The following is a 57,356-nucleotide window of genomic DNA, read 5'->3' as shown; positions in this document are numbered from 1 at the left end:
CCCGGCAGCCACACCCAGGTGGCGGGCAGGTTCATCAGCAGCTGGGCTTTCCAGAAATCGAGGGGGTTGACGTGCACCAGCTGGCTTTCCTTGAGCAGAGCCATGTGGTGCAGAAATGGAATGCCGTGCCGCACCTGCCACAGCGCATTGGGCAGCCACAGCAGCCCCGCCAGCGCCGCCGCGCCCCAGAAATGCCGGTTCAGCAGCAGGCGGCGCCAGTGGGTGAGCAGCAGCGCGCCACCCAGCGCGGCGATGAAAAACAGCGTGGTGTACTTGTTCAGCAGGCCCAGGCCCAGCGCCGCGCCCAGCAGGTAGAGGTAGCGCGGCCGCTTTTCCTGCTCGAAGCCCACCAGCGCATACAGCGCCAGCACGAACCCAAACACCTCGAAGGAATTGGGCTGAAACAGCAGGTTGAGCCGCGCGAAAGCCGCCGCCAGGTAGCAGGTGCCCGCTAGCGCCTGCCCAAACCAGCCCGCGCCCAGCCGCCCGGCCAGCCGCACCACCAGGTACACCGTGGCCGCGCCCCACAGAAACGGCCAGAAATGCACCCAGCCCACGCCCCCGCCCAGTGCCAGCGTCAGCCAGCCCTGCGCGGCCAGCAGCGGCGGCACCTCCAGGTAGCCCCAGGCCAAGTGCTGGCCCTGGTTGAGGTAGAGGTATTCGTCGCGCTGAAGCTCGTATTGCGGGCTGATGAGGAAATAGCCCGACACGAACTTGACCAGAGCGAAGGCGAGCGGCAGGAGGCGTTTCATGCGCGGCAAGGTAGTAGCAGGCGCCGCAACCGTGGCCCGGCAGCGGCTTCGCTACTGCGGCCACAGCCCGGCCCAGCACAGAAAGTCCTCGCCCACCTGGTCCCAGTAGAAGTCGTCATAGTTAATCTGGCCGTCTTTGAAGCCGAAGAAGTTGTGCTCGCGGCCGGGGTACTCCCGAAAGGTGAAGTTGGTGCGGTGTTGCCGAATGGTTTCCAGCCGCAAGTAGTCGTCGCCGGCTACGCCCCTGTCGAGCGTGCCGAAGCCCACGAACACCGGCACGCGCGTGCGCAGCAGCACCGGCACCTCCGAGGCCGCGAAGCCGTAGGTGTTGCGCGGGTCGTCGCCCAGGCAGTCGGTGCGGGTGGGGTCGGCCACCACGGTCTGCCAGCGCCGGAAGGTGCCGGCCACGCCGGCCGTGTCGCCCGCTTGCCGGTCCAGGGCCAGCATCGACATGAGCCGGCCCAAGGGGTTGCCGCTCAGGTACACGGCGCGGCTCACCAGGCTTGGAATGGCGGCCAGGTGTGCCACCACCGCGCTGCCCTGCGAATGCCCGCCGATGACGACGCGGCTAGCCTCTACCCAGGGCTGCTTTTTAAGGTAGCGCAGCACGGCCTCGTCGCGCCGCACGTAGTAGTCGAGGTAGTTGCGGGCGCAGTAGTAGGCCGGCGGCTGAGTCTGGGTGAAGACGATGTTGGGGTTTTTCCCGGTCACGTCGGCCGTGAGCGGCAGGCCGGGCTTGCTGATGATGGCCAGGTGGCAGCTTTCGAGCACCTTTTTGGGATGAAAAGGAAACACCGGATAAGCCCCGCGCTCATCATAAAGCACCAGCGGCATGGGCAGCGAGCCCTGCTCCCACAGCAGCAGCGGCTTCTTCCGTTGCTCCTCACCGGGCTTTGAGAGCAGCAGCAGCTGCACGCTGTCGCGCCCGAACATCACCACGTGGCGGCGGTAGCCGAAGGACTCGGGCGAGCGTGGGGCCGCAGTTTGGGCGAAAGCCGGGCGGCTCAGGCTCAGCCATAGCCCCAGCAAAAGGAAAAGGTGCCGCATCCAGCGTTTATATGGCCGCCGGCTACGCTGCCGGGGCGGCGCAAGGACTTTAGAGGCCGCTGGGCAGTTGCACCAGCCGCAGGTAGTCGCCTAGGCCCGCAGGCTTTTGGAACACGTGGATGAACAGGATGTGCTCCTCGCCACGGCTGCGCCAGATTTCGGCGTAGAAGCCCTCCACGGCATACAGCGTCAGGTCGAAGCTGTCTTCCTGGCGCTCGGCCAGGCAGGTGCCGTGCCGGGCGAGGTGCTCGGCCTGGCGGCGCTGGTGCAGGGCTTTGAATTCGGTGAGCTTCATGAAACTAGATGGGCGGTAGATGAGGTGGCTGCGGGCCGTTTCGGTTGTCGGTTTTTCTCCTTAGGTTGCACCAAAATACTACCCACCTTGCTTGCCGCCGTATGGGCCTCTTCGACTTTATCCGCAACGAGCTGATTGAGATTATCGACTGGGTTGATAACTCAACCGACACCGTCATCTGGAAATTTCCGGACCACGAGAATAATATCAAAAACGGCGCGCAGCTCACCGTGCGCGAGTCGCAGGTGGCCATTCTGCTCGACCAGGGCCGCGTGGCCGATGTGTACGGCCCCGGCCGCCACGTGCTCAGCACCGACAACATGCCCGTGCTCACCACCCTGCGCGGCTGGAAATACGGCTTCGAGTCGCCGTTTAAGGTCGACGTTTACTTCGTGTCGACCAAGCAGTTCACCAACCTGAAGTGGGGTACGCCCAACCCTGTCATTCTGCGCGACCCCGAGTTTAAGCAGGTGCGGGTGCGGGCCTTCGGCACCTTCGCTTTGCGCGTGAGCGAACCAACCAAGTTCCTCACCGAATTTGCCGGCACCAACTCCGTGGTGCGCATTTCGGATGTAGAAGGGCAGCTGCGTTCGGCCATCGTCAATAAATTCTCCGACACCCTGGCCGAGGCCAACGTGTCGGTGCTCGACCTGGCCCGCAACTACCAGGAGCTGGGCGAGCGGCTGCGCCCGCTGCTGCAAGACGACTTCGGCGCCTACGGACTGGAGCTCACGCGCTTCTATCTCGAAAACGCCAGCCTGCCGGCCGAGGTCGAAGCCTTCCTCGACAAAACTTCGCAGATGAACATGGCCGGCGACATGGCCCGTTTCCAGCAGTTCCAGGCCGGCATGGCCGTGGAGAAGGCGGCCGAGCAGGAAGGCGGCATCGGCGGGGCGGCCGTGCTGCTGGGCGGCCTAGGCAACATGATGGGCGCCGCCACCGCGCCCGCCGCCCCGGCCGCCGGCCCCAGCAAGGAACAGGTGATGCAATTGCTCCGCGACCTGGGCCAGCTCAAAGCCGACGGCATCCTGACGGAGGAAGAATTCAACGCCAAGAAGGCCGAGCTGCTGGCGCGACTGTAAACGACTTGTTGTTTGCCCCCAATGGACCCCGCCACCGAAGCCACGCTCCGCCAACTGCGCGAAACCGACCTGCTGCGGGCGCCCTGCCCCGGCTGCGGCGCCCAACTGGTGTTTCAGGCCGATACCCAGCAACTGGGCTGCACCCACTGCGGTGCTACGCAGGCGTTGGAATTCAGCCAAAACCGCCTGAAGGAGAACGAGCTGACCGGTGACATTGACCAGGAGCTGGACCCCAGCCGCTACGTGGAGCAGCAGCTCTTTAGCTGCCCCAGCTGCGGGGCGCGCACCCGCGTGGCGGCCGACGCGCCCACGCTGAACTGCGGCTTCTGCGGCAGCCGGGCCATCAACCCCGAAGCCCAGCGAACCCGCCTGATTGAGCCCGCCGGCGTGCTGCCCTTCCGCCTGAGCCGGGAGGCGGCCGTGGAGCGGTTTCGGCGCTGGATTGGCACGAGCTGGCTGGCGCCCAACGACCTGGCCAAAGCCGCCAACCTCGACAACCTGCACGGCATGTACGTGCCCTTCTGGACCTTTGACGCCGAAGCGCATTCCGACTGGGACGGCGAGCGGGGCGACTATTACTACGTGACTGTGAGCGGCACCGACGGCCGCGGCAACCGCGTGACCCGCCAGGAGCGGCGCACCAACTGGACCCACCACAGCGGCACCCACGACGACTTCTACGACGACCTGCTGCTGCCGGCCTCACGCGGCCTCACCCGCCACCACAAGAATGCCGAAGAAGTGCTCGACTACGACCTGCAGGAGGTGGTGGACTACGACCCGCGCGTGCTGCTGGGCTGGGAAGCCGAGGTGTACGACCTCGACCTGCACGCCGGCCGGGCCCAGGCGCACGACATCATCCGGCAGCGCGAGCGCGACGCCTGCTCCGAGCTGCTGGGCGGCGACACCCAGCGCGACCTTCGCGTGGATACCTCGCTCAGCTACGAGTCGTTTAAGCACCTGCTGCTGCCGCTGTGGCTCTGCGCCTACACCTACCGCGGCAAGCTCTACCATTTCTTGGTGAATGGCCAGACGGGCAAGGTTTCCGGCTCGCGCCCGCTCTCGTTCTGGAAGGTGCTGTTGCTGGTGTTGCTTGGGCTGCTGGTGGCCGGAGCGGCGCTTTATATCTGGAACGACGCACACGGCCACACCACGGTTCGGACGCACTTTAACTACCGGCCGTAGGCAGCTTGCCCAGCACGAGGCAGAGAAGCAAGAGTCGTAGTCTCGTCGTTTAACGAAGGCACTGGCACGCTGAGCACATGGCATCCAGCAGGCGCGGCCGCAGAAACTCCAACCATTGCGTTTCTACCTTCGCGCCGCATTCTGCGACCCGACCGGCGCTTCTTTTTCCCATGAACACCTTTCGCTTTCCCCACCCGCTCGTCTTGCTGGTGGGCTTCATCATGTTGGCCGCGGCACTGAGCTATGTGCTGCCCGCCGGCCAGTTTGCCCGCCAGAAAAACCAAGCCACCGGCCGTGAGGTGGTGGTGCCCGGCTCCTACCAGCGCGTGCCGGCCACGCCCGTAAGCCCGCTCGACATGCTGGTGGACATCCCCAAGGGCATGGCCGACGCCGCGGGCGTCATCTTTCTGATTTTCCTGGCCGGCGGCGCCTTCACCGTGCTCGACCAAACCGGCGCCTTGCGCCACGGCGTCGACTGGCTGCTGGCCCGCGCCCACGGCCGCGAGGTGCTGGTCATCCCCGTCGTGAGTTTGCTCTTTGCCACCATGGGCGCTTTGGAAAACATGGGCGAGGAAATAGTAGCCCTCATGCCGGTGCTGCTGGTGCTGACGCGGCGGCTGGGCTATCCCGTCATCACGGCCGTGGCAATTAGCCTGGGTGCCGCCATCGTGGGGGCCGCATTCAGCCCCATCAATCCCTTTCAGGTGGGCGTGGCCCAGAAGCTGGCGCAATTGCCGCTGCTCTCGGGCGGCGGCTACCGGCTGGCCCTGCTACTGCCCGCCGTGGCCCTCTGGATTGCGGGCGTGATGCGCCACGCCATTCGCCACCGCGTGGCCCCGGAAATCACCACTGCAGAGGTGGCCGCCGATGCCCGCGGCGCCGGCCGGCACGGCCTGGTGCTGCTGTTGCTGCTGGTGTGCTTCAGCATCTTTGGCTACGGCGTGGTGAGTTTGGGCTGGGACTTTGACCAGATGGGCGCGCTGTTTTTCATACTCGGCGTGGGGGCCGGGCTGCTGGGCGGCTTGGGCCTGTCGGGCACGGCCGAAGGCTTCGTGACAGGCTTCCGCGACATTGCTTTTTCGGCGTTGCTCATTGGGTTTGCCCGTGCCATTTTCGTGGTGCTGGAGCAGGGCCACATCGTCGATACCATCGTCCAGGGCCTGTCGGCGCCGCTAGGGCACTTGCCGGTCACGCTCTCGGCGCTGGGCATGATGGTGGTGCAAACCGCCCTGCACCTCCCCGTGCCTAGCGTGAGCGGACAGGCCACGCTCACCATGCCGCTGTTTGCGCCGCTGGCCGACATCATCGGGCTGTCGCGCCAGGTGGTGGTGCTGGCGTTTCAGTACGCCGCCGGGCTCTGCGAGCTCATCACCCCCACCAACGGCTCTTTGCTGGCCATTCTGGCCATCTGCAAGCTGCGCTTCGACCAATGGCTGCGCTACGTGTGGCCGCTGTATGCGATGCTACTGGCGCTGGGTGTGGCCGGCGTGGTGGCCGGTATTTGGCTGGGAGTCTAAAGCAGCGCAGTAAGGAGAAATCGAAATCAGCTGTCATCCTGAGCGCAGCGAAGGACCTCCTCACGTCAGAATTATTCAACGTGAGAAGGTCCTTCGCTGCGCTCAGGATGACAGCCGATTTTGGGGCAAGTAGTTAACCTAATCGGCCCGCAGCTCGCTGGCTGTAAACACGCGTGGCAGCTTGCGCTTGCGCTCCACAATCTGAAAAGAAGCCGAGTCCGTCGATTCATCCCAAAACACGTCGGACACGTGTCCGAAGTGGCGGTACTGACCCGGCTGGGGCGTCACCTCCTCCACGGCATCGCCGAAGCTAAACTTCGGCTTGTGGTAAATTTCCTTGAACAGCTCGGGCCGCACCAGAAACTGCTGCTCGTCGTAGCGCAGGGTAAGCCACTCGCCTTCATCATCTTCGCTGATTTTCTCAAACAGCTTGCCTACAGGCTCCAGCAGCTCAAACGAGCGGCGGTTGGCGGGGTGAATGTAGCGGAAGCCGTAATCGGGCGACCAGCCGTAGAGGCCAAAAACAACGGGTTTGGGACGGGGCATTGGGCAGGTTAAGGGCAGGGCAAAGATTACCTGTAAAACCCCAAATAGCCAGCCGAAGTTGCTGCGAGCAGGGTTTTAGTTTGCCTTGGGCGCAGGGGCCAGGTGCTCAGCGGCGTGCGCCAACAGGCGGTCGCGGTGCGCAGCGCCGTCGTGTGTGTTGGCAAACGAGATGCGGTGCTTTTCACCATTGGTCCGGTGCACCAGCGCGTCGGCGGGGCCGTCGGGCTCCACGGCGGCTACGTCGGCCCAGGTGAGCTCGTGCGCGGGGCCCAGGCGCTGAGTGCGCACGGCAAATCCACCGGCGTGCAGGTGCAGAAAAGTTCGGTCTGTCAGTTGGGAGAGGCGGAAGGCCAGCCCCACGTACATAAGGGCCACCGCGGCGTACAGCCACGGCAGCACGTGCAGGCGGTGCGGCGCCCCGGCCAGCTCGGCCTCGTGGTGGCGGTGCCAGATGTGGTAGCTCTCCAGGGCCAGAATGCCCGCGGCGGCCAGTTCCAGCCAGGCCACCGGTTCGCGGTGGAAAGGGTTGTGGCGCAGATGGAGCAACTCACGCACCATCAGCACGAGGTAGGCCGCGCCCACGGCTATTTCCAGGCCGGCCAGCAGCGTGAACGGTTCGGCACCCGTGAGGATGGGCACTACGCCGAAAAACAGCACCAGGGCCGGCGCCATGTGCCCCAGCGACTTGCCCACCTGCTGCTTGGCGTGGCGTCGGTGGTAGAGCGTGGTGCGGCCTTCGGCGGCGGGGCTGGCGGTGTTCATGCCCGAAAAGGTCGGCAGAATTTGGCAATCCGACAACCACGACCTAAGCCAGCCCCCTGACCAGCAGCGCAAATGCCCCGCGGCCGCGCTTGAGCTAGCCAAAAAATCGGCAAACACGTATTGTCCAGCTACCGCTTGCCCGGCACCGGCCGAATGTTTGGCTGCCCAGGCAAGGGTTTTTCTTTTTTCAATGTCAACCGTTTCCGCTTCCAAACCGGCGCCCCGCGCCACCGCTTCCGCCAAAACCGCTACTCCCAAGCCTGCCCCCCAGCCCGCCGGGCCCGCGCCGCAGCCCGGCATGGGTGCCGTGCCTCACGCCGACGGCACCACCTTCCGGGTATGGGCCCCTCACGCCGACGCCGTGTCCGTCATCGGCACCTTCAACGAGTGGCAAGCTGATAAAAACCCGCTTCAGCACGAAGCCGACGGCTACTGGGCCCTCGACGTGCCCGGCGCCAAGCCCGGCGACGAGTACAAATTCCACATCGTCAACGGCAAGCAGCAGTTCGACCGCAACGACCCCTACGCCCGGCAGGTGACCAACTCGGCCGGTTCGTCGGTGGTGCACGACCCGAACTTCGACTGGGCCGACGACAATTTCCAGATGCCGGCCTGGAACGAGCTGGTGATTTACGAGCTGCACGTGGGCACCTTCAACGCCCCCGATGCCGACAAAGTGGGCACCTTCGCCGACGTGGCCGAAAAGCTGCCCTACCTGCGCGACCTAGGCATCAACTGCATCGAGCTGCTGCCAGCCACCGAGTTTCCGGGCAGCCGCTCGTGGGGCTACAACCCTGCCAACCCGTTTGCGCTCGAAAGCGACTACGGCGGGCCGGTAGCCTTCAAGGAACTGGTGAAGGCCGCCCACCAGCACGGCATTGCGGTGGTGCTCGACGTGGTGTATAACCACTTCGGCCCCGGCGACCTCGATTTGTGGCAGTTCGACGGCTGGAGCGAGAACGACGGCGGTGGTATCTACTTCTACAACGACTGGAAGGCCGAAACGCCTTGGGGCCACAACCGCCCCGACTACGGCCGCCCCGAGGTGCGCCAGTACATCCGCGACAATGCCCTGATGTGGCTGCAGGAATACCGCGTGGATGGCCTGCGGGCCGACGCCATTGCCTTCATTCGCAACGTGAAGGGCGAGGAAAACCCCGGCGACGACCTGCCCGAGGGCTGGAGCCTGATGCGCTGGATTAACGAGGAGATTGACCAGACCATGCCCTGGAAAATCACGATTGCCGAAGACATGCGCGGCAACGCCGGCATCACCGAAAGCGTGGCCAACGGCGGCCAGGGCTTCGATTCGCAGTGGGACAGCTCGTTTGTGTACCCCATCGTGGAGGCCCTCACGGCGCCCTTCGACGCCGACCGCAACATGCAGGCCGTGGCCCAGGCCCTGGCCGTGACTTACAACGGCGACGCTTTCCGCCGCGTCATCTACACCGAAAGCCACGACGAGGTGGCCAACGGCAAAAGCCGCGTGGCCGAGGAAATCATGCCCGGCGCGGCCGACAGCTACTTCTCCAAGAAGCGCACCACGCTGGGCGCCGCGCTGGTGCTCACGGCCCCGGGCATCCCCATGCTGTTTCAGGGCCAGGAGTTTCTGGCCGATGGCGAGTTCAACGACGCCGAGCCGCTGGTGTGGGCCCACGTAGAAAGCCGCGCCGGCCTGGTGCACCTCTACCGCGACCTGATTGCGCTGCGGCGCAATTACCACGGCACCACCCGCGGCCTGAGCGGGCAGCATACCCGCGTTTTCCACGTCAACGACGCCGATAAGCTGGTGGCCTTTGCCCGCTGGAACCAGAGCGAAAACACGCCCGGCGACACCACCGTGGTGCTGGCGAACTTCGCCAACCAGGCTCGCGACAACTATACCATTGGCCTGCCCGGCCCCGGCCGCTGGACGGTGCGCTTCAACAGCGACTGGACCGGCTACGACGGCGAATTTGGCGATTTCGACAGCTTCGGCGTCGATGCCGAGGCGGGCGAATACGACGGTTACGCCTGGCACGGCAGCATCGGCGTAGCACCCTACGCGGTGCTCATTTTGTCGCAGGAAGGGTGACCGCCCTTATTGCTCGTTAACCCGTCATGCAGCGCGTAGCGAAGCATCTTTCCCGCAATAGTAACCCCTGTCGATTGGATTACTGCCGCGGTAAAGATGCTTCGCTACGCGCTGTATGACGTTCTTTGACCGGAATCACTCTCCTACTTCTGCTTATGAATCCATCTGCTCCCGCTCCGCCCGCCCAGCCCGCCAACGTCCCCAACTCGGAACTAAAAAATGCGCTGCTCATTGCCGCCGGGGTAATGTCGGCCGCGTTCGGCCTCAAATCGTTCCTGCTGTCGAGCCACTTCATCGACGGCGGCGTGACCGGGGTTTCGATGCTGCTGGCGGCGGTGTTTCGTTTGCCGCTGTCCATTTTGATTCTCGTTATCAACCTGCCCTTTATCGCGCTGGGTTATAACCAGCTGGGCCGGCGCTTTGCCTTGCGCAGCGCCATTGGCATTGGCGGGCTAGCGCTGGTGCTGGCCGTGGTGCCTTTCCCCGACGTGACGCCCGACCGCCTGCTCACGGCCGTGTTCGGCGGGGTGTTCATCGGGGCGGGCATCGGGCTGGCCATGCGCGGCGGGGCCGTGCTCGACGGCACCGAAATTGCCGCCCTTCTCGTGAGCCGCTACCTGGTATTGCTCAAAGTCAGCGACTTAATCCTTGTTCTCAACGTCGTCATCTTCGGTGTGGCCGTGCTGGTGCTGGGCACCGAGCCGGCGCTGTATTCCATGCTCACCTACTTTGCGGCCGCCCGCGTGCTGGAGTTCGTGCTCAACGGCATCGAGCAATACACGGGCGTCACCATCGTGTCGGAGTATAGCAACGACATCCGCCGGGTCATCACCGAAAAGCTGGGCCGCGGCGTCACGATGTACCAGGGCAAATCGGGCTACGGCAAGCGAGGCGAAATGGGCATCGAGCGCGACATCGTCTTCACCGTGGTGACGCGCCTGGAGCTGCCCGCCCTGCGCACCGCCGTGCAAGAGGTCGACCCCCGCGCCTTCATCGTGCAGTATCGCATCGATGACGCGCAGGGTGGCATTATTAAGAAGCGGGCGCTGCATTAAAGCCTGCAGCAAAACAGAACGTCATGCAGAGCGCCAGCGAAGCATATTTACCTCGATACTAATCCTTATAATTCGGATTGCGTTGCGCGGTAAAGATGCTTCGCTGGCGCTCTGCATGACGTTCTGTATAGTTCGTTTAACTACCTCTGCCCTCAAGCTCCTTTCCTCTTGCTTCCTCCTGCCCCCGCACCCACCTTCCTCGCCCCTGCCGGCACCATCATCGGCCGGGCCGATGGGCCGGTGCTGCGTGCCACGGGCATCCGCTACGCCCGCGCCGCGCGGTTTCAGCCGCCGGTGCCCGAGTTGCCCGCTACGGCGCCCATCCTGGCCACAGCGCCTGCGCCCGCCTGCCCGCAGCTGGCCGACCCGCGCGTGGACCAGGTGATGGGGGACCTATTCGCCGCCCTGAGCTTCGACGAGGATTGCCTGCGCCTGTCCATTACCCTGCCCGCCGACTGCAAGCCTGGGGAACATCTGCCGGTCATCGTGTGGGTACACGGCGGCTCCTACGTATCCGGCGCGGGCGACCTGGCTATTTACGACCCCGCCACCTGGGTAGCCGAGCAGCGCGTGGTGTTTGTGGCCGTGACCTACCGGCTGGGGCTGTTCGGGTTTCTGGGCAGCGGCAGCACGCCGCCTAACTTGGGCTTGCTCGATTTGCTGGAGGCCCTGCGCTGGGTGCAGCGCAACATTGCCGCGTTCGGTGGCGACCCGGCTTTGGTGACGCTATTCGGCCACTCGTCGGGGGCCGATGCCATTGCCCAACTCATGCTGACGGAGGGCGCGGCGAGTCTGTTCCGGCGCGTGATGCTGCACAGCGCGCCGCTGGGGCTCACCCGGGGACGCCAGCGCATGCTGCAGGCCATGAGCCGGGCGATGGGCCCGTTCGCCCCTACCGCGTTGGTGGCGCAAGTGCTGGCCCGCGAAAGCGCTGTGATGCGGGCCGCCCGCTGGCAGGGTTTGAAAAGCGGCATGCCCTTCGGCCCGCAATACGGCGCCACGCCGCTGCCGCCCGAAACTGAAATTGACGCCATTTGGGCTGGTGTGGCCCCGCACATCGACATTCTCATCGGCGCCACGGCCGAGGAAACGCGCTTTTTTGCCGTCATCGACCCAACTTTCAATTGGTTGCAGCATTTGCCGGTGGCGGGCCGCCGGGTGGTGCGGTTGCTCACCGAGGTCACGTCGCGCCGCATCTATTTGGGGCCGGCACAGGCGTTTGCCGTGCGGCAGGCCCGGGCAGGCGGCCAGGCCTGGCGGTTTATACTCACCTACCAGCCGCCCGGCAGCCCATTTGGGGCCGCGCACGTGGTCGATTTGCCTTTGCTGCTGGGCAACCGCGCCAGTTGGAGCGCCACACCGCTGCTGGGCGAGGCCGATTGGGAAGAAGTTGACGCCGCCGGCCGGCAGGTGCGGCAGCGGTGGGCTGACTTTGCGCGCACCGGCGTGCTGCCCGAACGGGTTGAAATTCCGGGGGTGCTGGAAGTAGTGAAGGCGTAGCGTGGCCGTAACCTTCTGTCATCCTGAGCGCAGCGAAGGACCTTCTCACAATAGAATGCTCATTATTCTATCGGGAGAAGGTCCTTCGCTGCGCTCAGGATGACAGATGACTTTAAATCAATTCCTAGAGATTTCACACGCAGTGGCTGGTGGCCGGGCAACTGCTGTCCCGGCAATAATTCATTTAACTCCCTGAAAAAAGCCTTCCGCCGTTGGTAGGTGCGGCTTAAATCGGCTTACCTTTCGCCACGTTCTAACCCGCTGTTCTTCGCCCCACCCTTATGCAATCCACCGCCAACGCCCCCGAAGCCCACTTTCCCGACTCGCTGCTTGTGGAAGTGGCCTGGGAAGTCTGCAACCAGGTGGGCGGCATCTACACCGTTATTCGCTCGAAGGTGCCGGCCACTGTGCCCGCCTGGGGCGACCGATATTGCCTGCTCGGCCCCTACTTCCCCAACATGGCCCAGGGCGAGTTTGAGCCCTACGACGACCTGGCCGTGCACACCGCTGCCGACCCTTATGGGGCGGCGGTGCGCACCATGCGCGCCCAGGGCTACGATGTACAGATTGGCACCTGGCTGGTGACGGGGCGGCCTCGCGTGGTGCTCATCAACCCCTTCCTGGCCTACCCCAAGCTGGGCCAGCTGAAAGGGGAGTTATGGCAGCGCCACGGCATTCCTTCGCCCGATAACGACGACCTGTTGCACCAGGTCATTGCCTTTGGGCACCTCACCACCATCTTTTTCCAGCACGTGGCGGCGCAGGTGAAGCCCGCGCAGCGCCTGCTGGGCCACTTCCACGAGTGGATGACCGGCGTGGCCATTCCCGAGCTGCGGCGCCTGCAGGTGCCGGCCCACCTGCTCTTCACCACCCACGCCACCCTGCTGGGCCGCTACCTGGCCATGAACGACCCGGCCTTCTACGACCACCTGATGTGGGTGAACTGGGAAAAAGAGGCCAAGCACTTCAACATCGAGCCGGCCGTGCGCATGGAGCGCGCCGCCGCCCACGGCAGCCACGTCTTCACCACGGTGAGCGAGCTGACGGTACGCGAGTGCATCTATTTGCTCGACCGCATTCCCGACGCAGTGCTGCCCAATGGCCTCAACATCGAGCGCTTCGTGGCCCTGCACGAATTCCAGAACCTGCACCAGCAGTACAAAGCCAAGATTCACGAATTTGTGATGGCTCACTTCTTTCAGTCGTATGCCTTCGACCTGGATAAGACGCTGTATTTCTTCACTTCGGGCCGCTACGAATACCACAACAAAGGCTTCGACCTGACCCTGGAAGCCCTGGCCCGCCTCAACCACCGCATCCAGCAAAGCGGCCTGGATGGCCAGGTGGTGATGTTTTTCATTACCAAACGGCCCTACACCAGCATCAACCCGCAGGTGCTGGAGCGCCGCGCGTTGCTGGATGAGGTGCACGAAACCTGCCAGGCCATTGAGCGGCAGGTGGGTGAGCGCCTGTTCTATGCCGCTGCCGCCAGCTCCGAGCACAAGTTGCCCGACCTCAGCGCCATGGTGGACGACTACTGGCGCCTGCGCTACCGCCGCACGCTGCAAAGCTGGAAAACCAACACCCTGCCCCCCGTCATCACCCACAACCTGGTAAACGACCAGGACGACGACATCCTGAACTTCATGCGCCGGGCCAGCCTGCTCAACCACAAGCACGACCGGGTGAAAATGGTGTACCACCCCGATTTTGTGTCGCCGGCCTCGCCCCTGCTGGGCATGGAGTACGGTCAGTTTGTGCGCGGCTGCCACATGGGCGTGTTCCCCAGCTACTACGAGCCCTGGGGCTACACCCCGCTCGAATGCGTGGCCCGCGGCGTGCCCGCCATCACCTCCGACCTGTCGGGCTTCGGCGATTACGTGCTCCAAACCATCCCGGAACCCGAGCAGAAAGGCATTTTCGTGGTGCACCGCCAGGAAAAATCTTTCGACGAATCGGCCGAGGAGCTGTGCAACATGCTCTGGGACTTCGTGCAGCTCAACCGCCGCGAGCGCATCATGCAGCGCAACGCTGTGGAAAGCTCAGCCGAACTCTTCGACTGGAAAAACCTGCGCGTGCACTACGACCGGGCCTACGCGCTGGCGCTGGAGCGGATGTAAGACCCGCGTCATCGCCAGCAGTTACATGCAGGCTGAGACGCGTCAAAAAAGACCGGACAGCAGGTGCCACAAAATGATAAAGGCCAGAATAGGGGCTACTACTGCCAATATTGTTTTGCGCTTGGATTTGGCTGACTCGGAGGGAGCGTCAGCCACAAACGTTGCCCTTCCTACAAGAACGACACCAACCAGAATTGCCAGGAACGCCACCACCAAAACAATTCCTACCAACCACAGCAGGCCGGTTATATCACCCAAAAGAAGTAGTGGAGAAAAGAGCAGCATCATGCAAAGCTAGCTAATCCTACTACTTGCCGATTTCATGACACGCTTATTCGCCTGTCTTCTAGCATTTCTGAGTTTTACCGCCGCCCTCGCCCACGAGTTCTGGCTAGAGCCGCCGCGCTTCCGCCTCGCGCCCGGCACCACGGCCCACGTGCACACCTTCATCGGCGCCGACTTCGCGGGCAAACCTTGGACCACTAAGGCCACCAAAGTGCTGCGCCTGGTGCGCTACGGCCCTACTCCGGCCGACAGCACCAACCTCACACCCCAAAACGCCGCCGAAACCGACACGTTCCGCACCGATTTTTACTTTCGGCAGCCCGGCACCCACGTGGTGCTGCTGCGCTCCACCAATTCTTTCCTGGAGCTGCCCGCCGACCAGTTCACCGCCTACCTGCGCGAGGAGGGTTTGGATTATGCCCTGAAGCTGCGCCAGGAAAACGAGCAGATGGACCAGCCCGGCCGCGAAACCTACCGCCGCTGCGCCAAAGCCCTGGTGCAAGTGGGCGAAGCCGGCGCCACCTCGCCCGCTACCGATAGCGCCTGCCGCCACGTGTACGGCCTGCCGTTGGAATTGGTGCCCGAGCAGAACCCCTACCGCGTAGCCCTCGACAAGTCCCTGACCGTGCGGGTGCTGCGCGCCGGCAAGCCTGCTTTCGGGGCGGCCGTGCAGGTGTGGCAACGGCAGCCAGGGGGCCTGCCCACCACGCATTACACCACCCGCGCCAACCAAAACGGCCGCATCTTGTTACGTTTGTCCGGACCAGGACCGTACCTGCTGGCGACCGTCGACATGCGCCCGGCTACGGCCGGGCTGCGCGACCGCGCCGACTGGCAATCGACCTGGGCCTCGCTCACGTTTGCCGGGCCGGCGGCACCGCTGCGGCCGGGCGTCAAACATTAAACCACACTTCACCCGGACTTCTGGGTTTTTTATTTACCTTCGCCGTTCCCTTACTCCACCCGCTTACGCTGTATGAAGTACACGATTGATAAAAAAGATAGCTACACCATCATCACGATTGAGGAGAAGAAGCTCGACACCACGGTTGCGCCCGACCTCAAATCGGAGTTTGTGAAGCTAAACGCTGAAGGCATCAACAACCTGATTCTGGACCTCACCAACGTGAAGTACACGGATTCGTCGGGGCTCAGCTCCATCCTGATTGCCAACCGCTTGTGCAACTCGACGGGCGGCCTGCTGGTGCTCACCGGCTTGCAAGACCACGTGCTTAAGCTCATCACCATCAGCAAGCTGGAATCGGTGCTGCACATCCTGCCCACCGTGGAAGAAGGCATTGACCGGGTGTTTCTGCACGCCATCGAGCGCGACCTGACGGACAAGGAGTAGATTTTTTAGCCGCAAGCTATAAGCTCAAGCCGCAAGCTGCTGTTCTGCTTTTAGCCAGGACACTAGCTTGCGGCTTGCCGCTTTTCCAACGTATGACCTTCGAGCTGAAGATATTAGGGTCGGCCTCGGCCACGCCTACCGCCGGGCGCCACCCCACGGCGCAGGTGCTCACGGTAGGCGCCATCAGCTACCTGATTGACTGCGGCGAGGGCGCGCAGTGGCAGATGCTCGAATACCGGGTGCGGCCCCACCACCTGCGTGCCGTCTTCATCTCCCACCTGCACGGCGACCATTATTTTGGCCTGTTTGGCTTGCTGGGCACCATGCACCTGCAGGGCCGCACCGCGCCGCTCACCGTGGTGGGCCCGCCCGGCCTCGACGAGGTGCTGGTGACGCAGGCGCGGGTATCGAACATGCAGTTGGGTTTCGTCATGGAGTTCATTCCGGTCGATACCGAGGCGCACGCCGTGGTGTATGAGGACGAGCTGATTACGGTGGCCTCGCTGCCCATGCGCCACCGCATTCCCTGCGCTGGCTACCTTTTTGCCGAAAAACCGCGCCGCGCCAACCTGCTGAAAGAGAAGCTGCCGCCGGGCCTCACACCCGCGCAGCTGGCCCGCCTGGCCCAGGGCGAAGACCTGCCGGCCGACGACCAGCATCCCGCCGTGCGCCACGCCGACGTGTCGGCCCCCGCTCCCGCCCCGCGCCGCTACGCCTTCTTCTCCGACACGCTCTACACGCCGGCCCTGGCCGACTTCATCCAGGGTGCCGACCTGCTTTACCACGAAGCCACTTTCCTGGAAGAGCTGCGCGAACGCGCTGCCCAAACGCACCACAGCACGGCCCGGCAGGCAGCCACAATGGCCGTGGCGGGCGGTGTGAAACGCTTGCTCATCGGCCACTTCTCCAGCCGCTACAAGACGCTGGGGCCGCTTCTGGAAGAGGCCCAGGCCGTGTACCCCACGGCCGAGCTAGCGACGGAAGGCCTGACGGTGAACTTGTAATTTTTCGCATGAACACCTTCACCCACAAAAAACAGCAGCTTTACCTGGTGCTCAGCGGCATTTTCATTGTGAATGCGCTGCTAGCCGAAATCATTGGGGTTAAGATATTCTCGCTGCTGCCGCTGCTGGGCCGCGACGACAACCTGACGGCGGGCGTGCTCATCTGGCCGGTGGTATTTGTGACCACCGATATCATCAACGAATATTTTGGCAAGGCCGGGGTGCTACGCGTGAGCTACCTGACCATGGCCCTGATTCTGTTCGCCTTTGGGGTTATTTACCTCACCACCAAGCTGCCGCCGGCGGCCTTCTGGCTCGATGTGAACAAGACCGACAACCTGGGCAGGCCGTTCAACATCGATTTTGCCTACCAGAGCATTTTCCGGCAGGGCCTGGGCATCATCACCGGGTCCATCGTGGCCTTTGCGGTGGGGCAGGTGCTCGATGCCACCATCTTTGCGGCCTTGCGCAAGGCTACGGGCGGACGCTACGTGTGGCTGCGGGCCACGGGCTCCACGCTGGTGTCGCAGCTTGTCGATTCGTTTGTGGTGCTGTATGTGGCGTTTTACGTGTTCGGCAACTGGAGCCTGCAGCAGGTGCTGAGCGTGGCCAATACCAACTACTGGTATAAGTTCGCGGCGGCCATTCTGCTCACGCCGGTGCTCTACCTGGCGCATTTTCTGATTGACCGGTACCTAGGCCCCGAAGAAACTAGTGAGCTGCAAGAGGAAGCAACGGCTAATGTTTCGGTTTGAGCTAACTTACCCGCTTATTCACTTAAGCCCTTTTTTCGTGCGTGTACTTCTGCTTTCGTTGGCTGCGGCCCTGTGTCCTGTGCTTGGCGCTGCCCAAAGCAACTTTGTAGCCGGCTCGTATGAACTGGCCGACGGCACCAAAGGCGCTGGCCAGCTCGAATACCAGCCCGGCAACCACCCAAAACTGCTTGTGAAGGACGCGGCGGCCGACCCCGCCAGCAAAGCCGGCAAGAAGGGCCAGGCGTATTCGCCCGAGCAGGTTCGCTCGTTTGACCTCGGCCCCGACCATTATGTACTCTTGCACAGCATCAAGCTCGATTCGGGCATGCCCATGTCGATGAGCATGACCAAGAAAGACGAGTTTGCCAAAGTGGTGGAAACCGGCAAGCTGGAGCTTCTGCAGTATCAGGTTTTCTACGCCGGCATGGGCTATGCGGCTCCCGGCGGCGCTGGCCGGAGCTCATCGCCGCAAAACACCGTGGTGTACCTGCTGCGTCGGCAAGGCGAAGACAATGCCACCATGGTGCCGGTAGGGGCCAAAAAGTACCGCGAAGTGATGACGGCTTACTTTGCCGGCCGCCCCGAACTGCTCAAGAAGCTGAGCAACCAACCTAAAAACGAATCCGAGTTCCGTGCGCTGGTTCAGGAATACAACGCCGGCCAATAGCAGCGGCCCTCTTCGGGCCTAATTTCTCCTCTTATACCACACATGTCCCGCATTCTCACCGGCATCCAAAGCACCGGCCGCCCCCACTTGGGCAACCTGCTTGGCGCCATTCTCCCGGCCATCGAGCTGTCGAAAAACCCGGCCAACGACTCGCTGTACTTCATCGCCGACCTGCACTCGCTCACCACCGTGCGCGACGCCGCCGTGCTGCGCGCCAACACCTATGCCGTGGCCGCCGCGTGGTTGGCCTGCGGCTTCGACACCGAGAAAAACCTGTTTTACCGGCAGTCCGACGTGCCGCAGGTAACGGAGCTGACCTGGTACCTGAGCTGCTTCACGCCCTACCCCATGCTGGCCAACGCGCACAGCTTCAAGGACAAGAGCGACCGGCTGTCGGACGTGAACGCCGGCCTATTCACCTACCCCGTGCTCATGGCCGCCGACATTCTGCTCTACGACGCCGAGTTCGTGCCCGTGGGCAAAGACCAGGTGCAGCACCTCGAAATTGCTCGCGACATTGCCCAGGCCTTCAACAACCGCTACGGCGAAACGCTGGTGCCGCCCAAGCCCCGGGTTGACGAGCAGGTGATGCTGGTGCCCGGCGTCGACGGCCAGAAGATGAGCAAGAGCTACGGCAACATCATCGACATTTTTGCCCCTGAAAAAGAGCTGCTGAAAGCCGTGAAAAGCATCATTTCGGACAGCACCCCCCTGGAAGAACCCAAAGACCCGGGCAAGGACGTCACGTTCAAGCTGTACTCGCTGCTGGCCTCGCCGGCCGAGGTTGAAACCATGCGCCAGAACTACCTGGCCGGGGGCTACGGCTACGGCCACGCCAAAAAGGAGCTGTATGAGTTGATTCTGCGCCGCTTTGCGACGGAGCGCGAGCGGTTCGATTTCTACATGAACAACCTGCCGGAGTTGGATGCGGCGCTGGCCATCGGGGCCAAGCGCGCCCAGGAATACGGCGCCGGCGTGCTAGCCAAAGTGCGCCAGAAAGTGGGCTACAGCCCGGCGTAGGGCCTCGCGCCTGTCATTGCGAGGCGCAGCCGAAGCAATCCGTCCTGTTATCAGCAACCAGCCTTCTAATGTGACAAAGCCCCGGCACTGCGCAGTGCCGGGGCTTCTGGTAAAAGAGCGTGTCGGGTTCTGAGAGGACGGATTGCCACGGGCTGCGCCCTCGCAATGACAGACGCTACGCCTCGTAAGGCTGCTGGTGCGAGAAGCTGAAGCCCACCTTGCTTCCGCGGCTCACCTGCTGATTTTCCACCTTCTGCTTCACGCTGATTTTCTGAATCTCGGGCAGCAACGGCGCTATCAGGTCGTTGTTGACGGCGGCAATCATGGCGCTTTCCACGAATAGGCGCATGGCTTCGGGCGTGATGGGGTTGTCGGACATGTCGTTGTCGGGCAGCTCCAGCTGCTGCACGCCTTCAAGGAAGTAGTGGTTTTCGATGTTAACTAAAAGGCGGCCCACGAGGTAGCCGGGGTCGTTGAGGCGCTGGTATTTGATGCTGTCGGCCATGAAGTTGTAGGCCATGATGTGTCCGAAGAAGCGGCGCCTGAAGTCGGCCTCCACGTATTTGCTGGGCATGGGACCGTAGTCATCGGGGAAGGTGACGACGTTGGAGTGCATCACGAAAACCAGTAAATCGCCCGAAAATTTGATGTGAAACTCCATGTCATTGATGGAGCGGTATTCGATGACGACGCTTGAATCGAGGGGCGTGAGTTTGCGCGAGAGTTCCACCACCAGTTCCTGCGACACCAGCCGCAGGCAGTCGAACGCGGCTTGGGTGTTGCGGTAGATGGCCTGCTTGGCCACCGACTTTTGCTTGAGGCCCTCAAAAATCTGGTCGAGGCGGTCGGCGGGCGCGGCCACGGGCGAGCCGGCTTCGGCGGTGGGCTCGTTGTTGGTGGCGGTGGCGCCGCGGTGGCCAGTGTCCGGGGCAGTGGGCGGCACGGCGGCGGTTTTGGGCGCGGCTTCCTTGCGCGGCTTGGTGGTTTTCTTTTTAACGGGTGCGGTGGGCGCAGGCTCCTGCTGAGGCACAGCCGCGGTTTCGGACGGTGCGAACGACTCGGGTTCTGCCCCTTTTTTGCTGGATGATTTAGCCATTCTGATACAGTCAAGGCGCTTTCGAAACCACAGCGCCGCCAAAAAACAAGACTTGATTTTCTCCCGCAACCGCTTCACTCAAATGCCGCTGCGTAGCCAAGGGTACGCAAGGAAGCCGGGCTACAGTTACAGCCGCAACTCAGCCCAGCGTCTTTTGCGGACTGTGGGGCCCTGAATTCAAGGGCGGCGGCGCGCTCAGTTCAGCCTTTGCCGGCCACTGCGGGCTGCGAAACGCCACCGTGCGCAAGCCCGCCCGCACCCCACTGGCTCCCGGCAGCAGCATGACTTGTGCCGAGTGCTGGGCCAGGGCCTCCCCCACCGTGCGCACGGCCCCGGCGGGCACTGCCCGGTGCTCCAATTTGGCCAGCAGCTCGTCGCCGTTCACTTCGGCGATGCGCGCGGTGAGCAGCGCCTCCAGTTCGGTCCGGTGCGCTACGCGGGCGGCGTTGGTCTGGAAGCGGGCATCGATGGCCCAGTCAGGCCGGCCCAGCGCAGCGCATAGGTGGCGGAATTGTCCATCAGACCCCACGGCCAGCACCAGTTGGCGGCCGTTTGCGGCACGGTACACGGTGCCGTAGGGCACGATGCTAGGGTGGCCCGAGCCCAGCGGCTGCGGGTCGTGGCCCGTCACGAGGTAGGTGGCCGCCTGGTTGGCTAGCGAGGCCAGGGCGCTGTCGAGCAAGCTCACCTGCACCAGCGCGCCGCGCCCGGTGCGCTCCCGTTGGAACAGAGCCGTGAGCAGGCCCTCTTTTAGTTGGTGCGCGGCCAGCAAATCAATCAGCGCCACGGGCATTTTCTGGGGCGGCTGGCCCGGGCCGGCGGCGTTGAGGTACATGAAGCCGGCCTCGGCCTGCAGCACGGCGTCGTAGCCGGCGCGGGCGTTTTCGGGGCCGTAGCCGGTGAGGTGACCGTAAATGAGGCGTGGGTTTTCGGCAGAAAGCGTGGCGTAATCGGCGCGGAGCTTTTCAGCGTCACCAGGCTTGTAGCTGGCCAGCACAATGTCGGCTTTGGCGGCTAGCTGCAGCAACTCGGCCTGGCCGGCGGCGGTGGTCAGGTCGAGCACCAGCGACTGCTTGCCCCAGTTAGAAGCGGCGAAATAGGCCGACACCGAAGCATCATGAGTTGCTTGCGCGCCGGAGGTTTCGGCGCTGGTTTTCCAGGTGCGGGTGACGTCGCCGGCGGGGCTTTCAATTTTCAGAACTTCGGCGCCCAACTCGGCAAAGAATTGGCCCACCTGCGGGCCGGCCAGCACGGAGGCTAACTCCAGTACGCGGAGGTGGGCAAAGGGTGTCTGAACCACGGATTTATCGGATTATGCGGATTGACTGGCTTTTAGCTGCGATGACTTACAGTTGAGGACGGCGCGCGGCCTCGGTGATTGTGCGCCGGTAGGGCTTGGTGGTTAGGACACATTGTTATTCTACCCGCCCGGTTCGGATAAACACCGGAAATGTCACCTCTCGCGTGCCTGGCCCCCAAAGCTGCGTCAGCTCCTCAGCCACCAGCGCCACAAGGTCGGCGCCGTGGTGCTGCTTGGCATAGTTGGCCGCGGCCGACCACGTGCCCAGGTAGCCCAGCATGTCGGCCACCGTCCACTGCCGTTTTTCCTCGAAACGCGCCCGCTGCACATCGGCAAAGGGAAAGGGAATGCGGGCGTATTCTTCGGTGATGTGCCGGCGGTTGGCGTCCCAGTACGGGGCCGAGGTTTCGTCGTGGAAGCGGTCGAGGGCCGCGTTGAGGGCGGCGCTGTCGGTGCGGCAGAAATTGTAGCCCCACTCGGCCAGCACGGCGCCGGGCCGGGCCACGCGGCGCACCTCGGCGTGGTACGCGGCGTGGTCGAACCAATGCACGGCCTGCGCCACGGTGATGAGGTCGAAGCGCTGGGCCGGGAACGAGGTATGCTCGGCTTGGGCCGTTTGATAGTGAATGTTGGGGCGTGGCGCGGCCTGGGCCAGCTGCTTTTCGCTGAGGTCGGTGGCATCCACGCGCACGAAGCTGTCGGCCAGCACCACAGCTACCTGGCCGTTGCCGGTGGCGCAATCCCAGGCCCGCTCGCGGCTTTCCACCTGCGGCAGCAGCCAGTCGTAGAGCGCGGCGGGGTAGTCGATGCGGTAACGGGCGTAGTCGGCAGCCTGGGTGGAGAAACGGTCGAGGGTGGGCATGGGTGGGGCAGGTTAGAAGCGAGTCGGACGCCGTAAAGAACGTCATGCCGAGCGCAGCCGAGGCATCTCGCTGGGATAGTAATTCCCTCGCCTGTCATCCTGAGCACCGCGAAGGACCTTCTCACGTGAGAGAAATTTGCTCTGCCATGAAAAGGTCCTTCGCGGCGCTCAGGATGACAAACGGCGCCCGGCATGACGTTCTTTTCCACTCATTCATCCGCTGAAGCGCAACAGCCTCCACCCTCGTATCTTTACCTCAAATCAAGCGGTTTGCTGACCACGGCATCAAGGTCAGCCTTTTACAACTTTCATTAGCTGAACCTTGACGTTTCACGAATTTAGCCTCCATGACGACCTGCTGGCCGGCATCGACGCCATGAACTACCAGCAGGCCACCCCCATACAGGAGCAGGCCATTCCCAAAATCATCGAAGGCAAAGACCTGATTGCCTGCGCCCAAACCGGCACCGGCAAAACCGCCGCCTACCTGCTGCCGCTGCTCGACAAGATTTCGCACGCCAAGCACGGCCACACCACCACCCTCATTCTGGTGCCCACCCGCGAGCTGGCCACCCAGATTGACGAGCAAGTGATGGGCTTTGGCTACTACGTGGAGGCCAGCTCCATCGCCATCTACGGCGGCGGCAAATCGGAGAACTGGGAGCAGCAGAAGCGCGCCCTCACCTCCGGCGCCGACATCATCATTGCCACACCCGGCCGCCTCATTGCCCACCTGCAAATGGGCTACGTGAAGTTCGACCAAATCAAGTACCTGGTGCTGGATGAGGCCGACAAAATGATGGACATGGGCTTCTCGGATGACATCCTGAACATCGTGCGCCAGCTGCCCAAGGAGCGCCAGACGCTGCTGTTCTCGGCCACCATGCCCAATAAAATCCGGGAGTTCTCGCAGCAGATTCTCAACCAGCCCGATGAAATCCGGCTGGCCGTATCGAAGCCCGCCGCCGGCATCGACCAGCAGTTTTATATGGCCTACGACCGCCAGAAAATCTACCTGCTCGAGCACATCATCAAAACCCAGGACGTGCAGAGCATGGTGCTCTTCACCAGCCAGAAAGCGGCCGTGGGCGGCATCGTGCGGGCCGTAAACAAGCTGGGCGTGGAGGCCCGCGGCATCAGCTCCGACCGCACCCAAGAGGAGCGCGAGGAAATCATGCGCGCCTTCAAAAACAAGCAGTTCCCCATTCTGGTGGCCACCGACGTGCTCAGCCGCGGCATCGACATCGACTCGCTGAGCCACGTGGTGAATTACGACATCCCGCGCGCCGCCGAGGACTACGTGCACCGCATTGGCCGCACCGCCCGCGCCGCCACCAAAGGCACGGCCATCACCTTCATTTCGGACCAGGACCAGGACCGGGTGGTGAAGATTGAAAAGCTCATCGAGCGCGACATCGAGAAGCAGAAAATCACCGAGGAGTTGGGCTTGGGCGAGGCACCCGAGTTTGACCCCAAGCGCTTTGCCGGCCTGGGCGGTAAAGTAGGTGGCCGCCCGGCCCGCGGCGGCAGCGGTGGCGGAGGCCGCGACCGGGGCCCCCGCGCCGAAGGTGACCGCGGACCCCGCCGCGAAGGTGGTCGGGATGGCGGCCGCAGTGGCCGTGACGGCGGCCGCGACGGCGGCAAGCCCCGCCGCGACGCCCCCGACCCCAAAGACCCCAAGCACCTGGAGCGCCTCGCCGCCGCCAAAAATGCCCTGGCCGCCCTCGATGCCGGCCAGGCGCCGGCCGTGCCCTATCAGCGTCCGCCGCGTGAGCCCCGCCCCGAAGGCGAAGAGCGCCGCGAGCGTCGGCCCCGGCCCGAGCGCACCCCGCGCGCCGAAGGCGAAAGCCGTCCGCCGCGCGAGCCCCGTGCAGAGGGTGAGGCCCGCCCGCCACGTGAGCCCCGCCCCGAGGGCGCTACCGCCGAGGCTGGTGGCGAGCAGAAGCGCCGTCGCAGCCGCGGCGGGCGCAACCGCAAGCGCGGACCGAAGCCGGAAGGCAGCGGCACCGCCAGCGCCGCGGCCCCTACTCCGACTGCCGAGTAATTCACCCATTGAAAAAAGCCCCGCTGCGAATACAGCGGGGCTTTTTTATTGCCTTACTTCTCTTCCTTCACCGTCGCTCGCGCCACCAGATAGGTGGGCAGCTTCTGTACGGCCGTGTTGAGCCTAGCAATGTTTTGCTGTTGCAGCTCTTTGTCCTCCAGGTTATTGTTGTAGCAGAGAAACAGGTAGTAGGCCAGCACCCGGTTGTAGGCGTCGAGGCTGGGGTCGGCCACGATGCCGAGCAGGCGCTGCTCCAGTTCCCGGGGCTGCTGGGTTTCGGCCAGGGCGCGCCCGAGCCGGCCCAGGCTGCCGAAATAGTGGTTGCGGCTGGCATTGTCGATGCGCAGGCTGATGCCGAGCATGAGGTCGGGCACGTTGATGTCGAGTTCTTCCAGTTCGCGCAGGTAGGTTTTGCGGCCGGCCCAGGCGTAGCTGCCGTCCGACACGCGCTCGAACCGGTCGTTCATGATGTCGAGGTGGGCCCGCAGAAATGTTTCCCAATTCACCGTTTCGGCCGAGAGTGTGGCAATGCCTAGCGCGTGGCGGCGGGGACTGTCGTCCATGCTGCAACCGCCGACCACAATGCGGCTGCGCTTGAACTCCAGCGCCTTCTGAGGCGAATAGTAGCGGGCCACGTATTCTTCAAACTCGTCATCGGTGGCCCCGACGGTGTTGGCACTGGTTACGGCCTGGGCTAGCAACTCCCGAAATTTGGGCGTGCGGGCCAGTTGGTCCATTTTCGCAAACCGCTCCGTTTGCCATTTCTCGAAGGCTGCCCATTGGGCTTTTTGCTCGGTCTCTGTCGTCTTATTGGAATATTCAAGCTTGGGCTGCTGGGTTTGCTCGTGCGCGTAGCTCATGAAGGCCGCTTCGGCCCGGGGCTCGTTCTGGCGGTAGCGCACGCCCGTGCGCTTGGCCGATACGAAGTATATCTGGGCCGTAGTGTCAATCAGGCAGTCGGCGTACTGCACCAGGTTGGCGTATTGGGCCGGCAAGGCCGGCTGCGAGAGGGCATCAGGAAAATAAAAGGCCCTCAGCGAGGCATCAGAATAAGAACTCTTGGCCTCAGCCTGAATAACCCAGCGCCCCGGCGCTGGGGCGGCGGGTTCTTTTAGCCGAAGCAGGTGTTCGCCCTGGTTGTTGAAGGGGATGCTGCGGTACACCGTCGCCGGCTTTTTGCTGTTGTCCTCGTATTCATCGAGGTAGCTGATAACCAGCAGGTCTTTCTCAACCGTCGCCGCCGGAAAGCGCGCTTGAAACGCCTCGGGTGTGAGGCCCTGCTCCAGCGCCAGCCGGGCCTGCTTGAGGTCGCCCTTTTCCAGCGCGATGTAGCTGGCCTGGCCCTGCCGGTAGCTGCGGTAAGCCCGCCGCAGCTCGCACACCTTGTGCTTGAGGTTGAGCGAATCGACGATGCGCCGCAAGCGGTTCATGGTGTGGGGCGAATAAACCAAGCCGTTGGCCGTAGGGCCAAACTCACCCTGCTTATCCGCCGCGGCCTGGGACGGGGTTGGTTGGGCATGACATGCGCCGAACCACATCAGGGCCAGCCCCACGATGTAAACGTTGTGCTTCATACAAGCGCGACAAGAAGCCGGAGCCGCTACCGGGAAAAGATGTATGGCTATCTATTTCCCCAACGATGCCTTTAGGAGGCGTATTGCACACCAGCCGCGCTTCCATTCATGGGATTATTTGCAACGGCTACTTAATAGCAACACTGCTGCATAAAAAGCAAAAAGCCCGCATTGCGCGCAATGCGGGCTTTTCTCAAAGCGTTGTTCTACCCTATTTTACCGCTGGACTTACCCCAGCACCTGCCCTATCCCAAACAGCACCGTAAACACCAGCGTGCTCAGGGCCATTTGCTTAAGCAGCGGGTCTATCTGCATCGACTCCTGCCGCTGCCACACCTGAATGGCATTGAAGGCAAACAGCGGCACCGCCAGCGCATACAGCCACTGCCAGGGCGAGTGATAGGTAAGTGCCACAAACACCGTGGCGCAGCCCAGCCCGATGATGAGCAGCAGCCAGTGGTAGCGCCGGGCGTGCACCGCCCCCAGCCGAACCGGAATGGTGATTTTGCCGGCCAGCACGTCGGAGTTGATGTCGCGGATGTTGTTCACATTCAGGACGGCCGTGGCAAAGCAGCCCAGCGCGGCCGCCGGCAGCAGCACCTGCAGCGGCAGGCTACGGGCTTGCAGAAAGTAGGTGCCGCACACGCCCACCAGCCCAAAAAACAGAAACACCGAAATGTCGCCCAGCCCAGCGTAGCCGTACGGGTTCGAGCCCGCCGTGTAGTTCACGGCCGCCCAGATGGCCGCCAGCCCCAGCGCCAGAAACCCGAGAAACAAGCCCAGACCCGCCGCGCCCAGCGCCACCCACAGTAGCGCCAGCCCGCTGCCTAGGGCCAGCAACCCGCAAATCCACATGCCGCGCTTCATCTGCTCCGGCGTGATGGCGCCGCTCTGCACGGCGCGCTGCGGGCCCTGGCGGTGCACACTGTCGGCGCCGTTTTGGGAGTCGCCGTAGTCGTTAGCCAGGTTGCTCAGGATTTGGAGCAGGATGGTCGTGAGGGCGGCCAGGCCCACCACCAGGCCGTTGAACTGGCCGTTGGCTTTGGCCAGGAAGCCACCGGTGAGGATGCTGGCCAAAGCTAACGGCAACGTGCGAGGGCGGAATGCGGAAATCCAAGGAGACATGGGTATTACTAAAATTCGTCATCCTGAGCGCAGCGAAGGACCTTGTCACGTTGGAAAACCACTCACGTGACAAGGTCCTTCGCTGCGCTCAGGATGACAAAATAACTATCTACTTCGTGATATCGGCCAGCAGCTCGGGGCTGAGGGGCTTCACTTTCGAGGGGTAGAACTTCACGACGTGGCCTTTTTCATCCACCAGGTATTTGCAGAAGTTCCAGTTCGGCGCGTCAGACACCGCGCCGTTTTTGGTTTTGTCGGACAGGTACTTATAGAGCGGCGCGGCATCGTCGCCCTTCACCGACACCGTTTCGAACAGCGGAAAAGTTACGCCGTAGTTCTTCTCGCAGAACGAGGCCACTTCGGAATTGGAAGCCAACTCCTGGTTGAAGCTGTTGGACGGGAAGCCCAGCACCGTCACCTTGCCCGCGTATTGCTTCGACAGCTCCTCCAGCTCCTTGTATTGCGGGGTGTAGCCGCATTTGGAAGCGGTGTTCACAATGAGCAGCTTTTTGCCCTTGTACTGGCTCAGCTTCACGTCTTTGCCATCAATAGATTTCACCGTGAAATCGTACACGGACGGCGCGGCTTTTTCGGTTTCGGCGGGCGTAGGCATGGCGGTGGGAACGGCTGGCTTGGCGGCGATGAAAACCACGGCCGTAGCGGCGGTGGCCAAAGTGAGAAGAAGAGACTTTTTCATGGGTTGAAGGTAATGGCTTGCGCGGTTGCGTGCCTAACCATACGAAGGCCAATAGGGTTTCGGACCTAGAACCATAGCGCATAATTTGTAGTCCGCGCCACCGCGCTGCTTGGGTATCATTTTGTAAAGCAGCCCAGAAAGCTCGCGCTACAGCACCACCAAAAACGCTGTCAGCTCGCCCGCATACGTGAGCGTGAGGCGGTGCATGGCGCGGGTGCAAGCCACGTAGAGCATGCTCTTGTCGACTTCGGTTTGGTAGTTGCGGGCCGAGGCGAAGGGCACGACGACTTCATCAAACTCCAACCCCTTCGCCAGGTGCGCGGTGGTGAGCACCACGCCCTCTTTGAAGTGCGTAGACTCCTCCGTGAGTAGTTGCACCCCTTGCCCTTCCAGCGCCTGCTGCACTTGCTCAGCCTGTCGCGGCGTTTTGCAAATGATGCCCAGCGAGTTACTGCCCGAATCTTTGAAAGCTGCCACTAGCTGCTTCAGCATCTCCAGTTCCCCGGCGTGGCTGGAGCAGTGCACAAAAGCAGGCTCTTCCCCGTGCCTTTCCAGCGGGATGATGTTCGGGTTGGGCGTGATGCGTTGGGCGAACTGCGTAATCTCGATGGTGGAGCGGTAGCTGCGGTTCAGCCGCACAATGTCGGCCTGCGGGAAAACGCGCTCAATGGTTTCGGCCGATGAGGCGCTGTAGGGGTTCACCATTTGGTTCACGTCGCCCAAAATGGTCTTGCGGCAGTTGAACACTCGCGACAGCACGGCGTACTGCACCGGCGTGTAGTCCTGCATCTCGTCCACCAGCAAGTGCTTCACGTGGTCGTAGGCCGAGATGCCTTCCAGGCGGATGCGCAGGTAAATCAGGGCGAATACGTCGGCGTACTCCAGCGTCTGCCCAGGTTCGTAGCGGAACAGCTCAGGCCGGCCCAGCCAGCGGTAGAAGTCGCGGTAGAAATCCAGCACGTTGTTGAAGCGGAACATACGCGTGAGCGCCTCCCCTATCGTGTTTTTCTCGCCGTTGGTGAGCTTACGGTTGGCGGCGGTGCGCACGAAGGCGCGCACGTCGTCGCCCACCAGTGGGAAACGCTTCAGGAGCGGTACCCGGTGGTAGGTCTTGAACTTCTGCGTCAGCAAGGCGCTGGGTACCACCGTGCGGCCCACGCGCAGCTCGCTCGCGCTGAAATAGTTGTTCTCGACGTGCAACAGGTACTTGTTAAGCTGGCTGAGGAAGTCGAACGAGGATTTGAACCGGATGCGCTCGATGAACGCCGGGTTGTGGAGCTCCAGCAAGGCCGTCACCTGCTCAAAAAAGGTCTGGAACTGGTACTGCTGGCCCAGCAAATCAGCCGCCAGTTCCTCCATCACCGTCTCAGGAATATGCTCCTCCCCCAGCTCGGGCAGCACGTTCGAGATATAGTCGGCAAAGACCTTGTTGGGAGAGATGATGAGAATGTCTTTGGCCCCGATGCTGTCGCGGTAGCGGTAGAGCAGGAACGCAATGCGGTGCAGGGCGATAGATGTTTTGCCCGAACCCGCCACACCCTGAATGACCATCACCGAAGCCTCCTCGTTGCGAATCACCGCGTTTTGGTCGCGCTGAATGGTGGCCACGATGTTCTTCATCTTGTCATCCGACGACTTGGCCAACTCGCGCTGAAGCACCTCGTCGTGGATGTTCACACCATTCTCAATCAGAAACTCCAGCCGCCCGTCCTGAATTTTATATTGCCGCTTGAGGTCGATGCGGCCCTCAATAGAACCGGACGGGGTCTGGTAAGCCGCCTCGCCCAGCTCATAATCGTAAAACATCGACGAGATGGGGGCCCGCCAGTCGTAGATAAGGCCGCGCCGCTGCCGCTCGTCCACAAACGAGTGCACGCCGATGTATACCGGCGTGGTCACGTTGTTGCGGGTCGTGAAGTCGATGCGGCCGAAGTAGGGCGACTGCAGCAGCTTGAGCAGCTTGCGCTTGCGGGCCACGGCGCCGGCACCGGTGTAGGCCATGCGGTCGATGGACTGGCCGGCGGCCACCATGTCGGCCTCGTCCATGCCCGACTGGTTTTCGTGGATGTACTCCTTCTTTTCCCGCAATTCGCTGGAAAACTGCCGCACCGAGTCGTCGACGCGCCGCACTGCCAGGGTCAGCTGCTCCTTGATTTCTTCGAGGTGTTCCCGCTCTTCTTGTTCGGTTGCGTTCATCGCAGATGGTTGTAGCGTGGACTCTGCGAGTCCGCGCATGGGCGAACGTTATCGGTAATGCGCGGACTCGCAGAGTCCACGCTACATCACGTAGTCGGCGGCGTCAGCCACTTTTCCAGCTGCACCGGCTGATAGGCAGCCATTTGCTTCAGCAGTTCCTCGGGGTTGGCCGATTGCAGAAGTTGGGCGCGGTTTTCGGCGCGCAGGAGCTGGTCGGCGGCCATACGGTCGAGGGCTTGCAGCAGCAGGTCGTAGTAGCCGTCCACGTTTAGCAGGGCCACGGGCTTACGGTGCAGGCCGAGTTGACCCCAGGTCAGCACCTCAAACAGCTCTTCGAGGGTGCCGTAGCCGCCGGGCATGGCAATGAAGCCATCGGCACGGTCGGCCATCATCAGCTTGCGCTCGTGCATGGACTTAACCACGTACAGCTCCGTGCAGCCCTTGTGGGCCAGCTCCTTGGCATCCAGAAAATCGGGAATCACGCCGATAACCTGACCGCCTTCTGCCAGCACGGCATCAGCAATGGTGCCCATGAGGCCCACGCGCCCGCCGCCGTAAACCAGCGTGAGGTTTTGGGCCACCATGGCTTTGGCCAGCGCCTGGGCCTGGGTGATATAATTAGGGTTGGTTCCGGCGCTGGAACCGCAGTAAACGGCAATGGATTTCATGTGTTTTTGGTAGTTGGGCAGTCCGTCATGCCGAGCGCAGCCGAGGCATCTCGCCGCGGAAGACTAATTACTTCGGCACGCGAGATGCCTCGGCTGCGCTCGGCATGACGGGTTACAATTTCCGTTTTGGCGATTACATCCGCTCGGGCACCTGAATGCCCAGCAGGCCCATCGCCGCTTTAATCTGCTCGCCCACGCGGGCGGACAGCGCCACCCGCAGGCTGCGCTTGGCCGGGTCGGTTTCCTGGAAAATCGACACCTCGGCGTAGAAGCGGTTGTAGGCCTTCGCCAAGTCATAAGCATATTGCGCGATGACGGCCGGCGAGAGATTCCGGGCAGCTTCGGCCACCACGCCAGCGTAGCGGGCCAGCTCCTGAATCAGTTCCTGCTCAGTCGCTTCCAACCCGGCAATGCTGCTCCAATCAGCCGATTCATCGATGCCAAGTTCGGCGGCTTTGCGACGGATAGCGGCAATGCGGGCGTGCGAATACTGAATGAACGGGCCGGTGTGGCCTTCCAGGCTCACCGACTCTTCGGGGTTGAAAAGCATGCGCTTTTTGGGGTCTACCTTCAGCAGGTAGTATTTCAGCGCGCCGAGGCCCAGCGTGTGGTACAGTTCCTCCAGCTCCTCATCGTTGAGGCCTTCGGTTTTGCCTTTTTCGAGGGTGGCGGCTTTGGCGGCGGCCACCACGTCGCGCACCAGTTCATCGGCGTCTACTACGGTGCCTTCGCGCGATTTCATCTTGCCCGAGGGCAAATCCACCATGCCGTAGCTGAGGTGGTGAATGGCGTCAGCGTAGGGCTTGCCCAGCTTTTTCAGCGTGGCTTGCAGCACCTGCATGTGGTAGTTCTGCTCGTCGGCAATGACGTAGATGCTGCTGTCGTAACCGAAATCCTGGTATTTAAGCTCGGCCGTGCCTAGGTCCTGAGTGATGTACACACTGGTGCCGTCGGCGCGGAGCAGGAGCTTTTCATCCAAGCCCTCGGCCTGCAAATCAACCCACACCGAGCCGTTGTCTTTCTTGAAGAACACGCCTTTTCCCAAACCTTCTTCTACCCGCTCCTTGCCCAGCAGGTAGGTTTCGGACTCGTAGTAATACTGGTCAAAGTCAACACCGATGTTTTTATAAGTGGCATCGAAGCCTTCATACACCCAGCCGTTCATCTGACTCCAGAGGGCTTTCACTTCAGGGTCGCCGGCTTCCCAGGCCTGCAGCATCTGCTGGGCCTCGGTCATGAGCGGGGCCTGCTTTTTGGCAATGTCGGTGGCCACGCCTTCGGCTTCGAGCTGCTTGATTTCCTCGCGGTAATGCTTCTCAAACAGCACGTAGTATTTGCCGGCCAGGTGGTCGCCCTTCATGACGGCGCTCTGCGGGGTTTCGCCCTGGCCGAAGTGCTGGTAGGCAATCATCGACTTGCAGATGTGAATGCCGCGGTCGTTCACCAAGTTGGCTTTGGTGACGGTGGCGCCGGTGGCTTTCAGAATCTCGGCCACCGAGTAGCCCAGGAAGTTGTTGCGCAGGTGGCCCAGGTGCAGGGGCTTGTTGGTGTTGGGCGATGAATACTCCACCACCACGCGCTGCGGGGCGCCCTCGGTGGGTACCGGCGCGGCAGCGGGCTGCGCGCGCAACTGCTCGAACTGGGACAGCCACTCAGCATCGGCAATTTCGATATTGAGGAAGCCTTTCACCACGTTGTAGCCGCGCACGCGGGGCTCGTTGGCTTTCAGCCACTCGCCCAGGGCCTGGCCGATTTGCTCGGGACCTTTGCCCAGCGCTTTGGTGAGTGGGAACGTGACGAGGGTGAAGCTGCCGGCAAACTCCTTGCGCGTGGGCTGGAGCGTGAGGCTGGCGGTGGGCACTTCAACGCCAAAAACGGCCTGAGCGGCGGTTTGCAGGGCGGTTTTGAGGGAGGATTCTAGCTGTTGCACGGGGCAAAGGTACGGGCGGAGGCGGCCGTTATATAGTAGCGCCGGCTTTAGCTTGGCTCAGCTTTGGTGGTTGCACGCATCCCCGTGCCGTTTGGCCGGAATCGTTTTGCCACACGACATATGCCGTTGGCACTAGTTGCTTTTGAGTCCGGAGCCTTGCGCTTGAATGGAATTTGCCCGCGCCGGGAGGCCTATCAGAACAAATGCCAGCACGGGTTTCTACGCTCTTGAAAACGGCCTGTCTTCAATGGTTATGAGCCAGTGCGTTTGCCGAGTGCGGCCCCCTTTCCGCCGGGTGCCCGGCGTCGTTTAGCGGAATGGTTTATCCCGGTGCAACGCGCGAGGTAGTTTTGCTGGCCGTCCCGCTTCGCTCCCGCGGGCACAGCTGCTCCGTGTCATCCTTGCCCGCTGCCCCTCGTTTTCACGTCCTCGACCACGGCGCCCTGTTCGCCGCCGAGCAGGTATGGCACACCGACGCCGGCGCCGTCGAAACTTGCCGCGGCACCTGGGACTTCGCTCATGTGGCCGGCGTGCTGGCCCCGGTGGCGGGGCAGTTCCCCACCGTGGAAGGGCCCACCTGCGCGCTGGTGTGGATGGGCGAGCACCTACACATTCGGGCCGAGTACGCCCGGGTGCTGGCTGCCTGGCGCCGCTATCGTCGCCTCCACGGCGGCTCATCGCAAAGCGCACCGCTCCTGCGCTGGGGAGCCAACTAAGCTCCGTCAGGCACTGCGCGGCGCCTCGGCTGCGCCCGGCATGACGTACTATTTCAACTCATTCACCGGCTCACCACCTCGTCCATCCGCAGCCGGTTTTCAATGGCTTCGGTGGCTATTTCCAGGATGTTGAAGGCGTTTTTGGCCATGGTGTTCCCGTTGTCGAGTGTGGGGTTGATTTCGACCATCTCGAAGCATACCACCCGGTCATTTTCCAGTAGGTCCTGGCAGAGGTTTTCGGCTTCGGAGAGGTAGAGGCCGTCTTCCACGGGCGTGCCGGTGCCGATGCTGAAGCTCGAATCGAGACTATCGACGTCGAAGGAAATGTAAACGAGGTCGCAGAAGCGCAGGTGTTCGTAAATCTCGCGACTGAGGCGGCGCGAGCCTTTGGCTTTGATTTCGGGGAGCTTTATCCACTTGATGCCCAATTCCTCAATGAGGGCGTCTTCCTCTTCCTCGGTGTCGCGCACCACCACGTACACTAGGTGTTCGGGCTTGAGTTTGGGGCCGGGCTCGGCCAGGTTCTGGAGGCGGCGCCAGAAGAAGATGGTTTCCGGGTCGGGGTCGTTGCGCTGGTGCTTGAGGTTGTCGATGCCCAGCGAGGCGGCCAGGGGCATGCCGTGCACGTTGCCGCTGGGCGTAGTGTAAGGGGAATGGATGTCGGCGTGGGCGTCAATCCAGATGACGCCCAGCGTCTTGGCCGGGTAGGCGGCCTTGATACCGGCAATGGTGGCGTTGGCCGAGCTGTGGTCGCCGGCCAGCACCAGCGGAAACTCGCCGAAGCGCAGCGTCTGCTCCACGGCGTTGGCAATACCCTTCTGCACGGTGTAGATGCTGTCGATGTGCTTGGCGAAGGGGAAATGGTTTTTCTCAAACAGCACGTGGTTCAGGTCGGGCAGCACCACGGAGTTGAACCGGCGGAAATAGTCGGAGCCTTTGTTAAGGCAGGCCACGCGCAAGGCGTCGATGCCCATGCTGGAGCCGCGGGTGCCGGCCCCGAGCTCGGAGCGGACTTCCAGTAATTTGATGCGTTTCATCGGAGGGTGGGAATTGGGGATAGCAGAGTGGCGGCATCGTTCCAAGGTGTTTAGTTGTCAGTTGCTCGTTGTTAGTTGCTAGCATCGATGAACGACCTGGCAACTGGCAACGAGCAACTGACAACTAAAAACACTTCGAGCGCTGCCTTGCGGCAGAAGCATCTGCCGTAGCCAAGTCGCTAATATTCCATCGTCACGATGCGGGGCGAGCTAACGGAAGAACAACATGCGGTTCCCGGCCGTTAATCTGACCCCGGCGGTACTTTTGTACTGCCCGCCGCAAAGGTCGGGCTTTTTCGCCGTTTTCAAAAACCGAATGGATACGTACCACGACCTCATTTCCCAGACCTTCGACTTCCCCACGGCCGACTTTACCGTGCAGGACCACGAGCTGCAATTCCACGGCATCGACTTGATGGGCCTTGTGGAGAAATACGGCACCCCGCTGCGCCTCACCTACCTGCCCAAAATCAGCTCCCAGATTCAGCGGGCCAAAAAGTGGTTTGCCGAGGGCATCGAAAAGACTGGCTACACCGGCACTTATTCTTACGCCTATTGCACCAAGTCGTCGCACTTCCGTTTCGTGCTGGAAGAGGCCCTGAAAAACGACATCCACCTCGAAACCTCGTCGTGGTTCGACATCAGCATCATCCGCAACCTGCACGCGCAGGGCAAGGTCGACAAGCAGAAGCACATCATCTGCAACGGCTTTAAGCCCGAGGCTTACAAGAAGGAAATTGCCGACCTCATCAACGACGGGTTTGTGAACTGCATGCCCATCATTGATTCGCCCAACGAAATCGAGTACTACCACGACCATGTGAAGGAAAAGGTGAATATGGGCATGCGCCTGGCTTCCGACGAGGAGCCGCGCTTCCAGTTCTACACCTCGCGCCTGGGCGTGCGCTACGCCGACGTGATTCCGCTCTACGAGCAGCGCATCAAGGACGACCCGCGCTTCACGCTGACGATGCTGCACTACTTCATCAACACCGGCATCAAGGACACGTCCTATTACTGGTCGGAGCTGAGCCGCTTCGTGCACAAGTACTGCGAGCTGCGCAAGGTGTGCCCCACCCTCACCACCATCGACATCGGCGGCGGCTTCCCCATTCAAACCAGCATCCAGCCCGAATACGACTACCCCTACATGGTGGCCGAAATTCTGCGCACCATCCAGCGCATCTGCAAGGAAGAAGGCGTGCCCGAGCCTAACATTTTCACCGAGTTCGGCATCTTCACGGTGGGCGAAAGCGGCGCCATCATCTACAGCATTCTCGATGAGAAGCTGCAGAACGACAAAGAATTGTGGTACATGATTGACGGCTCGTTCATCACCAACCTGCCCGACACCTGGGCCCTGAACCAGCGCTTCATTATGCTGGCCGTGAACGGCTGGAATAAATCCTACAAGAAGCTGCAGCTCGGCGGCCTCACCTGCGACTCGCAGGACTACTACAACGCCGAGAAGCACATCTACCAAGTGTTCCTGCCCGAGCGCAAGCCCACCGATGCGCAGCCGCTCTACGTGGGCTTTTTCCACACCGGCGCCTACCAGGAGAGCCTGAGCGGCTACGGCGGCATCAAGCACTGCCTCATTCCGGCCCCGCAGCACGTCATCCTGGACCGCGCCGCCGATGGCACGCTCACCGATACCGTTTTTGCGCCCCAGCAGGAAGCCGGCAGCATGATGCGCATCCTCGGATACGAATAATTCAATTTCGGCGGCGGGAATTTTTCGCAGAATATAGCGTTGGCTGCTTATCTTTGAAGCCTAGCCTCGTCATCCCTCACCCGTTTTCTATAAATTATGAAAAAGTTCGTATTGCTCGCCGCCGGTGCTGCCGCTCTCACCCTCGGCGCCTGCAACCGCCAGAAGTGCCCCGCCTACAGCAGCACCAAGGAAGCCAACCGCATTTCCTCGCCCATCACGGCCAGCGCTGCTGCCCCGGCTTCGCGCCTGTAGGGCTTGGTAGCTTTTGAAATAGAAAAGGCCGGCTTCCCGCGTGGGAGGCCGGCCTTTTTTAGTGTAAACGTATTTGCGGTCAATGCATGATATTAATTTTCCGCACCACCTGGTTGCCCGGCAGGTGTAGGAAATAGATGCCGTCTGGTAGATGGCTCAGGTTCAGGTTTCGGGAAGGCGATTTTGGTGCGGCTTGCTCGAATACCAGCTGGCCGGTGGTGTTGCGCACCTGCACCGGTCCTTGCAGCGGGGTTTCGCTTTGCAGCGTCACTAGGCCGCCAGACGGGTTGGGGTAAACCAATACGGATGGGGCAATGCCCGACTTCGCGGCCAGCGGTGACGACACGATGGCCGTAAAGTCGCGCACCTGGCCATAAAGCTCGGTGCGGTAGCAAGGACGGTCGAGGGGGGTGTACGTGTTGCCGCCGCTGCCCTGCCACCACACCCGCAGCCGCAGCGGCCGGTTGCGCACGGCAGTGGTGGGCACGGCTAGGCTGCCGGTCCAGGCGGGGCCGTAGCCGCTGGCCTGGTAGGTATACACCCGCTCGGTGACGGGGTCAAACACGCCGTCGTCGTTGGCATCCAGCCACATAATAAATTGGATTACCAGCAAATAATTGCTATTGGGCTTGCGCATGGTGACGGGCACTGTTGTCCCCGCCACCAAGGGAATCGGCGGGCCGCAGGTTTCGTCGCGGTACGCGGCCAGGCGCAGGGGATTGGTGTATGTCCAGTTGCCGATGGCGGTGGAGCTAATTTCCCAGTAGCCGCCCAGGTTGACATCGCCCCCCCCCGGGGGGAGGCAGGCGGCCGGGCGCGGGCCCTGGGCCAACGAACTCACCGTGATGAAACGCGGCTTGGTAAGCAGGCTGCTGCCAAACCGGTTGCTGGCCCGCAACGAAACGGTGTAGGTACCGGGCAGCGCGTAGGTATGCTGCGGGTGCTGCTGGGTGCTGCTAGCGCCGTCGCCGAAGGTCCAAAGCCAGCGGTTGGGCGCGGCGAGGCTGGAATCCTGCAGTTGCACCGTGGCGTTGCAGGTGGGCGTAAGGTTAACGGTGAAGGCGGCTTGGGGCGCCTGTGCAGCGCCCGTTATCACCACCGTGTAGTCCTCGGTGGACGCGTTTTGGTAATTCGGCGGGCAGGGGTTGTCCATGGCGAAGTTGATGCTGTTGCCCGCAATTTGCAGGCGCAGGCGCGTGGCGCCCGGCCGGGCCCCCAACGGCACCTGAAACGTGAATTGGCGTGGGCTAAAAGTCAATCGAGGCATGCTCAGCAGCTCGTTGGCGGTAAAGTTGCCGTCCTGGTTGAAGTCAATCCACGCATTGACGTACACCCACGGCCCATTGCCGGAAAAAGTCCAGGGCAGGAACTCCGTCCGTATCGAGTACACCTGGCCTTGCTGCAGTTCGGCATAGCGGCTGGTGTAGTCCCGGTAGCTCACGCCCGGGCTGCGCGGGTCGTTGTTGTCCAAACCCGCAAACAGCACCCGCGTGAAATACGCCGGGGCGCTGTTCGACCCGCCGTAGCCATCGGCCACGCAATAAGGGGGGCAAGCGGACGCCACGTTCACGGTCCGGCGCAAGGTGTCGGTGCCGAAGGCGTTGCGCGCCACCAGCGTCAGGTCATACACCCCGCCCTGGGGGTAGGCGTGCGCCGGCGGGCTGGCGGCCGTCGAGGTGGTGCCGTCGCCAAAGTCCCAGGCGTAGCTCGTGGCTCCGCCGGTGGTGGCATTGGTGAGGGCTATTTGCACCGGCAAGCAGAGCTGCTGGTACGTGAAGGTGAAGGCGGCGGTGGGCGGGGCCGCGTTGGCCGCCACCACCACCGAATAATCTTCTACCTGCCCCTGCTGCGGCGCGGCGCACGGCCCGAAGGGAGCATTGCCGGCCGCATCAACCCAGCACCGCAGCCGCAACGGCCGGCCCGTCGCCAGCCCCGCGCCTGATGCCACCTGCACCACCACGCTGGGGTTGCGCACGGCCAGGCCTTCGTACAGCAGCTCGCCCGGCAGGTCAAACCGGCCGTTGTCGTTCCTATCAAGGTAAACGCGCACGTCCTGCGCGTTGGTCCCGGTGCTGAGCTGAAGGGTGTAGGGACGGTCGGCGGTGAGGAGCGTGCGCTGGGCACAGCTAAAGTCCTCATAGCCCGCCGAGCCATCGGCCGAAGCGCGGTCGATAGTTCCCAGCCGGAAGCGCGTAATGCCGTAGCTGCAGCAATAGCTGCTCGTAGCCGGCTGGCAGCTCGCCGGGAGCGGCGCATCGGCGCGCACCAGGATGTAATTGGTTTTGGTAAGTGAGTCGCAGCCCGTGGCGTTGCAGGCCCGCAGGCGCACGGCGTAGGTGCCGGGCAGCGCGTAGGTGTGCTGGGGGTGCTGCTGGGTGCTGCTTGTGCCGTCGCCAAACGTCCAGCGCCACGCGGTGGGCGTGTTCAGCGACTGGTCCCGAAACGCGACAGCGGCCCCGCAGCTCACCGTGTCGGTGGCGGCGAAGCGGGCCACGGGGCGCACCGGGGCCGTGGCCGACACCACCACGCGGTAGTCTTCCGTTTGCGAATACTGGGGCGTAGAGCAAGCCGTGGGCACCGCGGCATTGGCGTAGTCAGCGGCAATGCGCAGGCGCAGCGGCTGGCCCAGCACGGCCGCGGCCGGCACCGTGAACGAGGCCTGGTGCTGCCGGGCCGTAGATGCCATCACTTGCTCGGCGGCCGTGAACTGGCCGTTGTTGTCAAAATCGACCCAGGCGCGCACGTTCTCATCGGCGTTGGGATTGGTGCGCACGGCCAGCGTGTAGGTACTGCCGCGTTGGAGCACGGTGCCGTGGCCGCAGCTGTAGTCGCGGTAGCCATCGGCGGCGCCGTTGGTGGTGGTGTCCAAGCTGGCCAGCTGCACCCGGAAGATGCCCATGCCGAAGGCCAGGTTCGCTGCTGGCGCATTGCCGGGGGTGCAGGCAGGTGGCGGGCATTGCGCCCTGGATATTGGCAAGGTGCCCAGGCAGAGCAGCATTCCCAGACTTCCGGCCCACAGCCTTTTCTTCAGCGCATGTAATGGTTTTAGCATAAGGTATCAGACTGTTTCAGAAGGACAAGCATCGTTACAAAAAAGGGCTAATTTTCACGGTTTGCTTGCAATACGGTAGCGCTTTGCCAAGCCCTCACCATCGGTGCTATCCCTATCGCCTCCAAACACGGAAACTTCCATATAAGCCGGAAATCGCCGATACACCGTCACGACTCGGGTTCCGGATTCTTTGACCAAAGAATCCCCTGCTTTCAGGTATTTCTGTCCCGCGTCAGGCAGACGTATCAATAGCTTTTCGCCCGTTGAGAGCTGCACTTTTGGAAAACCACGCGAATAAGAAGGTATTGTATCTACACGCCCGGCCAGACGGCGTGTGATGTATTCGTCAATGATTCGGGCACTCCTGCTATCCGAAGTGAAATGGAGAAGCACCTGACCAAGGATGACGCAACTCATTAAAAACAATGCGCTTTTATTCTTCGCAACCCAGGTTGCGATGATTTCCTTCGTTATCATTCGCCCAAGATAACAGTCGCAGCCGCCCTCAAATCGGCCACGTGCGGCGCAAAGCCGGCTTCCTCCTCCCCCACCAGAATGCCGCGCACACCCACGGCCGCGCCGGCCTGCATGTCGCGCAGGCGGTCGCCCACTATCCAGCACTGGGCGGGGTCGAGGTGGAAGCGGGCCACGGCCTTTTCCAGCATGCCCGAGTTGGGCTTGCGCAGGATGGACTCGCTCACGCTGGGGTGGGCGTCGGCGAAATACAGGGCGTCGATGATGCGGCCGCAGACGGCTTGCAGCTTGGCGTGGCAGGCGTGCACGTCGGCGGCGGTGTAAAGCTTTTTGGCGATGCCAGCCTGGTTGGTGACGACGATGAGTAGGTAACCAGCGGCTTTGAGGCGGGCCAGGCTTTCGGGCACGCCGGGCAGGATGTGGAAGTTTTCGGGCTGCCACACGTAGGTGCCTATTTCCTTGTTCAGCACCCCGTCGCGGTCGAGGAAAACGGCTTTGTTCTTTGTTGTCGTCATCGCAACAAAGCTACGAGCGACCTTTGCACGCTCATTGGCGCAACGACACTATGAAAATCGGCATTATCGGCGGCGGCATCGGCGGCCTCACCCTGGCGTGGTACCTGCAAAAGGCCGGCGTGCCCTACGACCTGTTCGAGGCCGACGCCCGGCCCGGCGGCAACCTGCACAGCCTGGCCACCCCGGAAGGCTATTTGCTTGAAGTGGGCCCCAACTCGCTGCAGCTGAGCCCCGAGCTGCAAGAGCTACTGGCCGACCTGGGCCTGACCGACCAGATTCAGGACGCCGCCGCCGTGAGCCAGAACCGCTACGTGTTGCGCGGCGGCCGCTACCAGGTGCTGCCCAGCTCGCCCCCCACCCTACTCACCAACGGCTTTTTCAGTCTGAAAGCGAAGTGGCAGCTGCTGAAGGAATTCCGCAAGCCCGCCGCACCCATTGATACCAACGAAACCGTAGCCCACTTCTTCCGCCGCCGCTTCGGGCCCGAAATCGTGGACTACGCCGTCAATCCCTTCATGGCCGGCATCTACGCCGGCGACCCGGAGCAGCTGCTCATCCACAAAACCTTTCCGCAGCTGCCGGTGCTGGAGCAGCAGTTTGGCTCGGTGCTGCGCGGCTTTGCCAAGAGTAGCAAGGGTGCCGGCCGGCGGCGCATCATTACGCTCCAAAACGGCATCCAAACCCTTACCGATACGCTGGCGGCCAAGCTCACCAACTACCAGCCCGGTACCGCCGTCACTGCTGTCTCCCGGGCCACCGACGGCACTTATCAGTTGGAATTGAAGAGCCCGCAAGGCTTGGAAGCCGCACCGGGTTACTCGCATCTGGCGCTGGCGCTGCCCACCTACGCCGCCGCGCCGCTGCTGGAGCCACTGTTCCCGCAAGCGGCGGCCGCGCTGGCAGCCGTATACTACCCGCCCATGTGCGCCGTGTACTCGGCCTACGACCGCGCTTCCGTAGCGCATCCGCTCAACGGCTTCGGGGCCCTGAACCCCAAAGTAGAAGGCACCTACGCGGCCGGCTCCATTTGGACCAGCAGCATCTACCCCAACCGGGTGCCCGCGGGCCAGGTGCTGTTTACCACCTTCGTGGGCGGCGCGCAATATGAAGACACCGGCCGCCAGCCCGATGACGCCCAAAAAGCCGCCGTACACGCCGAATTGAGCAAGTTTTATGGCATTACCGGGGCACCGCGCTGGCAGTTCCGCTACAGCTGGCCGCGCAGCATTCCGCAGTTCGATGGCCGCATTGTGGCAGCCCACGCGGCAGCTGACGCCCTGACCACCGACAACATCGTGGCCGTGGCCAACTGGCGGGCCGGCGTGGGCGTGCCCGACTGCATCCGCTACGCCCGCAAGCAGGCGGAGGCGCTTGCGGCGCATTAACTGAAGCATCAATGCAGCTTCGGGCGCCCCAACCCTATCTTTGGGGCAAGATTACACTCCATGAGCGAAGGCCTCGTCCTAATTCCTACGTACAACGAACGCGAAAATGCGGAGCTGATTATCCGCAAGGTGATGTCGTTGCCGCGGGCCTTTGATGTGCTGATTATCGACGACGGCTCGCCCGACGGCACCGCCGCCGTGGTTCGCGGCCTGCAGGCCGAGTTTCCGGAAAGGCTTTTTCTCGAAGAGCGCGCGGGCAAGCAGGGCTTGGGCACGGCCTACATCCACGGCTTTCGGTGGGCGCTGGCCCGGGGCTACGAGTACATCTTCGAGATGGACGCCGACTTCTCGCACAACCCCGACGACCTGTTGCGCCTGCACGCGGCTTGCGCCCAGGACGGCTATGACCTGGCCATTGGCTCGCGCTACATCGAGGGCGTGAACGTGGTGAACTGGCCCATGTCGCGGGTGCTGATGTCGTACTTCGCTTCGTGGTACGTGCGCCTCATCACGGGCATGCCCATCCGCGACGCTACCGCCGGCTTCAAGTGCTACACGGCGCGGGTGCTGCGCGCCATCGAGCTGGAGAAAATCCACTTTGTGGGCTACGCCTTCCAGATTGAGATGAAGTGGCTGGCCTACCAGCTAGGCTTCCGCATCAAGGAAGTACCCATCATCTTCACGGACCGCACGCGTGGCACTTCCAAAATGTCGAAGGGCATTTTCCAGGAAGCCCTGTTCGGCGTGCTCCAGATGAAAATAAGCAGCTGGGTGCACCCGTTGAAGCCCGTGGGCAAGGCCAACTAGGTATTCGGTATCAGGTTTTAGGGGTTCGGTATTGGGTTTAAGCTTTGTGCAGAAGCGTAACACGATGCCGAACCGTTAATACAACGCCTAACGCCTATCTTGGCCCGACGCATGGAAAACACTCCCCTTTTCTGGCTGGTTTTCGTGGCTTTCGTGGTGGGGCTGCTGCTGCTCGATTTGTTGGTTTTCAACCGCAAGGCGCACGAAATCAAGCTGCGAGAAGCCTTGGGCTGGAGCACTTTTTGGGTGGTGCTGTCGCTGGGGTTCAACCTGCTGGTGTACCGCACCATGGGCCACCAGGCCGGCCTGCAATGGCTGACCGGCTACCTCGTCGAGAAGGCCCTGAGCGTAGACAACCTGTTTGTGTTCCTGCTCATCTTCAACTACTTCAAGGTGCCGGGGCAGTACCAGCACCGCATCTTGTTTTGGGGCGTACTGGGGGCGCTCATTTTGCGCGCCGTGTTCATCCTGATAGGCGGGGCGCTGCTGGCCAAGTTTCACTTCCTGCTCTACCTGCTGGGGGCCTTCCTGGTGTACACGGGCATCAAGATGGGTTTCAGCGGCAATGAGCCTGAAATCGACCCCGAAAACAACCCCATGGTACGTTTCCTTAGCCGCCACCTGCCCATCACGCGGCAGCTGGAAGGGGGAAAGTTTTTCATAAAAAAAGACGGGCTGCGCTTTGCTACGCCCCTTTTTGTGGTGCTGATAATGGTGGAAACCACCGACGTGGTGTTTGCGGCCGACTCCATCCCGGCCATTCTGGCCATCACACGCGACACATTTGTGGTGTTCACTTCCAACGTGTTTGCGCTGCTGGGGCTGCGAGCCATGTACTTTGCGCTGGCCAGCCTGATGCGCCTGTTTCACTACCTGCACTATGGCCTGGCGCTGATTCTCGTGTTCATCGGTGCCAAGATTCTGCTCGAATACCTCTACCCCATTCCCATGCCCTGGGCGCTGGGCGTGGTGGGCGGGCTGCTGGCGCTGAGCGTGGCCGCGTCGCTACTGTGGCCCCGGAAAGACGCGTAGGCCATTTTCTGCACGGTCGCAAAACAAGGGAAAACAAAAAGGAGCCGCGCCATGGTGGCGCGGCTCCTTTGCACGAAAGTATGGGCGGCTTACTTGGGTGGCTTGGGTGCTTGCGGGTCGGCTACGTTGGAGTTTACGCCGGCATCGGGGGCGGCACCGGTGTTGAGCAGGTCAATCAGGTTGAGGGGCTCAAACTGGCTCGAATCGGCCGCCACAGTAGTGCGGGTGGTGTCGGGGCGCGGCGAGAAGTGCATGTACTGCTTGGCCGGGCCGTTGAGGGAGAGGCCATAGGGCAGGTTCTCGCGGTCGTTGCTGGTGATGAGGCCGCGCGTGGCCATGATGTCGGCAATGAGCCGGAAAAAGTAGCGGGTGCTGCGGCGCAGGTCGCCGTAGGCATCGAAAGAGTAGCGGGCAAACTTGGGCTTGGGAATGATGCTGGCCAGGTAGAGGCTCTCCGCCAGGTTCAATTCGGAAGGGCGCTTGCCGTAGTAGAAAAGGGCCGCGTCCTTCACGCCGTATACGCCGCGCTTGCCGCTGGGCCAGCGGTACTTGCTCGGCCCCCACTCGATGATGTTCAGGTACACCTCAAACATGCGCTGCTTGCTGGCCAGGCTGGTGTTTTCGATGAGCCACACAATCAGAGCTTCCTCTATTTTGCGGGCCACTGTTTTCTGGCGGGTCAGAAACACGTTTTTCACCAGCTGCATCGAGATGGTGCTGCCGCCGCGGGCAAAGCGCTTCTCCTTAATGTTCTGGATGGCCGACTTCACAAACGCCTTCTCCATGAAGCCGTGGTGCGTGAAAAAGCGCGGGTCTTCGGCCGTGGTGATGGCGTGGATGAGGTAAGGCGATACCTCATTATAGGGCACAAAATCGGGGTTGGGCGGGCCCACCGTGAACGTGCGCACCGAGTCGCCCTTGTCGTTGTACACGGTTTGCTGGAAGGGCGTGTTCAGCTTATTCAGGTCTTCCTCGCCAAAATTGGTGAGGCGGAAGTTCTTGCCTTTCAGCCCCGAGTCAAACTTCAGGCTGTCCACGTTGGCCATGTCGAGGTCGGCGCTGAGGTGGTAGGTGAGCGTGCCGGTGCCCTGCGTGCCGCGCACCTCGTCGAAGATGCCCGTGGGCAGCGAGGCAAAGAAGTCGTTGGCCTGGGTTTCGGCCGAGCGCACGTTGATGCGCACGGCGCGGCTGGGCTTCATGCGCACGCTGATTTCGGGGTAGAGCACGATTTTATTCACCGTCACCTGGCTGCCTTTCTCCAGGGCGGCGGTACCGCGGCCCAGGGTGGCCACAAAATCAAGCGCGCCGCGCTTCACTTCAATCTCGTTAGCCGCCAGCTTGGGGTGGTAGAGGCTAAAGCCACGGGCGGCCAAGGAGCCGCGCACCGTGAGCTTGCCGCCGGTGTCGTCGTCGTCAAAATCCTTGCTGTCGAGCTTCACCAGCACCGTGTCGAAGCTCACCAGGGCCCCGAAGCGGCGTGGCACGTAGGGCAGCTGCACCGAGCCGCCCACGCCAAACACCCGCGCCGTAAGGGCGTAGTCGCCGGGCTCGATGTGCCCACTAATGCCCAGCTCGTTGGCCACCGAATCGAGCGTAGCCGTGAGGCGGCCCGTGATGTTGCCGTCCTCTATTTTCAGCTCTGGCATGCGCAGCAGCGCCGTGTGGCGCGGGCTGGCGTAGTCGACGGTAAAGTTCTGAAAGGTAGCCTCGCCGGGCACGTTGTCGAACACCGTTTCGAGGGCTTGGTTCAGCAGCAGGCCGTAGTTGGTGCCCTTGGTAGTGTCGCGCGGCACAGCACTGGTTTTCTGCTTTTTAATCAGGAAACCGTAGTTGTCACTCGTGCCCGTTTTGTGGGGCGTGAGGCGGGCCGTGATGATTTGCAGGTCGCTGAACACGGGGCGGCCGGCAAAGAGCGAGCGCACGCTCAGGCTGGCCTGCAGGCGCCGGGCGGTAAGCAGTGTGTCGGTAGGCTCGGCCTTGGGCACCAGGCTCAGGCCGGCAATCTCAACGGTTTTAAAGCCCGCAAACCGAGCCGGGCCCAGCGTCAGCACTACCGGGTATTTGCGCTCGACTTTGGCTTTCACCTCTTTCAGGGCGTAGTCCAGCAGTTGCTGGCGCTTCCATTGAAACACGGCGAAGGCCACGAGCAGCACAGCCGCCAGGCCGCTCAGAATGCCAATAAGAAGTCGTTTGGTGGAAGGGGAAATGCGCACGGAATTCAATAAGGTGGGCGGCTTAGCCAGCGCCAAAGGTAAGGAAAACGAGGCCGTAGCCGGAATACGGCTATCTGGATTGAACGGCCAATTCCCCTCCTTATTTAAGGAGCGAATGTTTTCGCACCCGCGAAAACGGGAGCGGTCCGGACGTTGAACCGTAGCCGAACGGTTAAAATGCAAACCGTTCAGGTATCGTTCAACGGCTCATCCACCCCAGCGGGCGCATTGCGCTACCTTCCTCTCCTTATTCAAGGTGGGATTTTTTGTGCTGCCTCGCCCGGTCGGGCCCGTACTTTTGTGCCATGCCCAGCCCCCTCACCGCCCTCTCGCCCCTCGACGGGCGCTACGCCCGCGCCACCGCCCCCTTGGCTTCGCGCTTCTCCGAAATGGCCCTGATACGCTACCGCGTGCTGGTCGAAGTCGAGTACTTCATTGCCCTGGCCGAGCTGCCGCTGCCCCAGCTGGCGGGCGTAGCTCCGGATGCTTTCCCGGCCCTGCGCCGCCTCTACGAAAGCTTCACCGAGGCCGATGCCGAAGCCATAAAAGCCCATGAGGCCGTGACTAACCACGACGTGAAAGCTGTGGAATACTGGCTGCGCGACGAGTTTGCTAAGCTCGGCCTGGGTGGCTTCGTAGAGTTCATCCACTTCGGCCTCACCTCGCAGGACGTAAACAACACGGCCATCCCGCTCAGCTTCCGTGATGCGCTGCTGAGCGAGGTGCTGCCCGCCTACGCGCAGGTGCGCAATGCCCTGGCTACCCGCGCCCAGGAGTGGGCGGCCGTGCCCATGCTGGCCCGCACCCACGGGCAGCCGGCCTCGCCCACACGGCTGGGCAAGGAAATTGAAGTATTCGTGGCCCGGCTCGACGCGCAGGTGGCGCTGCTGGCCCAGGTGCCTTTCGGGGCCAAGTTTGGCGGCGCTACCGGCAACTTCAACGCTCACTTCGTAGCCTACCCCGAGGTGAACTGGCACGACTTCGCCACCACCTTCGTAAACGACCGGCTGGGCCTCAGCCGCTCCTTCCCTACCACCCAGATTGAGCACTACGACCACCTGGCAGCCCACTGCGACGCCCTCAAGCGCCTCAACACCATCCTGATGGACTTGGCCCGCGACGTGTGGCAGTACATCTCGCTGGGCTACTTCAAGCAAACCATCAAGGCCGGCGAAGTAGGGTCCTCGGCCATGCCGCACAAGGTGAACCCCATTGATTTCGAGAACGCCGAAGGCAACCTAGGCGTGGCCAACGCCCTGCTCGACCACTTCGCCGCCAAGCTGCCCATCTCGCGCCTGCAGCGCGACCTCACCGACTCCACCGTGTTGCGCAACCTGGGCGTGCCGCTGGGCCACATCCTCATTTCCCTCGGCGCCCTGCAGCGCGGCTTGGGCAAGCTGGCCCTGGACCAGTCGGCCTTGGAAAAAGACCTCGAAGCCAACTGGGCCGTGGTAGCCGAAGGCATCCAGACCATTCTGCGTCGCGAGGCTTACCCCGACCCCTACAACGCCCTCAAAGCCCTCACGCGCACCGGTGAGGCCATTTCGGCCGAGAGCATCGGGGCGTTTATTGACGGACTGAACGTGGACGACGATGTGAAGGCAGAACTGCGCGGCATCACGCCGCACAGCTACGTGGGGCGGTAGCTTCCGCTGCTTTCCGAAGCTCTCGCAGCTTTGGTCCCTCTTAAAATTCAGCTCACGGTTTTTCCAGTCAATTATTAAATGACAGCTTTCCTGCACTTCGCGCGCGTTACTACTGCTGGTCTGGCCCTGGTGTCGCTAGCCGCCTGCTCCTCTTCCAAGAAAGAAGACCCCGCTCCGCCCGCCCGCGAAATCAAATGGACTGTCGACGGTGCCACCCAAAAGACCACGACGCTGCAATCGCAGAAGCTCACTGGCGCGCTCACAGTGTCGGGCACTACACCCGCCGGTACCACTCCTACCTTCCTTTTGCTGCAATTTCCCGATGCGGTGGGCACGTATACATTCGGCCCGTCGTCGACGGCAGGGGCTTCCTACACCAGCAGCACCGGCGGAACGGTGGCCGCGTACTATGCCGGAGCCACAGGGTTTGGCAGCGTGGCGGGGGCGGGCACCATTGTGGTAACGGCCCTCTCGGCCACCGAAGTGAGCGGTACGTTCACCTTCACGGGCGTGAACCCGGTTAGCGGGGCATCGAAATCCGTCACCAACGGCACCTTCAACGTGGGCTTGTAAGCCCCACCGGGCTATTTTTGCCCTTTCACCTTCCTGCCCCGCACCGTCGTGCCCGAACTCCTGAACACCGTCGTTCACCCCGACTGCCGCCACTTCCGCGGCGACCTGCCCTGCCGCCCCAACAAAACCGACGGCTACGTGTGCGACGGCTGCCCGGTGTACGCGCCCGTCACGAGCCGGATTCTCATTATCAAGCTCGGGGCTATCGGCGACGTCATTCGGACCACGCCGCTGCTGCGGCGCCTGCGCCAGGAGCGGCCCGGTTGCTACATCACCTGGCTCACGCTCACGCCGGCCATTCTGCCGCAGGGCGAGATTGAGGAGATTTTAAAATTCGATTTTGCCAGCGCCCTGCAGCTACAGGGCCGCGAGTTCGACGTGGCCATCAACCTCGACAAGGAAAAGGAAGCTTGCGTGCTTCTGAACAGCATTTCGGCCAAGGAGAAATTCGGTTACGCCCTGCGCCCCTACGACGGCGTGGCCTGGCCCGTGAACCAGCTGGCCGACCACAAGTTCCTCACCGGCATCTTCGACCAAACCAGCCTGGCCAACACCAAGCCCTACGTGCAGGAAATCTTCGAGCTCTGCGGTTTCGATTTTCGGGGCGAAGAGTACGTGTTCGACTCCCACGACGACAAGGGCTACGACTGGAGCCGGCTGCCCGCCGCCCGCCCCCGCATCGGCCTCAACACCGGCTGCGGCGACCGGTGGACCACCCGCCTCTGGAGCACCGGGAAGTGGATTGAGCTCATCCAGGGCCTGCAAACGGCCGGCTACACGCCCGTGCTGCTGGGCGGCGAGGCCGAAGACGTCCGCAACCGCGAGCTGCACGCCGCCACCGGCGCGGCCTACCTCGGCACCTTCCCCCTGCCCCAGTTCATCAATCTGATGAACCAGATGGACGGCATCGTGACGCAAGTCACCATGGGCATGCACATCAGCATCGCCCTGCGCAAGCCCACCATCCTGATGAACAACATCTTCAACCCGCACGAATTCGACCTCTACGGCCGCGGCCAGCTCGTGCAGCCCAACAAAGAATGCGTGTGCTTCTACCGGGGCTCCTGCCGGCTGGGCACCAGCTGCATGGAAGACCTGCCGGCCGCGAAGGTGCTGCAAGCCGTGTGCGAGAGCGTGCCGGTATAAAAGCCGCTTTTCGGCTCCCAAAACGGCTGCTTTTTGTGCAGAATAATAGCAGGTAGCATCTCGTTTAGGAGCGCAGGGCTTCACCTGCCGCGCTTCTTTCAATTCTGCTCAATGCACGGTCTGGCAGGTCAAACTTTTTTCCGCTGCTGGTTGGCTTGGCTGCTGCTGCTGAGCAGCACTTGGGCGGCAGTAGCGCAGCCCGGCTGGCTCCCCGGCTTCCATCAACCCGGCCTGACCGGTGAGGTCCGCGCCGTGCTGCCCTTACCCAACGGTGAGCTGATTGTGGGTGGGAATTTTACCAATGTGGGCGGGCACCCCAACGCCGATTATGTAGTCCGTTGGGACGGTAGTCACTGGCAGCCCTTGGGCGAGGGGCCCGGCACTTTCACTGAAATCAAGGCCTTATGCGCCCTGCCAGCCGGCGGACTGGTAGCGGCGGGCACGGTGGTCGACAGTGCGAACGGCTTTCATAGCGTGATTACCCGCTGGGACGGCCACCACTGGCAACCCTTGGGCAATTGGCCTACAGGCTATGCCACCACCCTAACCATCGCTCCCAACGGGGATGTGCTGGCCGGGTTCTTATACGGGTCCGGCCATCCCTGCGAGGTGCTGCGTTGGGATGGCCAACGCTGGCAGCCGCTGGCCACCAATGCGGCCACTGCTGCCTATGCCGAACGCCGCGTCAGTATCTGGAAGCTGGTTGTCACCGCCACCGGCGACTTGGTTGCCTATGGCAATTTTCCCTTTGAGACGCACGAACTTCGAACAGTAGCCCACTGGACCGGCACGGCCTGGCAACCCCTCGGCCCGGCCGGCGTTCACCGCAGCGCTGTGGCGCTGGAGCTGACCCCACAGGGCGAGGCGCTGGCTGGCGGTGAATTATTTGATGCGCACGGCAACAGCTCCAACTACATAGCTCGCTGGGATGGCCGCGCCTGGCAGGACTTAGGACCTGGTCTGAAAGGCAGGGTCGAGACGCTGGTGGTGACGCCCGCGGGCGAGGTGCAGGCCACCACTGTCACGTTCAACGGCGGCATCGACACCAAGCGCACCATTGTGCAGCAGTGGAACGGCAGCGCCTGGCAAGTCATTGATTGGCAAACCTACCAGGCGGCTGCCTCCAGTTTGAGCAGCCGTAAATACTGGGGGGCCGACACGGCCCCGGGTTGGCCCAGCGGCAGCCTACCCGCCGGATTTGCGGCTGCCACTGCCTTTGTTGGTGGAGGCGTGACGGCGCTGGCTGCGGCCCGCAACGGCGATGTGCTACTGGCCGGCAATTTTCTCGACGCCGATGCCGTCGGCTCTACTTCCTACGTTCAGCAAACCCGGATATACCGCTGGAATGGGCAATACCGTCGCGGCCTGGGGTCGGGCTTCGCGGGCCGCGTCACCGCGCTGGCCGTAGCCCCCAACGGCGACGTGCTGGCCGCCGGCACTTTTGCCATTGCCAACGGCCCCGACAGCATCCGCCACATAGCCCGCTGGAATGGCCACCACTGGCAGCCCCTTGGCCACGGGCTGCCCGCCGCTCCCCGGGCAATGGCGGTGGCCCCCAATGGGGACGTGCTGGCCGGCGGTGACTTCGGCATTAGGCGCTGGGATGGCCGCCACTGGCAGCCGCTGCCGCTGCCGAGGCCATTTCCGGCCGACGGCGCCGAAGACCTTTCCGACCCTTCCTACCTCGGGGCGTTGGCCGTGGCCCCCAATGGCGATGTGGTCGCAGCCGGGCACTTTGTTGGCTATGCTCCCCGTGAACACGCAGCGGTGATGCGCTGGGATGGTCGCCGCTGGCACCTGCTGGTAGGCAACCACGCCGACTCGTTTATACAATGTCTAGCCGTGGCGGCCGGCGGCAAATCAGTGGTGGGCACGGGTGCCACCGGCCAAGTACACGAATTTCGCTCCGAAAGCGGCACTGTGGTGCATTTCGACCCCGCTTCCGACGATGGATGGGGCTACTCGCCTACCTCTTTCGATGGCTACGTGAACGCCGTGGCTATTGCGGCAAATGGCGACATCATCGCGGGCGGCGACTTCAGCCATGCAGCCGGCCTACCGGCCCGCAACCTGGTCCGTTGGCACGCCGGGGCGTGGCAGGCCCTCGGCGGGTCGGGCCTCAACGGCCCAGTTCACGCAGTGGTAGTAGCGCCCAATGGCGATATCGTGGTGGGTGGCCAGTTCACCGCCACCGGCGATGGAGCGCAGTCGCTAGGCCAGTGGGGTATCTACCGGGACCGGTAGGCATCTCCCGTCTTATTGAGCCCGCCGCTACCGGCGCGAGGCAGCACGCACTGCCTGCATCTGCGCCAGGAAATCGACCATGGGGGTGGCGGCAATGACATCGGCCAATGCCGCTAGCGGCACTTCGTCGATGCGCTTAAAGTTGAGGCAGCCCTTGCCCATTTTTAGCTTGGGCGCCGCGGCCAGCAGCCGCTCACGAAGGCCGGGCATCAGGTACACGGGTATCAGGTGCAGGCTCAGGTAGCTTTTCTGATTGGCCAGGGCCAGGCACATTTCCTTGCCCGCCCGAAACTCCAGGTACTTCCGGCCCACGTGCTCGGTGTAGCCGGATGGCACGGCGGCGCTCACCATTTCCCACACCAGCCGCGCCGGTTCCTGCCGCTCAACCGGCAGTGCAGCAATGAAGTTATCGAGGGAAAGAGCCTTAGCTGGCGTGTTCATTATAAACAGACTGTTGTGGCAAACTAACGCTTCTTTTCGCCACCTCTTTGAGCGCTGACACCATCAGCGGCCAAGAAAATTGCTTCTTTTCCTCGCGCGCCCCAGCGGCGAAAGCCACCTCGCGCTGGTTGGCATAAAAGTCCACCACCGCATCGGCAATGGCGGCTGGCGCGGGCGGCACTACGTAGCCCACTACGCCGTCCGGAATCAATTCAGCCAGCCCGCCCACGTCCGTCACCAGCATGGGCCGCTCAAAATGATACGCTATTTGCGACACGCCACTTTGCGTGGCGTTTTTGTAGGGCTGCATAATCAGGTCGGCCGCGCAGAAATAGTCTGCTACTTTTTCATTCGGAATAAAATCCGTGGCTCTAATTATCCTGCCTTCCAGCTTATAATCCTCAATTATAGCTTCGTAAGGTGCAGCATCTTCGTAAAATTCGCCCGCGATAATCAGCTTCACCGGCAGCGCGGCAATGCGCGCATCGGCAAAGGCTTCGAGCAAAACGTCCAGTCCCTTGTAAGCCCGGATGAAACCAAAAAACAACAAATAACCCGACGTGGCCGGCAGCCCCAACGCAGCCAGGGCCTCGCTTTTCGATTTTATTGGGCCAAAATTGTCGTACAACGGATGCGGCCGGTACAGTGCTGGTTTCTGCCCAAACCCCATGCGCTTCAAGTCTTCAAGCACGCTGCGGCTCATGGTCACGAAACCGTCGCAGGCGCTCAGGAAGTAGCGCGTCAGGGGCCCGTCGCCTGGCCGCTTCTCGTGCGGAATCACGTTATCGGTAATGGCCACTACGCGGGTGTGCTTGTTGCCGCGCACCAGCCGCGCCACCGTGCCCAGCGCCGGCCCCATAAACGGCAGCCAGAACCGAAACACCACCAAATCGGGGCGTTCTGTCCGGAGCTTCCGCCCCACCCGCCACCACGACAGCGGGTTCACCGAGTTCAGGCTCACCTCAATGGCCAGGTCCGTCGGCCCCGGCTCGGTGCTAAACTGCGTTTGGCCCGGAAACAAAAAGTCCGGGTATTGCAGCGAAAACGTTACGATGCGCACCGTGTCGCCCGCTTCCGTAAACGCCCGCGCCAGCCGCTCGTTGTACGTTGCCAATCCGCCCCGCAGCGGGTAAGCCGGCCCGATGATGACAACCTTCATGCAAGGAATTAATTGATTTTCTCGCGCACCAGGTAGTCGTTACGCTTCGGCCCATTCAGCTGCACCATCTCGCCCAGGAAGCCGGCCACAAACAGCACCACGCCCACCACCACCGCCGTGAGCGCCAGAAAAAACAACGGTTGTTCCGTCACCTGTCGGGCCTTCAAATTGTGCAGCGACAGCCATACCTTCTCCCCCGTCAGCCACAGCGTAATCAGCAGCCCGAGCAAAAAGGAAAGCGTTCCCAGCGTCCCAAAAAAGTGCATTGGTGCCCGCCGAAAGCGCCCCACAAAGGTGATGCTCAGCAAATCCAGAAAGCCGAAGATGAACCGTTCCAGCCCAAATTTGGTCACGCCATACTTGCGCTCCTGGTGCTGCACCACCTTCTCGCCAATCTTCTTGAAGCCGTTCCACTTCGCAATCACCGGAATGTAGCGGTGCATCTCCCCGTATACCTCAATGCTCTTCACCACGCGCGCATCGTAGGATTTCAGCCCGCAGTTAAAATCATGCAGCTGAATGCCCGACATCACCCGCGTGGCGCCGTTGAACAGCTTAGTCGGGATGGTTTTCGACAGCGGGTCGTAGCGCTTTTGCTTCCAGCCGCTCACGAGGTCGTACTTGTCATCCACTATCATCCGGTACAGCTCCGGCAATTCCTCAGGCGAGTCCTGCAAATCGGCGTCCATGGTGCACACCACGCGCCCCCGCGCCGCCTCAAAGCCCACGTTCAACGCCGCCGACTTCCCATAATTCCGGTTGAAGCGAATGCCACGCAGCGTTTCATCTGTCGTAGCCAGCGTCTCAATCACCTCCCAAGAGTCGTCCGTCGAGCCGTCGTCAATCAGAATCACCTCGTACGTGAGGCCGCGCGCCTGCAATACGCGCGCAATCCAGCGGGTAAGTTCAGGCAACGACTCTGCTTCGTTGAGCAGCGGAATCACGATGGAAATTTCCACCGGAAAAGCAGCAACAGACTTATTCAAATTCGGGTTGGGCATTCTTAATAATAGCCGAAATCACCAGCGACAGCAGCACCCCAATTAGCAGGGTACCCAGCAGGGCCGCGCCCACCATCACCGGGCCGTTCATAAACTTGCTCGACATCGTCACGGCTTGGTCAATCTGTTCGTCGCTCAACCCGCCGCGCGCTTCCATGTCGGCGCGCATTTTCTCCGTAATCCGGCCCAGCATGTCCGGGTCGACGAAGTTCATGTAGATGTAAGCGAAGATGCCGGATATGGCCCCCACCACCGCCGAAAGCACCGCCCCAATGCCGAGGCCTTGCCCGTAGCTCATGAACCCGCGGTTCTGCTGCTTGAAATGGTTCATCGCCAGCACCAAGCCGCCCACCAGAATGGCAAACGAAAGGTAGCGGGCCGGGCTGCTCTCCTGATGCATGATGTTCAGGGCAAACGAAAACAGGGTGCTGACCAAGCCGGTGAGCAAGCCATAGCGCAGGCCAACCGAGGAAGTGGTAACGGGGGTAGTATTTGTTTCCATGCGTATTGCAGAAAATGCTTCAGGTGAAAGTGAGCCGAAAGGTAAACAGAATTATTCGCGCAAGAATATTCCCGCCGGCACTGCCAGCACCAGGCCCAGCACCAGCACCTGCAGGAAATTGCTGCTCGCAATGTTGCCCACCGTCAGATGGTCAATCTGCTGCATCTGCTGTTGCCGCAAGGCCGCCGACACGCCCTGCTTAGCGGCCTCGCGCTGCTGCGCCTGCACAATCTCCTTTACCTCCGCCCGGTGGCGGTCCACAGCCACTTCGCCGGCCCCAGCCGCCAGTCCCATCACGCCCACCGCCGATACAACCGCCGCCAGCAAGGTCGTCAGCACGCCCACGCCCAACGAGCGGCCCAGCCCCGGCTTGGCCGGCTTCAGTTGCCGCCGCAGTTGCCACTGGCTGGCCACCGCCACCAGCGGCACCAGCAGCTGCGCCATCAGTTGTTTGGGACCAAATCCGTTATTCCCCGTGAGCTGCAACCCCACCATCCACACCACACAAACCAATCCTATCCCCACGCCATACTGCAACGCCAGTCGCGTTACCACCCGCGCCGACGAATCGGCCTGCGGAGTCATGGATTCACCGGAAGAAATTGTCATAAGCCACAAATCAATTGAGGCCGCAAGTTACGCCCCAACCGCGCCTCAGCTGACTGGTTTTCCGCTTAGGCAACCGCCCTCGTCGGCGCTCCCGCTGGCACCGCCGCCACTCGGCGCCGACCGAACCGGACCAACAGTGCTTCCGCCAGCAAGCAGACCAGCGCCGCGGCCAAGAAATACCGCCAAAGGGGCGTTCCGGTTTGCGCCGCCGCATCCGCCGCCAAACCTGCTCCATCGGTTCCGCTCTCCACCACGCGTACGTTTGGATGGGTATTGCCCAGCATTTGCCGCAAATCATCGGCCGAATAAGCCGCTAATTCTGATTCCCGCTTATTCGGGTTGAAGGCCAGCGTCGTCAGGACTTTTTGGCCCCGCCGCACTTGGTAAAAGCCTGGCTCGCTCATGGTTCTGGGGAGTTCCAGCCGGACCTCCGCCCCCGCTACCCGCTGACCCGGGACTAGCAATAAGCTGTCTTTCACCAACCGAAACGCCGCTTCATCGCTACGCGCCGCAGCGCCGTCCGAATCGCTAGCCGGTAGCTTCAACGTCACAGCACCTTGGTCGAGGCGATAAGCTGGCAGTTGCTCGTTCCGATAGCTCAACATGGCCATTCGGTACATAACAGGCACAAACAAAGCGTGCTCGGTAAAGTCAGAGTAAGCGGCCGCGAACGGGGCCGAGAATACATACACGTCTCCCGTCCCGCTCGCAAAACCGGCCAAAAAGCTTTCGCCATCCCGCAGCCGCATGATGTCGGTCCCCGTCCGCGACCACCGCAGCACCGGTGCCACGCGCGGCATCGTCACCGCCCGCTGCTGCGCCCCAAACACATCCCGAAAAAAGGGCATCTCTGAGCTTGGCATGGCAACCTCACGCAACTCCGGCCCCGCCGATTGGGCCTCCCATTGCACAGTCCCCAAACCTAAGCTTTTAAATAGAAGGTCGTAAGAAGCATGCCCTCCATTTGCTGCCGAAGGCACTACCACCACACTTGCCCCCCGCCCCAATGCCCCCCGCAACGCCTCGCGCAAACCTGCATCGATATCGCGCACTTCGCTCAACAGAATCAAATTGGCTTGCCGCAAAGCGCCGTAATTCACGCTGCCACTTTTGGCAAACGTGTAAGCAAATAATGGCTCGTTTGCAAAGACTTGTTGGGCAAGCGGTTCATCCCCTATTTCCAGTACTCGAATAGCCGCCGCTGGGTGCAACGTGAAATAATAAACGTTATCAAACGTCACGGGCGCATCATCCACCACCACACGCCCCTCCACCAAAGCCGCGTTGTCTACTTGCACTTGAGCCACCGTTGTCACCGACTGGCCAGGAGCTACACTCACCCGATAAGCAACAGCTTGCTTCGCACCCAGAAAGACCTTCACCGGACAGTCCGTGACCTCCGCCTGTCCACCATTACGCACCCGAATGTGCAAGCCAAGGTTGGTACGTACCCGTACAAAAGCGTCATCCAGCCATACACTATCGATATAAATATTTCCGCTTGGCTTCCCTTTTAAAGGAACTAGTACAACTTGATTTCTATATGCTAATTTATTTAACGAGTTTATAGAAAATGAATTCTTTTGAAAATCAGAGAACAAATACAGCGAGGAATTACCACCCATTAGAAGGTTACCCGCATTGATTTTCCCTAACTTTAACCCATTTAGCTTGTCAACATACTCCGCATACCCAGTTTCCTTCGACGTCGAATTTAGCAGTCGTAAGCCCGATGTCTTCTTGCCCTTCCCTAACGCTCCAGCATACGTTACAGCTTCATCCAACAAGTTTCTTCCAGCTAATCCGCGCACTTGCATACTATTGGTATTATCCACCCACACGTCCGTTCCTCTTTGCTGTGCCAGGTTATCCCTTTCAGCTGGGATAAATGGTTGGCAAAAAACCAACACTAGCGCAACAATAGCTAATACCCGTGCCAGCAAAACAAGCCAACGTTGCACCTGCCGATGACGCACCGTTATTAGTTCCGCCTCCCGAATGAAGGCAGTATTGGTAAATAGAACCCGTTGTGGTCGACGCAATTGTAGCAGGTGTACAACAACAGGAATCGCAACTGCAGTTAGCCCAAGTAAGAACCACGGAAATAATAATTGCATACACTCAGAATCACTGCAAACAAGATTGTCTATTTACCCCTGTTAAAAGTAATACTTGCAAATCAATTTTATATTTTACAAAAATTAAACAAGAATTCAATTTTATAATTTGGTTTTTAACTTTAGCAAGTGAGTCTAAAAAAGCAAACCCCCCATCTGGTCCGCTGGCGAAAGCGGGCAAGAAGGGGGGTTCCTGTTGATAAGGTTGGCGG

The 57,356-nt window shown here is 61.9% G+C and carries 51 protein-coding genes (1 of these 51 running past the window's edge); 24 read left to right on the top strand and 27 right to left on the bottom strand.

The features are described 5' to 3' along the window. The 3 genes in view from I2I01_RS21520 to I2I01_RS21510 are tightly spaced (at most 51 nt apart) and all read right to left on the bottom strand, a layout consistent with a single transcriptional unit that may run on beyond the window. Window positions 1-752: the 5' portion of a glycosyltransferase family 39 protein gene (locus I2I01_RS21520; RefSeq protein ID WP_196288591.1), read on the bottom strand. 814 nt of this gene lie to the left of the window's left edge; only the first 752 of its 1,566 coding nucleotides appear in the window; it begins with the start codon at window positions 750-752; the stop codon falls past the left edge of the window. 51 nt (window positions 753-803) lie between these two features. Continuing rightward, entirely contained in the window at window positions 804-1,799 is a 996-nt protein-coding gene (locus tag I2I01_RS21515) for an alpha/beta hydrolase family protein (RefSeq protein ID WP_196288590.1), read from the bottom strand. Window positions 1,800-1,848: 49 nt separating this feature from the next. Further along, a complete protein-coding gene (locus tag I2I01_RS21510; RefSeq protein ID WP_196288589.1) occupies window positions 1,849-2,094 on the bottom strand; it encodes a hypothetical protein in 246 nt (81 codons plus the stop codon). 101 nt (window positions 2,095-2,195) lie between these two features. Here I2I01_RS21510 and I2I01_RS21505 point away from each other — a divergent pair, with 101 nt between their 5' ends. From I2I01_RS21505 to I2I01_RS21495, 3 genes are all read left to right on the top strand, one after another. Then, entirely contained in the window at window positions 2,196-3,176 is a 981-nt protein-coding gene (locus I2I01_RS21505) for an SPFH domain-containing protein (protein ID WP_196288588.1), read from the top strand. 21 nt (window positions 3,177-3,197) lie between these two features. Then, window positions 3,198-4,361, top strand: a complete 1,164-nt coding sequence (locus I2I01_RS21500; RefSeq protein ID WP_196288587.1) for a hypothetical protein — start codon at window positions 3,198-3,200, stop codon at window positions 4,359-4,361. A gap of 170 nt (window positions 4,362-4,531) precedes the next feature. Further along, complete coding sequence (locus tag I2I01_RS21495; protein WP_196288586.1) at window positions 4,532-5,878, top strand: YfcC family protein; 1,347 nt, start codon at window positions 4,532-4,534, stop codon at window positions 5,876-5,878. A 138-nt stretch (window positions 5,879-6,016) separates the two neighbouring features. On the opposite strand, the gene I2I01_RS21490 is transcribed toward I2I01_RS21495, so the two are convergent. Continuing rightward, complete coding sequence (locus I2I01_RS21490) at window positions 6,017-6,424, bottom strand: DUF6960 family protein (protein WP_196288585.1); 408 nt, start codon at window positions 6,422-6,424, stop codon at window positions 6,017-6,019. Window positions 6,425-6,499: 75 nt separating this feature from the next. Continuing rightward, window positions 6,500-7,186: a hypothetical protein gene (locus I2I01_RS21485; RefSeq protein WP_196288584.1), complete on the bottom strand. Its 687-nt coding sequence runs from the start codon at window positions 7,184-7,186 to the stop codon at window positions 6,500-6,502. A 190-nt stretch (window positions 7,187-7,376) separates the two neighbouring features. On the opposite strand from I2I01_RS21485, the gene I2I01_RS21480 reads away from it, so the two are divergent. The 4 genes from I2I01_RS21480 (at window position 7,377) to I2I01_RS21465 (ending at window position 13,935) form a co-directional block, all read left to right on the top strand. Then, window positions 7,377-9,260 (top strand): alpha-amylase family glycosyl hydrolase, encoded by a 1,884-nt coding sequence (locus tag I2I01_RS21480; protein ID WP_211538089.1) that lies wholly within the window; start codon window positions 7,377-7,379, stop codon window positions 9,258-9,260. A gap of 155 nt (window positions 9,261-9,415) precedes the next feature. Then, a complete protein-coding gene (locus tag I2I01_RS21475; RefSeq protein WP_196288583.1) occupies window positions 9,416-10,315 on the top strand; it encodes a YitT family protein in 900 nt (299 codons plus the stop codon). Between the two features lie 168 nt (window positions 10,316-10,483). Continuing rightward, the gene (locus tag I2I01_RS21470; protein ID WP_211538088.1) at window positions 10,484-11,815 is read left to right on the top strand and encodes a carboxylesterase family protein; all 1,332 of its coding nucleotides are present in this window, start codon (window positions 10,484-10,486) and stop codon (window positions 11,813-11,815) included. A gap of 281 nt (window positions 11,816-12,096) precedes the next feature. After that, a complete protein-coding gene (locus I2I01_RS21465; protein ID WP_196288582.1) occupies window positions 12,097-13,935 on the top strand; it encodes a glycosyltransferase in 1,839 nt (612 codons plus the stop codon). Window positions 13,936-13,977: 42 nt separating this feature from the next. Here I2I01_RS21465 and I2I01_RS21460 read toward each other — a convergent pair whose 3' ends face one another. Further along, complete coding sequence (locus I2I01_RS21460; RefSeq protein ID WP_196288581.1) at window positions 13,978-14,223, bottom strand: hypothetical protein; 246 nt, start codon at window positions 14,221-14,223, stop codon at window positions 13,978-13,980. A 34-nt stretch (window positions 14,224-14,257) separates the two neighbouring features. Between I2I01_RS21460 and I2I01_RS21455 the strand changes: the two genes are divergently transcribed. The 6 genes from I2I01_RS21455 (at window position 14,258) to trpS (ending at window position 19,017) form a co-directional block, all read left to right on the top strand. Then, window positions 14,258-15,124, top strand: a complete 867-nt coding sequence (locus I2I01_RS21455; RefSeq protein ID WP_196288580.1) for a DUF4198 domain-containing protein — start codon at window positions 14,258-14,260, stop codon at window positions 15,122-15,124. A gap of 72 nt (window positions 15,125-15,196) precedes the next feature. Then, complete coding sequence (locus I2I01_RS21450) at window positions 15,197-15,571, top strand: STAS domain-containing protein (protein WP_168675310.1); 375 nt, start codon at window positions 15,197-15,199, stop codon at window positions 15,569-15,571. 92 nt (window positions 15,572-15,663) lie between these two features. Then, window positions 15,664-16,575 carry a ribonuclease Z gene (locus I2I01_RS21445; RefSeq protein WP_196288579.1) on the top strand — a complete coding sequence of 304 codons (912 nt, stop codon included), beginning with the start codon at window positions 15,664-15,666 and terminating at the stop codon, window positions 16,573-16,575. Between the two features lie 8 nt (window positions 16,576-16,583). Continuing rightward, entirely contained in the window at window positions 16,584-17,330 is a 747-nt protein-coding gene (locus I2I01_RS21440) for a queuosine precursor transporter (protein WP_196288578.1), read from the top strand. A 37-nt stretch (window positions 17,331-17,367) separates the two neighbouring features. Next, on the top strand, window positions 17,368-17,997 hold the full coding sequence (locus I2I01_RS21435) for a hypothetical protein (RefSeq protein ID WP_196288577.1): 630 nt from the start codon (window positions 17,368-17,370) through the stop codon (window positions 17,995-17,997). A gap of 42 nt (window positions 17,998-18,039) precedes the next feature. After that, window positions 18,040-19,017, top strand: a complete 978-nt coding sequence (gene trpS, locus I2I01_RS21430; protein WP_196288576.1) for a tryptophan--tRNA ligase — start codon at window positions 18,040-18,042, stop codon at window positions 19,015-19,017. Window positions 19,018-19,192: 175 nt separating this feature from the next. Here the strand turns inward: trpS and I2I01_RS21425 are convergent, their stop codons facing one another. From I2I01_RS21425 to I2I01_RS21415, 3 genes are all read right to left on the bottom strand, one after another. After that, the gene (locus tag I2I01_RS21425; RefSeq protein WP_211538087.1) at window positions 19,193-20,113 is read right to left on the bottom strand and encodes a hypothetical protein; all 921 of its coding nucleotides are present in this window, start codon (window positions 20,111-20,113) and stop codon (window positions 19,193-19,195) included. A gap of 139 nt (window positions 20,114-20,252) precedes the next feature. After that, a complete protein-coding gene (locus I2I01_RS21420) occupies window positions 20,253-21,413 on the bottom strand; it encodes a CaiB/BaiF CoA transferase family protein (protein WP_196288575.1) in 1,161 nt (386 codons plus the stop codon). 115 nt (window positions 21,414-21,528) lie between these two features. Next, window positions 21,529-22,275, bottom strand: coding sequence for a class I SAM-dependent methyltransferase (locus tag I2I01_RS21415; protein WP_196288574.1), 747 nt, complete (start codon window positions 22,273-22,275; stop codon window positions 21,529-21,531). Window positions 22,276-22,597: 322 nt separating this feature from the next. Between I2I01_RS21415 and I2I01_RS21410 the strand changes: the two genes are divergently transcribed. Continuing rightward, the gene (locus tag I2I01_RS21410) at window positions 22,598-24,319 is read left to right on the top strand and encodes a DEAD/DEAH box helicase (RefSeq protein ID WP_211538086.1); all 1,722 of its coding nucleotides are present in this window, start codon (window positions 22,598-22,600) and stop codon (window positions 24,317-24,319) included. A gap of 53 nt (window positions 24,320-24,372) precedes the next feature. Here I2I01_RS21410 and I2I01_RS21405 read toward each other — a convergent pair whose 3' ends face one another. From I2I01_RS21405 to argS, 6 genes are all read right to left on the bottom strand, one after another. After that, window positions 24,373-25,893 carry a hypothetical protein gene (locus I2I01_RS21405; RefSeq protein WP_196288573.1) on the bottom strand — a complete coding sequence of 507 codons (1,521 nt, stop codon included), beginning with the start codon at window positions 25,891-25,893 and terminating at the stop codon, window positions 24,373-24,375. Between the two features lie 228 nt (window positions 25,894-26,121). Further along, complete coding sequence (locus I2I01_RS21400) at window positions 26,122-27,018, bottom strand: 1,4-dihydroxy-2-naphthoate polyprenyltransferase (RefSeq protein ID WP_196288572.1); 897 nt, start codon at window positions 27,016-27,018, stop codon at window positions 26,122-26,124. 109 nt (window positions 27,019-27,127) lie between these two features. After that, window positions 27,128-27,715, bottom strand: a complete 588-nt coding sequence (locus I2I01_RS21395; RefSeq protein ID WP_196288571.1) for a glutathione peroxidase — start codon at window positions 27,713-27,715, stop codon at window positions 27,128-27,130. 147 nt (window positions 27,716-27,862) lie between these two features. Then, on the bottom strand, window positions 27,863-29,911 hold the full coding sequence (locus tag I2I01_RS21390; protein WP_196288570.1) for a HelD family protein: 2,049 nt from the start codon (window positions 29,909-29,911) through the stop codon (window positions 27,863-27,865). A gap of 86 nt (window positions 29,912-29,997) precedes the next feature. Beyond that, window positions 29,998-30,579: an LOG family protein gene (locus I2I01_RS21385; protein WP_196288569.1), complete on the bottom strand. Its 582-nt coding sequence runs from the start codon at window positions 30,577-30,579 to the stop codon at window positions 29,998-30,000. Between the two features lie 133 nt (window positions 30,580-30,712). After that, entirely contained in the window at window positions 30,713-32,509 is a 1,797-nt protein-coding gene (gene argS / locus I2I01_RS21380) for an arginine--tRNA ligase (protein WP_196288568.1), read from the bottom strand. A 392-nt stretch (window positions 32,510-32,901) separates the two neighbouring features. On the opposite strand from argS, the gene I2I01_RS21375 reads away from it, so the two are divergent. After that, window positions 32,902-33,225 (top strand): hypothetical protein, encoded by a 324-nt coding sequence (locus tag I2I01_RS21375; protein WP_196288567.1) that lies wholly within the window; start codon window positions 32,902-32,904, stop codon window positions 33,223-33,225. A 62-nt stretch (window positions 33,226-33,287) separates the two neighbouring features. Here the strand turns inward: I2I01_RS21375 and I2I01_RS21370 are convergent, their stop codons facing one another. Next, window positions 33,288-34,262, bottom strand: coding sequence for an arginase (locus tag I2I01_RS21370; protein WP_196288566.1), 975 nt, complete (start codon window positions 34,260-34,262; stop codon window positions 33,288-33,290). Between the two features lie 316 nt (window positions 34,263-34,578). Between I2I01_RS21370 and I2I01_RS21365 the strand changes: the two genes are divergently transcribed. Both I2I01_RS21365 and I2I01_RS21360 read left to right on the top strand, forming a co-directional pair. Further along, window positions 34,579-35,976 (top strand): type III PLP-dependent enzyme domain-containing protein, encoded by a 1,398-nt coding sequence (locus I2I01_RS21365; RefSeq protein ID WP_196288565.1) that lies wholly within the window; start codon window positions 34,579-34,581, stop codon window positions 35,974-35,976. 96 nt (window positions 35,977-36,072) lie between these two features. Continuing rightward, window positions 36,073-36,228 carry a hypothetical protein gene (locus I2I01_RS21360; protein ID WP_196288564.1) on the top strand — a complete coding sequence of 52 codons (156 nt, stop codon included), beginning with the start codon at window positions 36,073-36,075 and terminating at the stop codon, window positions 36,226-36,228. Between the two features lie 79 nt (window positions 36,229-36,307). Here the strand turns inward: I2I01_RS21360 and I2I01_RS21355 are convergent, their stop codons facing one another. From I2I01_RS21355 to I2I01_RS21345, 3 genes are all read right to left on the bottom strand, one after another. Then, window positions 36,308-39,226, bottom strand: a complete 2,919-nt coding sequence (locus I2I01_RS21355) for a GEVED domain-containing protein (protein WP_196288563.1) — start codon at window positions 39,224-39,226, stop codon at window positions 36,308-36,310. Between the two features lie 108 nt (window positions 39,227-39,334). Next, the gene (locus I2I01_RS21350) at window positions 39,335-39,757 is read right to left on the bottom strand and encodes a hypothetical protein (protein ID WP_196288562.1); all 423 of its coding nucleotides are present in this window, start codon (window positions 39,755-39,757) and stop codon (window positions 39,335-39,337) included. Next, window positions 39,754-40,269, bottom strand: a complete 516-nt coding sequence (locus I2I01_RS21345) for a D-glycero-alpha-D-manno-heptose-1,7-bisphosphate 7-phosphatase (protein WP_196288561.1) — start codon at window positions 40,267-40,269, stop codon at window positions 39,754-39,756. The genes I2I01_RS21350 and I2I01_RS21345 overlap by 4 nt, the downstream gene beginning before the upstream one ends. Window positions 40,270-40,319: 50 nt before the next feature. Here I2I01_RS21345 and hemG point away from each other — a divergent pair, with 50 nt between their 5' ends. From hemG to I2I01_RS21330, 3 genes are all read left to right on the top strand, one after another. Next, on the top strand, window positions 40,320-41,654 hold the full coding sequence (gene hemG / locus I2I01_RS21340) for a protoporphyrinogen oxidase (RefSeq protein WP_196288560.1): 1,335 nt from the start codon (window positions 40,320-40,322) through the stop codon (window positions 41,652-41,654). A gap of 60 nt (window positions 41,655-41,714) precedes the next feature. After that, window positions 41,715-42,461, top strand: coding sequence for a polyprenol monophosphomannose synthase (locus I2I01_RS21335; protein ID WP_196288559.1), 747 nt, complete (start codon window positions 41,715-41,717; stop codon window positions 42,459-42,461). 111 nt (window positions 42,462-42,572) lie between these two features. After that, window positions 42,573-43,493, top strand: coding sequence for a TerC family protein (locus tag I2I01_RS21330; RefSeq protein WP_196288558.1), 921 nt, complete (start codon window positions 42,573-42,575; stop codon window positions 43,491-43,493). An 89-nt stretch (window positions 43,494-43,582) separates the two neighbouring features. Here I2I01_RS21330 and I2I01_RS23605 read toward each other — a convergent pair whose 3' ends face one another. Next, window positions 43,583-45,706 carry a transglycosylase domain-containing protein gene (locus I2I01_RS23605; protein WP_196288557.1) on the bottom strand — a complete coding sequence of 708 codons (2,124 nt, stop codon included), beginning with the start codon at window positions 45,704-45,706 and terminating at the stop codon, window positions 43,583-43,585. Between the two features lie 305 nt (window positions 45,707-46,011). On the opposite strand from I2I01_RS23605, the gene purB reads away from it, so the two are divergent. The 4 genes from purB to I2I01_RS21305 all read left to right on the top strand — a co-directional run bounded on the left by purB (window position 46,012) and on the right by I2I01_RS21305 (window position 51,315). Continuing rightward, the gene (gene purB, locus I2I01_RS21320) at window positions 46,012-47,352 is read left to right on the top strand and encodes an adenylosuccinate lyase (RefSeq protein ID WP_196288556.1); all 1,341 of its coding nucleotides are present in this window, start codon (window positions 46,012-46,014) and stop codon (window positions 47,350-47,352) included. Between the two features lie 78 nt (window positions 47,353-47,430). Beyond that, on the top strand, window positions 47,431-47,925 hold the full coding sequence (locus tag I2I01_RS21315) for a DUF6252 family protein (RefSeq protein ID WP_196288555.1): 495 nt from the start codon (window positions 47,431-47,433) through the stop codon (window positions 47,923-47,925). A 48-nt stretch (window positions 47,926-47,973) separates the two neighbouring features. After that, complete coding sequence (locus I2I01_RS21310) at window positions 47,974-49,071, top strand: glycosyltransferase family 9 protein (RefSeq protein ID WP_196288554.1); 1,098 nt, start codon at window positions 47,974-47,976, stop codon at window positions 49,069-49,071. 150 nt (window positions 49,072-49,221) lie between these two features. Beyond that, window positions 49,222-51,315 carry a WD40 repeat domain-containing protein gene (locus I2I01_RS21305; protein ID WP_196288553.1) on the top strand — a complete coding sequence of 698 codons (2,094 nt, stop codon included), beginning with the start codon at window positions 49,222-49,224 and terminating at the stop codon, window positions 51,313-51,315. A gap of 27 nt (window positions 51,316-51,342) precedes the next feature. Here the strand turns inward: I2I01_RS21305 and I2I01_RS21300 are convergent, their stop codons facing one another. The 7 genes from I2I01_RS21300 to I2I01_RS23350 all read right to left on the bottom strand — a co-directional run. Next, a complete protein-coding gene (locus tag I2I01_RS21300; protein WP_196288552.1) occupies window positions 51,343-51,756 on the bottom strand; it encodes a DUF1801 domain-containing protein in 414 nt (137 codons plus the stop codon). Continuing rightward, window positions 51,740-52,915, bottom strand: a complete 1,176-nt coding sequence (locus I2I01_RS21295) for a glycosyltransferase (RefSeq protein WP_196288551.1) — start codon at window positions 52,913-52,915, stop codon at window positions 51,740-51,742. The genes I2I01_RS21300 and I2I01_RS21295 overlap by 17 nt, the downstream gene beginning before the upstream one ends. 8 nt (window positions 52,916-52,923) lie before the next feature. Next, entirely contained in the window at window positions 52,924-53,901 is a 978-nt protein-coding gene (locus tag I2I01_RS21290) for a glycosyltransferase family 2 protein (protein WP_211538084.1), read from the bottom strand. Further along, window positions 53,894-54,418, bottom strand: coding sequence for a DUF4199 domain-containing protein (locus I2I01_RS21285; RefSeq protein WP_196288549.1), 525 nt, complete (start codon window positions 54,416-54,418; stop codon window positions 53,894-53,896). The genes I2I01_RS21290 and I2I01_RS21285 overlap by 8 nt, the downstream gene beginning before the upstream one ends. 51 nt (window positions 54,419-54,469) lie before the next feature. Beyond that, window positions 54,470-55,027: a DUF4199 domain-containing protein gene (locus I2I01_RS21280; RefSeq protein WP_196288548.1), complete on the bottom strand. Its 558-nt coding sequence runs from the start codon at window positions 55,025-55,027 to the stop codon at window positions 54,470-54,472. Between the two features lie 65 nt (window positions 55,028-55,092). Continuing rightward, window positions 55,093-57,144 carry a BatA domain-containing protein gene (locus I2I01_RS21275; protein ID WP_196288547.1) on the bottom strand — a complete coding sequence of 684 codons (2,052 nt, stop codon included), beginning with the start codon at window positions 57,142-57,144 and terminating at the stop codon, window positions 55,093-55,095. A gap of 10 nt (window positions 57,145-57,154) precedes the next feature. After that, a partial coding sequence (locus I2I01_RS23350) for a hypothetical protein (protein WP_211538083.1) occupies window positions 57,155-57,356 on the bottom strand: 202 nt, incomplete at its 5' end.

Origin of the sequence: Hymenobacter properus (assembly GCF_015694735.1) — a bacterium.
Classification (GTDB): Bacteria; Bacteroidota; Bacteroidia; order Cytophagales; family Hymenobacteraceae; genus Hymenobacter; species Hymenobacter properus.
The sequence above is the reverse complement of the archived record's forward strand: the minus strand, read 5'-3'. Positions and strand labels throughout refer to the sequence as shown.

Bases quoted from the DNA above. Each gene is read 5' to 3' on its own strand.
- I2I01_RS21515 (WP_196288590.1), bottom strand. From the start codon at position 1,799: ATGCGGCACCTTTTCCTTTTGCTGGGGCTATGGCTGAGCCTGAGCCGC.
- I2I01_RS21510 (WP_196288589.1), bottom strand. From the start codon at position 2,094: ATGAAGCTCACCGAATTCAAAGCCCTGCACCAGCGCCGCCAGGCCGAG.
- I2I01_RS21505 (WP_196288588.1), top strand. From the start codon at position 2,196: ATGGGCCTCTTCGACTTTATCCGCAACGAGCTGATTGAGATTATCGAC.
- I2I01_RS21500 (WP_196288587.1), top strand. From the start codon at position 3,198: ATGGACCCCGCCACCGAAGCCACGCTCCGCCAACTGCGCGAAACCGAC.
- I2I01_RS21495 (WP_196288586.1), top strand. From the start codon at position 4,532: ATGAACACCTTTCGCTTTCCCCACCCGCTCGTCTTGCTGGTGGGCTTC.
- I2I01_RS21490 (WP_196288585.1), bottom strand. From the start codon at position 6,424: ATGCCCCGTCCCAAACCCGTTGTTTTTGGCCTCTACGGCTGGTCGCCC.
- I2I01_RS21485 (WP_196288584.1), bottom strand. From the start codon at position 7,186: ATGAACACCGCCAGCCCCGCCGCCGAAGGCCGCACCACGCTCTACCAC.
- I2I01_RS21480 (WP_211538089.1), top strand. From the start codon at position 7,377: ATGTCAACCGTTTCCGCTTCCAAACCGGCGCCCCGCGCCACCGCTTCC.
- I2I01_RS21475 (WP_196288583.1), top strand. From the start codon at position 9,416: ATGAATCCATCTGCTCCCGCTCCGCCCGCCCAGCCCGCCAACGTCCCC.
- I2I01_RS21465 (WP_196288582.1), top strand. From the start codon at position 12,097: ATGCAATCCACCGCCAACGCCCCCGAAGCCCACTTTCCCGACTCGCTG.
- I2I01_RS21460 (WP_196288581.1), bottom strand. From the start codon at position 14,223: ATGATGCTGCTCTTTTCTCCACTACTTCTTTTGGGTGATATAACCGGC.
- I2I01_RS21455 (WP_196288580.1), top strand. From the start codon at position 14,258: ATGACACGCTTATTCGCCTGTCTTCTAGCATTTCTGAGTTTTACCGCC.
- I2I01_RS21450 (WP_168675310.1), top strand. From the start codon at position 15,197: ATGAAGTACACGATTGATAAAAAAGATAGCTACACCATCATCACGATT.
- I2I01_RS21445 (WP_196288579.1), top strand. From the start codon at position 15,664: ATGACCTTCGAGCTGAAGATATTAGGGTCGGCCTCGGCCACGCCTACC.
- I2I01_RS21440 (WP_196288578.1), top strand. From the start codon at position 16,584: ATGAACACCTTCACCCACAAAAAACAGCAGCTTTACCTGGTGCTCAGC.
- trpS (WP_196288576.1), top strand. From the start codon at position 18,040: ATGTCCCGCATTCTCACCGGCATCCAAAGCACCGGCCGCCCCCACTTG.
- I2I01_RS21425 (WP_211538087.1), bottom strand. From the start codon at position 20,113: ATGGCTAAATCATCCAGCAAAAAAGGGGCAGAACCCGAGTCGTTCGCA.
- I2I01_RS21415 (WP_196288574.1), bottom strand. From the start codon at position 22,275: ATGCCCACCCTCGACCGTTTCTCCACCCAGGCTGCCGACTACGCCCGT.
- I2I01_RS21405 (WP_196288573.1), bottom strand. From the start codon at position 25,893: ATGAAGCACAACGTTTACATCGTGGGGCTGGCCCTGATGTGGTTCGGC.
- I2I01_RS21400 (WP_196288572.1), bottom strand. From the start codon at position 27,018: ATGTCTCCTTGGATTTCCGCATTCCGCCCTCGCACGTTGCCGTTAGCT.
- I2I01_RS21395 (WP_196288571.1), bottom strand. From the start codon at position 27,715: ATGAAAAAGTCTCTTCTTCTCACTTTGGCCACCGCCGCTACGGCCGTG.
- I2I01_RS21390 (WP_196288570.1), bottom strand. From the start codon at position 29,911: ATGAACGCAACCGAACAAGAAGAGCGGGAACACCTCGAAGAAATCAAG.
- I2I01_RS21385 (WP_196288569.1), bottom strand. From the start codon at position 30,579: ATGAAATCCATTGCCGTTTACTGCGGTTCCAGCGCCGGAACCAACCCT.
- I2I01_RS21370 (WP_196288566.1), bottom strand. From the start codon at position 34,262: ATGAAACGCATCAAATTACTGGAAGTCCGCTCCGAGCTCGGGGCCGGC.
- I2I01_RS21365 (WP_196288565.1), top strand. From the start codon at position 34,579: ATGGATACGTACCACGACCTCATTTCCCAGACCTTCGACTTCCCCACG.
- I2I01_RS21360 (WP_196288564.1), top strand. From the start codon at position 36,073: ATGAAAAAGTTCGTATTGCTCGCCGCCGGTGCTGCCGCTCTCACCCTC.
- I2I01_RS21355 (WP_196288563.1), bottom strand. From the start codon at position 39,226: ATGCTGCTCTGCCTGGGCACCTTGCCAATATCCAGGGCGCAATGCCCG.
- I2I01_RS21350 (WP_196288562.1), bottom strand. From the start codon at position 39,757: ATGATAACGAAGGAAATCATCGCAACCTGGGTTGCGAAGAATAAAAGC.
- I2I01_RS21345 (WP_196288561.1), bottom strand. From the start codon at position 40,269: ATGACGACAACAAAGAACAAAGCCGTTTTCCTCGACCGCGACGGGGTG.
- hemG (WP_196288560.1), top strand. From the start codon at position 40,320: ATGAAAATCGGCATTATCGGCGGCGGCATCGGCGGCCTCACCCTGGCG.
- I2I01_RS21335 (WP_196288559.1), top strand. From the start codon at position 41,715: ATGAGCGAAGGCCTCGTCCTAATTCCTACGTACAACGAACGCGAAAAT.
- I2I01_RS21330 (WP_196288558.1), top strand. From the start codon at position 42,573: ATGGAAAACACTCCCCTTTTCTGGCTGGTTTTCGTGGCTTTCGTGGTG.
- purB (WP_196288556.1), top strand. From the start codon at position 46,012: ATGCCCAGCCCCCTCACCGCCCTCTCGCCCCTCGACGGGCGCTACGCC.
- I2I01_RS21315 (WP_196288555.1), top strand. From the start codon at position 47,431: ATGACAGCTTTCCTGCACTTCGCGCGCGTTACTACTGCTGGTCTGGCC.
- I2I01_RS21300 (WP_196288552.1), bottom strand. From the start codon at position 51,756: ATGAACACGCCAGCTAAGGCTCTTTCCCTCGATAACTTCATTGCTGCA.
- I2I01_RS21295 (WP_196288551.1), bottom strand. From the start codon at position 52,915: ATGAAGGTTGTCATCATCGGGCCGGCTTACCCGCTGCGGGGCGGATTG.
- I2I01_RS21285 (WP_196288549.1), bottom strand. From the start codon at position 54,418: ATGGAAACAAATACTACCCCCGTTACCACTTCCTCGGTTGGCCTGCGC.
- I2I01_RS21280 (WP_196288548.1), bottom strand. From the start codon at position 55,027: ATGACAATTTCTTCCGGTGAATCCATGACTCCGCAGGCCGATTCGTCG.
- I2I01_RS21275 (WP_196288547.1), bottom strand. From the start codon at position 57,144: ATGCAATTATTATTTCCGTGGTTCTTACTTGGGCTAACTGCAGTTGCG.